This window comes from Bradyrhizobium campsiandrae, from assembly GCF_014529705.1.
Taxonomy (GTDB): Bacteria; Pseudomonadota; Alphaproteobacteria; order Rhizobiales; family Xanthobacteraceae; genus Bradyrhizobium; species Bradyrhizobium campsiandrae.
Window position 1 is genome coordinate 1 of sequence record NZ_JAANIH010000065.1, and the last position, 49,091, is coordinate 49,091.

Annotated in this window: 46 protein-coding genes and 1 pseudogene; 14 read left to right on the top strand and 33 right to left on the bottom strand. The window is 62.8% G+C overall.

The window, feature by feature from the left end; translation table 11 throughout:
* Positions 1-23: 23 nt before the first annotated feature.
* From G8O24_RS45265 to G8O24_RS33900, 18 genes and pseudogenes are all read right to left on the bottom strand, one after another.
* Complete coding sequence (locus tag G8O24_RS45265; protein WP_368736640.1) at positions 24-242, bottom strand: hypothetical protein; 219 nt, start codon at positions 240-242, stop codon at positions 24-26.
* Positions 239-475 carry a hypothetical protein gene (locus G8O24_RS45270; protein WP_283815625.1) on the bottom strand — a complete coding sequence of 79 codons (237 nt, stop codon included), beginning with the start codon at positions 473-475 and terminating at the stop codon, positions 239-241. The genes G8O24_RS45265 and G8O24_RS45270 overlap by 4 nt, the downstream gene beginning before the upstream one ends.
* Positions 476-751: 276 nt before the next feature.
* Positions 752-922: a hypothetical protein gene (locus G8O24_RS33830; protein ID WP_188106863.1), complete on the bottom strand. Its 171-nt coding sequence runs from the start codon at positions 920-922 to the stop codon at positions 752-754.
* Between the two features lie 250 nt (positions 923-1,172).
* Entirely contained in the window at positions 1,173-3,092 is a 1,920-nt protein-coding gene (locus tag G8O24_RS33835; RefSeq protein ID WP_188106864.1) for an FTR1 family protein, read from the bottom strand.
* A 265-nt stretch (positions 3,093-3,357) separates the two neighbouring features.
* The gene (locus tag G8O24_RS33840) at positions 3,358-4,227 is read right to left on the bottom strand and encodes a cation efflux transmembrane domain-containing protein (RefSeq protein ID WP_202988798.1); all 870 of its coding nucleotides are present in this window, start codon (positions 4,225-4,227) and stop codon (positions 3,358-3,360) included.
* A 16-nt stretch (positions 4,228-4,243) separates the two neighbouring features.
* A complete protein-coding gene (locus G8O24_RS33845) occupies positions 4,244-4,591 on the bottom strand; it encodes a hypothetical protein (RefSeq protein ID WP_311972354.1) in 348 nt (115 codons plus the stop codon).
* A 103-nt stretch (positions 4,592-4,694) separates the two neighbouring features.
* Positions 4,695-5,066, bottom strand: a complete 372-nt coding sequence (locus tag G8O24_RS33850) for a hypothetical protein (protein WP_188106865.1) — start codon at positions 5,064-5,066, stop codon at positions 4,695-4,697.
* The gene (locus G8O24_RS33855) at positions 5,063-8,272 is read right to left on the bottom strand and encodes an efflux RND transporter permease subunit (protein ID WP_188106866.1); all 3,210 of its coding nucleotides are present in this window, start codon (positions 8,270-8,272) and stop codon (positions 5,063-5,065) included. Before G8O24_RS33855 ends, G8O24_RS33850 begins: the two co-directional genes overlap by 4 nt.
* Positions 8,265-9,215, bottom strand: coding sequence for a divalent metal ion exporter adaptor subunit IhpB (gene ihpB, locus G8O24_RS33860; protein ID WP_188106867.1), 951 nt, complete (start codon positions 9,213-9,215; stop codon positions 8,265-8,267). The genes G8O24_RS33855 and ihpB overlap by 8 nt, the downstream gene beginning before the upstream one ends.
* Positions 9,212-10,483 (bottom strand): divalent metal ion exporter subunit IhpA, encoded by a 1,272-nt coding sequence (ihpA, locus tag G8O24_RS33865; protein WP_188106868.1) that lies wholly within the window; start codon positions 10,481-10,483, stop codon positions 9,212-9,214. Before ihpA ends, ihpB begins: the two co-directional genes overlap by 4 nt.
* Before the next feature lie 56 nt (positions 10,484-10,539).
* The gene (locus G8O24_RS33870) at positions 10,540-10,917 is read right to left on the bottom strand and encodes a hypothetical protein (RefSeq protein WP_188106869.1); all 378 of its coding nucleotides are present in this window, start codon (positions 10,915-10,917) and stop codon (positions 10,540-10,542) included.
* 216 nt (positions 10,918-11,133) lie between these two features.
* A pseudogene (locus G8O24_RS44605) lies at positions 11,134-11,253 on the bottom strand (SAM-dependent methyltransferase); the annotation flags it as partial.
* Between the two features lie 879 nt (positions 11,254-12,132).
* On the bottom strand, positions 12,133-13,308 hold the full coding sequence (locus tag G8O24_RS33875; RefSeq protein WP_188106870.1) for an LPD7 domain-containing protein: 1,176 nt from the start codon (positions 13,306-13,308) through the stop codon (positions 12,133-12,135).
* Positions 13,292-15,238 carry a type IV secretory system conjugative DNA transfer family protein gene (locus G8O24_RS33880; protein ID WP_188106871.1) on the bottom strand — a complete coding sequence of 649 codons (1,947 nt, stop codon included), beginning with the start codon at positions 15,236-15,238 and terminating at the stop codon, positions 13,292-13,294. Before G8O24_RS33880 ends, G8O24_RS33875 begins: the two co-directional genes overlap by 17 nt.
* Positions 15,204-16,235, bottom strand: a complete 1,032-nt coding sequence (gene virB11 / locus G8O24_RS33885) for a P-type DNA transfer ATPase VirB11 (RefSeq protein WP_188106872.1) — start codon at positions 16,233-16,235, stop codon at positions 15,204-15,206. Before virB11 ends, G8O24_RS33880 begins: the two co-directional genes overlap by 35 nt.
* Positions 16,232-17,377, bottom strand: a complete 1,146-nt coding sequence (gene virB10 / locus G8O24_RS33890; protein ID WP_188106873.1) for a type IV secretion system protein VirB10 — start codon at positions 17,375-17,377, stop codon at positions 16,232-16,234. Before virB10 ends, virB11 begins: the two co-directional genes overlap by 4 nt.
* 11 nt (positions 17,378-17,388) lie before the next feature.
* Positions 17,389-18,240, bottom strand: a complete 852-nt coding sequence (virB9, locus tag G8O24_RS33895; protein ID WP_188106874.1) for a P-type conjugative transfer protein VirB9 — start codon at positions 18,238-18,240, stop codon at positions 17,389-17,391.
* Positions 18,237-18,908: a VirB8 family type IV secretion system protein gene (locus tag G8O24_RS33900; protein ID WP_188106875.1), complete on the bottom strand. Its 672-nt coding sequence runs from the start codon at positions 18,906-18,908 to the stop codon at positions 18,237-18,239. The genes virB9 and G8O24_RS33900 overlap by 4 nt, the downstream gene beginning before the upstream one ends.
* A gap of 38 nt (positions 18,909-18,946) precedes the next feature.
* Between G8O24_RS33900 and G8O24_RS33905 the strand changes: the two genes are divergently transcribed.
* Complete coding sequence (locus tag G8O24_RS33905; protein ID WP_188106876.1) at positions 18,947-19,237, top strand: hypothetical protein; 291 nt, start codon at positions 18,947-18,949, stop codon at positions 19,235-19,237.
* 15 nt (positions 19,238-19,252) lie between these two features.
* On the opposite strand, the gene G8O24_RS33910 is transcribed toward G8O24_RS33905, so the two are convergent.
* The 8 genes from G8O24_RS33910 to G8O24_RS33945 all read right to left on the bottom strand — a co-directional run bounded on the left by G8O24_RS33910 (position 19,253) and on the right by G8O24_RS33945 (position 25,536).
* The gene (locus G8O24_RS33910; protein WP_188106877.1) at positions 19,253-20,239 is read right to left on the bottom strand and encodes a TrbL/VirB6 family protein; all 987 of its coding nucleotides are present in this window, start codon (positions 20,237-20,239) and stop codon (positions 19,253-19,255) included.
* 11 nt (positions 20,240-20,250) lie between these two features.
* The gene (locus G8O24_RS33915; protein WP_188106878.1) at positions 20,251-20,499 is read right to left on the bottom strand and encodes an EexN family lipoprotein; all 249 of its coding nucleotides are present in this window, start codon (positions 20,497-20,499) and stop codon (positions 20,251-20,253) included.
* The gene (gene virB5 / locus G8O24_RS33920; protein ID WP_188106879.1) at positions 20,496-21,218 is read right to left on the bottom strand and encodes a P-type DNA transfer protein VirB5; all 723 of its coding nucleotides are present in this window, start codon (positions 21,216-21,218) and stop codon (positions 20,496-20,498) included. The genes G8O24_RS33915 and virB5 overlap by 4 nt, the downstream gene beginning before the upstream one ends.
* Positions 21,215-23,581 (bottom strand): VirB4 family type IV secretion/conjugal transfer ATPase, encoded by a 2,367-nt coding sequence (locus G8O24_RS33925; RefSeq protein ID WP_188106903.1) that lies wholly within the window; start codon positions 23,579-23,581, stop codon positions 21,215-21,217. Before G8O24_RS33925 ends, virB5 begins: the two co-directional genes overlap by 4 nt.
* Positions 23,574-23,912 carry a VirB3 family type IV secretion system protein gene (locus tag G8O24_RS33930; protein ID WP_188106880.1) on the bottom strand — a complete coding sequence of 113 codons (339 nt, stop codon included), beginning with the start codon at positions 23,910-23,912 and terminating at the stop codon, positions 23,574-23,576. The genes G8O24_RS33925 and G8O24_RS33930 overlap by 8 nt, the downstream gene beginning before the upstream one ends.
* On the bottom strand, positions 23,912-24,208 hold the full coding sequence (locus G8O24_RS33935; RefSeq protein WP_188106881.1) for a TrbC/VirB2 family protein: 297 nt from the start codon (positions 24,206-24,208) through the stop codon (positions 23,912-23,914). The genes G8O24_RS33930 and G8O24_RS33935 overlap by 1 nt, the downstream gene beginning before the upstream one ends.
* 79 nt (positions 24,209-24,287) lie before the next feature.
* Entirely contained in the window at positions 24,288-24,860 is a 573-nt protein-coding gene (locus G8O24_RS33940) for a lysozyme family protein (protein ID WP_188106882.1), read from the bottom strand.
* 40 nt (positions 24,861-24,900) lie between these two features.
* Complete coding sequence (locus tag G8O24_RS33945; RefSeq protein ID WP_188106883.1) at positions 24,901-25,536, bottom strand: acyl-homoserine-lactone synthase; 636 nt, start codon at positions 25,534-25,536, stop codon at positions 24,901-24,903.
* Here G8O24_RS33945 and G8O24_RS33950 point away from each other — a divergent pair.
* Both G8O24_RS33950 and G8O24_RS33955 read left to right on the top strand, forming a co-directional pair.
* Positions 25,526-25,774 (top strand): hypothetical protein, encoded by a 249-nt coding sequence (locus G8O24_RS33950; RefSeq protein WP_188106884.1) that lies wholly within the window; start codon positions 25,526-25,528, stop codon positions 25,772-25,774. The two genes, G8O24_RS33945 and G8O24_RS33950, sit on opposite strands and share 11 nt — an antisense overlap.
* Positions 25,775-25,999: 225 nt before the next feature.
* Positions 26,000-26,728: a helix-turn-helix transcriptional regulator gene (locus G8O24_RS33955; protein ID WP_188106885.1), complete on the top strand. Its 729-nt coding sequence runs from the start codon at positions 26,000-26,002 to the stop codon at positions 26,726-26,728.
* 80 nt (positions 26,729-26,808) lie between these two features.
* Here the strand turns inward: G8O24_RS33955 and G8O24_RS33960 are convergent, their stop codons facing one another.
* Positions 26,809-27,066, bottom strand: coding sequence for a WGR domain-containing protein (locus G8O24_RS33960; protein WP_188106886.1), 258 nt, complete (start codon positions 27,064-27,066; stop codon positions 26,809-26,811).
* A 707-nt stretch (positions 27,067-27,773) separates the two neighbouring features.
* Here G8O24_RS33960 and G8O24_RS33965 point away from each other — a divergent pair.
* A complete protein-coding gene (locus G8O24_RS33965; protein WP_188106887.1) occupies positions 27,774-27,959 on the top strand; it encodes a hypothetical protein in 186 nt (61 codons plus the stop codon).
* 47 nt (positions 27,960-28,006) lie between these two features.
* On the opposite strand, the gene G8O24_RS33970 is transcribed toward G8O24_RS33965, so the two are convergent.
* From G8O24_RS33970 to G8O24_RS33980, 3 genes are read right to left on the bottom strand one after another with little or no spacing between them, the layout of a single operon-like run.
* Positions 28,007-29,011 (bottom strand): tyrosine-type recombinase/integrase, encoded by a 1,005-nt coding sequence (locus G8O24_RS33970; protein ID WP_188106888.1) that lies wholly within the window; start codon positions 29,009-29,011, stop codon positions 28,007-28,009.
* Positions 29,004-29,951, bottom strand: coding sequence for a tyrosine-type recombinase/integrase (locus G8O24_RS33975; protein ID WP_188106889.1), 948 nt, complete (start codon positions 29,949-29,951; stop codon positions 29,004-29,006). Before G8O24_RS33975 ends, G8O24_RS33970 begins: the two co-directional genes overlap by 8 nt.
* Before the next feature lie 14 nt (positions 29,952-29,965).
* Positions 29,966-31,201 carry a tyrosine-type recombinase/integrase gene (locus G8O24_RS33980; RefSeq protein ID WP_188106890.1) on the bottom strand — a complete coding sequence of 412 codons (1,236 nt, stop codon included), beginning with the start codon at positions 31,199-31,201 and terminating at the stop codon, positions 29,966-29,968.
* Between the two features lie 411 nt (positions 31,202-31,612).
* Between G8O24_RS33980 and G8O24_RS33985 the strand changes: the two genes are divergently transcribed.
* The 10 genes from G8O24_RS33985 (at position 31,613) to G8O24_RS34030 (ending at position 45,719) form a co-directional block, all read left to right on the top strand.
* The gene (locus tag G8O24_RS33985; RefSeq protein ID WP_188106904.1) at positions 31,613-32,512 is read left to right on the top strand and encodes a DUF3991 and toprim domain-containing protein; all 900 of its coding nucleotides are present in this window, start codon (positions 31,613-31,615) and stop codon (positions 32,510-32,512) included.
* Positions 32,513-32,825: 313 nt separating this feature from the next.
* Positions 32,826-33,431, top strand: coding sequence for a DUF1419 domain-containing protein (locus tag G8O24_RS33990; protein ID WP_188106891.1), 606 nt, complete (start codon positions 32,826-32,828; stop codon positions 33,429-33,431).
* A 165-nt stretch (positions 33,432-33,596) separates the two neighbouring features.
* The gene (locus tag G8O24_RS33995) at positions 33,597-38,699 is read left to right on the top strand and encodes a helicase-like domain-containing protein (protein WP_188106892.1); all 5,103 of its coding nucleotides are present in this window, start codon (positions 33,597-33,599) and stop codon (positions 38,697-38,699) included.
* Between the two features lie 247 nt (positions 38,700-38,946).
* Complete coding sequence (locus tag G8O24_RS34000) at positions 38,947-40,632, top strand: ParB/RepB/Spo0J family partition protein (protein WP_188106893.1); 1,686 nt, start codon at positions 38,947-38,949, stop codon at positions 40,630-40,632.
* A gap of 91 nt (positions 40,633-40,723) precedes the next feature.
* The gene (locus G8O24_RS34005; RefSeq protein WP_188106894.1) at positions 40,724-41,200 is read left to right on the top strand and encodes a UCP036055 family protein; all 477 of its coding nucleotides are present in this window, start codon (positions 40,724-40,726) and stop codon (positions 41,198-41,200) included.
* Positions 41,197-42,087, top strand: a complete 891-nt coding sequence (locus G8O24_RS34010) for a DUF7007 domain-containing protein (RefSeq protein WP_188106895.1) — start codon at positions 41,197-41,199, stop codon at positions 42,085-42,087. The genes G8O24_RS34005 and G8O24_RS34010 overlap by 4 nt, the downstream gene beginning before the upstream one ends.
* The gene (locus tag G8O24_RS34015) at positions 42,084-42,497 is read left to right on the top strand and encodes a hypothetical protein (RefSeq protein ID WP_188106896.1); all 414 of its coding nucleotides are present in this window, start codon (positions 42,084-42,086) and stop codon (positions 42,495-42,497) included. The genes G8O24_RS34010 and G8O24_RS34015 overlap by 4 nt, the downstream gene beginning before the upstream one ends.
* 397 nt (positions 42,498-42,894) lie before the next feature.
* A complete protein-coding gene (locus G8O24_RS34020) occupies positions 42,895-43,482 on the top strand; it encodes a hypothetical protein (RefSeq protein WP_188106897.1) in 588 nt (195 codons plus the stop codon).
* A 340-nt stretch (positions 43,483-43,822) separates the two neighbouring features.
* On the top strand, positions 43,823-44,749 hold the full coding sequence (locus G8O24_RS34025; RefSeq protein WP_188106898.1) for an ArdC family protein: 927 nt from the start codon (positions 43,823-43,825) through the stop codon (positions 44,747-44,749).
* 652 nt (positions 44,750-45,401) lie between these two features.
* On the top strand, positions 45,402-45,719 hold the full coding sequence (locus G8O24_RS34030) for a DUF736 domain-containing protein (protein WP_061880546.1): 318 nt from the start codon (positions 45,402-45,404) through the stop codon (positions 45,717-45,719).
* A 222-nt stretch (positions 45,720-45,941) separates the two neighbouring features.
* On the opposite strand, the gene G8O24_RS34035 is transcribed toward G8O24_RS34030, so the two are convergent.
* The 3 genes from G8O24_RS34035 to G8O24_RS34045 all read right to left on the bottom strand — a co-directional run bounded on the left by G8O24_RS34035 (position 45,942) and on the right by G8O24_RS34045 (position 48,976).
* On the bottom strand, positions 45,942-46,856 hold the full coding sequence (locus tag G8O24_RS34035) for a nucleotidyl transferase AbiEii/AbiGii toxin family protein (protein ID WP_188106899.1): 915 nt from the start codon (positions 46,854-46,856) through the stop codon (positions 45,942-45,944).
* Entirely contained in the window at positions 46,853-47,590 is a 738-nt protein-coding gene (locus G8O24_RS34040; RefSeq protein WP_188106900.1) for a type IV toxin-antitoxin system AbiEi family antitoxin domain-containing protein, read from the bottom strand. Before G8O24_RS34040 ends, G8O24_RS34035 begins: the two co-directional genes overlap by 4 nt.
* Before the next feature lie 291 nt (positions 47,591-47,881).
* Positions 47,882-48,976, bottom strand: a complete 1,095-nt coding sequence (locus G8O24_RS34045) for an RHE_PE00001 family protein (RefSeq protein WP_188149261.1) — start codon at positions 48,974-48,976, stop codon at positions 47,882-47,884.
* Positions 48,977-49,091 lie beyond the last annotated feature (115 nt).

A 49,091-nucleotide genomic window follows, 5' to 3' on the forward strand; every position in this document is an offset into this window, starting at 1 on the left:
GATGCTACACCTCTTGAACGCCATCATGCGGCGCTCCTGCATCGAGACGACCGCGGAAAGAACCATGAACCCGGCAGTGGATCATGTTTGTCGATCGGGGTTGACACCGTGCCCGCGATTAAAGAACAGACGACTAGTTGCTGCTTGATAACAACGAGCGCGATACCATGGCCGCCGCCGATGCACATGGTGACGATGCCATGGCGTCCGTTGATACGCCAGAGTTCGTAGAGGGCCTTCACAGTAAGGATGGTTCGCGTCGCGCCAAGCCAATGACGAGCGCGATTGCACCTCCATTGTGATTGGCCTTTTCCGGCGGCAGATGGATCCCGTCCATGATCGCCAGGGCCTGCGCCGCGAAGGCCTCGTTGGATTCGATGGCGTCGATGTTGGCGAGCTTGAGCCCGCGCGATCGAGAGCCAGTGGAACAGCCTTCACTGGGCCGGCTCCCATGGTCTCGGCGGTACGCCGGCAAGTCCTCAAGAAACCATCCCCTTCTGTTGTCCTGACGCGATAAGAGTCTTCAAGTTTGGACCGTTCTTTTTGCCATCCTGAACGCCAGGGACTTTCGACATGACAGCTCAGGCCGCAATCGCTTGGCAGCTCTCGGCGCAACGTTTGCAGGCCGCAACACAGTCGTCCATTCCGCCGATTCGTTCGCAATCCTTGGCGCATTCGATGCAGAAGAACGCCCAAGTCGAACGCGGGGTCGCGGAGCTTGATGATTTGTCCGCAACCCCGCGCTCATGCATCAGCGACCCTTCGAGCCCGCCCTGATAGCGCGGCCCCGATCCGCTAATGGTAGCTTGTGCACGATGATGGCAACCTCATCGGCGGACGCGGCGGCAGGCCCTACCAGCACCACGGCGGCGATGAGCCCCACCAGCGACCGGCTTGTGACGGGATAGGCTTTCTGTTTCAACTTGAGCTTCCTCTCACTTCACCGTCACGTGCCCCGTCATCCCGTATTTCCGGATGATTGGGAATGAGGCATGAAAACTCGAACCTGCGGCTATTGCGCCGGCACTAGATTGCTTAGAATCTAGCGACCACCACCTTCCGCATCGCCGGACCGCCCATCGGGCTGTTCGTAGGATATCCGTCGCGGCCGTAAATGGTCTCACGACGCTACGAACGTCGGCGGCACTGGAGCAAGGCTCCGTCCACCCCTTCTATGCGACCTTTCGACGATTGAGGGCGAAGCCTATAGCCAGAGCCGCGATCACGAGTACCTGGGCTGCGACCGTTTGGGTCGTTGGGAACAGGCCAACCAATGAGATACGCGGCACCGAACGCAACGGTGCGATGCTGACCATGCCGGCCTCTTGCAGAGCAGCGATACCCTTGCCGGCGAGAACGACCGTGAGTACCGCCATCAGCCACGAACTGTAGGTGAAGAACTTACCGATTGGCAGGCGGCGGCTAAAGCGCAGCATTGCCCACGCCACTACGGCCAGGGTTAGGCATGCGCTCAGGGTGCCCGCGAGTATCGCGCCGCCGTTTCCCTGGTTCCACAGCGCCGCAAAGAAGAGGATCGTCTCGAACACCTCTCGGTAGACGACGATGAAGGCGAGCCCGAACAGAAACCATGCCGAACCGCCGGACAGCGCTTTCGCCATCTTTTCCCGAATGTAGTGTTGCCATTGATCGGCCTGCGCCTTGCCGTGCATCCAGATGCCGACCGAGAGCAAAACCACGGACGCAAAGACCGACCCGAAGCCCTCCGTCAATTCCCGGCTCGCGCCGCTGATCCCAATCATCCAAGTCGCGACAATCCAGGTCAAAAAGCCCGCCGCAAGTGCACTAACCCAACCTGCATGGACGTAGCGCATCACCTCCATCCGCTCGGCCTTGCGAAGGAAGGCGATCATGGCCACTACGATCAGCAATGCTTCGAGCCCCTCGCGCAGCAGGATCGTCGCCGCGCCTAGGAACGTCGACAGACCGCTTGCGGCGTCCGGGGACAGCGCAGCGTCCGCATCGTCGAGGAGGACGTCGAGGATCTGCGCTCGATCGGTGAGCGCATCGACAGTCCCTCTGCTCTGGATAGTGGCGCGGTACTCGCCCATCGCATCCTCGATCCGCTCCATAAGCGCACGATCACGGGCGGCCAGCGTAGGTTCGACCGGCTCGAACCCATCGAGATATGCGGACAATGCCAATTCGGCGGCGCGCTGCCTGTCCCCCGCACGATAGAAGGCGAGGCTTTCGGCCAGACGGCCGCGAACCAGCGACAGAGATCCGGTCTGTTGTCCAAGGACTTCGGGATGCCGGCGCAAATAGGCCATGAGGGCGTCTGCCTTATCCTCTCCGATCTTGCCTGCAAGAGATGCGGGCGTCGTGCCAGCGAGAGCTTTCAGATCCGGGACGAGCCCGTGAAGCCATTCGTCCTGCTTCCACAGCCGCTCCCCTTCCGTCGCGGCAGCGTCCGAAAATGCGAAATGACCAGCGTAGAAGGCTAGGGCCCAGCGATCATCGGCCGGTAGGCCATCGAAGCTCGGCATCGGGGTCCCATCGAGGCCTTGGGTAATAACCAAGTAGAGGGCGAACACGCTGCGCTGACGGCTGCGATCGGCATCTGTGAAAGCGACGGGCGGAGTGTTCAGCTTTGCGGCATCCGGTCCCTGACCGTCGCCGGTCGCGTCGTGACAGCTGGCGCAGTTCTGAGCAAACAGGGCCGCACCGCGCGCGAAGTTCGGGACCTTCTTCGGCGCCAGCGGCACAGGATAGGCCGCAAGCAGCGAAGTGGCTAAGCCGTGCGCAATTTCGGCGACTTGCTCGGCCTCGGCCTTGCTCTCGATGGCGCGCTGCAGACGTCCAGCTTCTGTCAGAAGCGCTTCCTGTTCCGGCTTGGGCGGCAGCGCGGCGAGCTTTGCAGCGATGGTCGCCGCGAACTCTTTCTGCTCCGCGTATTCGGAAGGACTTGAGATCGAGCCGTGCGATACCGCGCCGGGGTAGTCCACCGCGATGTAATCCAACAATCGCCACGTCGTTTCGACATCGCTCGTCTCCGCCCTCGCTTTACCCAAGAAAACGAAAGCCATTAGGATAAAGAGCAGTCCCAGGCGCACCGGTAAGGATATGAGATTCATGGGATGCCCGTGTGGAAGTTAGGTTCGATCGCCGTCGTATCGCCGATTTCGGGTCGGTGCAATTTGAGGCGTTCTAATTCCGGTCATTCGAGGCTCGTCTGTGCACCTTCTCGCAGCGGCTGCCCAGAAGACGTTGCCAATTTCGTTACTTGCCGGGATGAACCCAGGGAACGCGAGCCCATAGGGCGCCTTCCGAGCCAGCGACAGACCGAAATCGGGCGCGATGAGGCTTCAGGAGGGTAGGGCAACGACAGCACCGCGTTCACTATGTGCCGCTCCCGTAGCGGGCTCGATCGGCCTTGCTCAAGTCATTTCGTGCATCCCTTATGATAGCCAAGGACGACTGGAGAAATAGAGCGGCAATGACGACCGCCACAGCCAAGTCAGGCCATGGCGTTTGGGTCCAAGCGACCAGAACGGCGGCAACTATGACCGCAACGTTGCCGATCGCATCATTGCGGCTGAAGAGCCATACCGCACGCACGTTGGCGTCCCCCTGCCGGTGAGGAAGAAGCACCACGGCTGCCATCACGTTCACCACCAGTCCGACGAGTGCGAGAATCCCCATCATCTCGGCTTCGGGCTGATGCTGCACCAGCACGCGATAGCCGGTGTCGACGAGCACTCCCGCTCCCAGAACGCCGAGGAAGATTCCCTGCAGCAGGGCGGCCTTGGCCCGGGCCGCCAGTCCCCAGCCCACCGCCATCAGCCCGAGGAACGAGATCACTCCGTCCCCGATGAAATCGAGCGCATCGGCCTTCACGGATTGCGAGCCGGCGAGAAACCCACCAACGGTCTCGACGAGGCCGTATCCGGCGTTCAGCAGAACTACGATCCAAAGGGCGCGCTTGTAACCAGGCGTCACGTGCGAGAGATTCGGGATCTTGTCGTCATCCTCGCCTTCGTCGACGCGCGCAAGTCTGTAGCCGAGGCCGGTGATCGAGCGCTCGACCTCGGGCAGAGGGGCCGTCCCGTTTTCTGTTCGGAGCGTCATCTCCTGGGACGCGATCGAGACCTTGGCATCCCGCACGCCTGCGATCGAGCGCGCGGCGGCTTCGATCTTGGCAGCGCAGGCGGAGCAATCCATACCGGTCACGCGGTAACGAACCGCTTCGGCTGTGTCTGTTTCCGTCATCTTACACATCCTCGCATCAAGTCTTACCTTCCAGCCGCAGTCTCTTGTAAAGCGTCTCGACGGCACTGGAGAAATCGACCGTCTCGTGCCGCGCGCAGTGCTCTTCGAGGAATTGCAGTTGGGCCATCAGGCCGAACGTCGGCGGATTGAGATCGAGACCGACGTCCACGCCCGGCGGCCTACTCAACACGATTCCGCTCATGAAGCCCTGCGCCCAGGCCAGGTAGTCCTTTCGCACCTGCGGATCAGCCGCCGCATCGGCCGTGAACTGCCGGCATGTCGCGGCACCTAGCCCGACGATCTGTGCGGTCCGCGCGTCATGCTCTTCTGCGGCCACCGCGTTCCAGGCGAGCGGCCATATCACGCACGCGGCTACGAAATGTCGGATAGGGATGCCGGCCGAGGCGTGCTCGCCCCCAAGGCCTGATCTTCTCTCCGCTGAGCGCAGCCAATTCACGTCCGCAAGCCTACTTCTTGAATTTGGCCTGACCCGACTTCCCCTCGGCGGTCTTGATCGTGAGGGTGATCGTCGCGCCTGCCGGAATCGGATTCTTCGCGTCGCCTTTGAGCGAGTTCTCGCCTTGGGGCGCAAGGGTGACCGTTTCGCGGGCCGACCCACCGGCAATCAGCACGGCGCCGACATAGCCCTTTGTCGAGACCGGCTTCGCCTTGAAGGCCTCAAAGGCGTTGATGGTGACCGTGTTGCCCGACGTCAGAAGTTCGGCATCGATCCCGGCAACGTCGAGCATCAGCCCGCCGTTCGGTCCTTTTTCATAGTCCTCGGCGGAAACCGGCGTCGCGAACAAGATGGCAGCGATCAGCAACAGCGCGTACTTCATGACGGTACTCCTTGGCGGACGGATGGGTTCGATTGCGTGTTGGTCGGCTCTTCCCGCCTGAACATGGCGTAGAGCGCCGGCAGCACCAATAGGGTGAGGATGGTCGACGAGATGATCCCGCCTATAACGACGGTCGCGAGCGGCCGCTGCACCTCAGCGCCGGCACCGGTGGCGATCGCCATCGGGACGAAGCCAAGTGAGGCGACGAGCGCGGTCATCAGGACCGGCCGGAGCCGCGTCAGTGCGCCTTCCCGGACCGCGTCCACCAGCGCATGGCCTTCGCGTCGAAGCTTTTCGATGAACGTGATGATGACGAGGCCGTTGAGCACGGCGACCCCAGAGAGCGCGATGAAGCCGATCCCGGCGCTTATCGAGAGCGGAATCCCGCGCAGCAGGAGCGCCACGACGCCGCCGGTGAGCGCGAGCGGCACGCCACTGAATACCAACAGCGCATCGGGCATCGACCCCAAGCTGATGAATAGCAGCAGGAAGATTAGAAACAACGCGAGCGGCACGACGACCATCAGGCGCTGCGTTGCAGAAATAAGCTGTTCGAACTGGCCACCCCAACCGATCCAATAGCCGGCCGGCAGTTTCACCTTCTCCTTCACCTGATTTTGAGCATCAGCGATGAAGGAGCTGAGATCACGACCCCTCACGTTGGCTGTCACGGCAATCCGCCGTTTACCGTCCTCACGGCTGATCAGATTGGGGCCCGGCTTTAAATCGACCTGGGCAAGTTCGGATAGCGGCACGTAGCGGATTTGCGCGAGCAGCGAATTGCCCCAGAGCGCAGTAGTTGCCTTCGTCGGACTTTCGGTCGGCGGCAGCGGAACCGGCAACGATCTGATAGCATCGACATCCGAGCGTAGATTCTCCGGCAGTCGAACTACGATGTCGAAACGACGATCGCCTTCAAACAGGCGGCCTGCGCTCTTGCCGCCCACCGCCATTTCAACGAGATTCTGTACATCGGCGACGTTGATACCATAGCGCGATAGGATTTGGCGGTTCAGTTGGACGGTGAGCACCGGCAACCCCGCCGCCTGCTCGGCTTTGACGTCGGCCGCCCCCTCCACCCTCTGCAGAACTGCTTGGACCCGGCTCGCAGCCTGGATCAATTCGTCCAAATTGTCGCCGAATATCTTGACGGCCACGTCGCTCCGCACGCCCGAGATAAGTTCGTTCATGCGCTGCTGGATCGGCTGCGAGAACCCATAGGCGCTACCGGGCACGTTTTCCGCCGCCTCGTGGATTTCCGCCACGATAGCGGCCTTCGGCTTCTTGGGATCGGGCCATTCCTTTCTCGACTTCAGCATGATGTAGTTGTCCGAAGTGGATTGCGGCATAGGGTCGGTTGCAACCTCCGCCGTGCCGGTGCGGGCGAACACCTCCTTGACCTCGGGAAGCTTGAGTAATCGCTTCTCCAGCATCGCCTCCATTGCCACCGACTGAGTCAGACTGACGCTGGGGATGCGGACCACCTCCGTCGAGGCATCCAATTCGTCGAGGCTCGGAATAAACTCACCGCCCATGCGCGACGCCGCGATGCCGCAGACAACGACCAGGAGGGCCGCAACCACCGCGACGCCGAACCGGTTGCGGATCGACGCCGCGAGTAGCGGCGCATAAATGCGGCGCGCGGTTCGCATGAAGAAATTCTCATGTTCGGAGACCTTGCCGGTGACGAGGAGTGCCACAGCCGCCGGCACAAACGTCATCGACAGAATGCTGGCCCCGGTCAACGCCATCAGCACGGTCAAAGCCATCGGCGTGAACATCTTGCCTTCGACGCCGGTGAGCGTGAGGATCGGTAGATAGACGACGGCAATGATGAACGTTCCGAACAGGCTGGGGCGGATGACCTCTCGCGAGCCGGCGAGAATTGTCTCGAAGCGTTCCTCGCGGGTGAGAACGCGGCCGAGCCGGCGTTGCTCCATCGCCAGCAGGCGCAGACAGTTCTCGACGATGATCACGGCACCGTCGATGATGATGCCGAAGTCGATCGCGCCCAGGCTCATGAGATTGGCGCTGACCTTGTCTTCCACCATGCCGGTGATCGCGAACAGCACGGACAGCGGAATGACGCACGCAGTCGCGACCGCGGCCCTAAAGTTTCCGAGCGTCAGGAATAGCACGACGATCACCAGCAGCGCGCCTTCGAAGAGATTCCTCGCCACTGTTGCGATCGTCGCTTCGACCAGACGTGTGCGATCGTAGACGGTGTGCGTGACGATCCCCTCGGGAAGCGACCGTCCGATTTCCTTCAGCCTTGCGGCGACGCGCTGCGCGACGGTGCGGCTGTTCTCCCCGATCAGCAGCATGGCAGTGCCGAGCACCACCTCGTTGCCGTTCAGCGTTGCCGCGCCGGTCCGCAAATCTGTTCCTTCCCTGACATCGGCCACATCGGACACTCGCACCGGGATGCCGTTCCGCGAGCCGACCACGATTTCCTTGATCTCGTCGACGCTTGCGACCTGTCCAGGCGCGCGGACGAGGTATTGCTCGCCGTTGCGCTCGATGTAGCCGGCACCGACGTTGGCATTGTTCGAGGCGAGCGCCGCCATGATGTCGCGAAAGCTGAGTTTGTAGGCCATCAGTTGAGTGGGATCGGGTAGCACCTGAAACTGCCGTTCGAATCCGCCCACCGAATTGACTTCGCTCACCCCCGCAACGGTCCGCAGTTGCGGCCTGACGATCCAGTCCTGGATCGTACGCAAGTCGGTGGGACTGTACGCCTCTCCGCCCGCCTTGCGAGCCTCTGGCTTGGCTTCGATTGTGTACATGTAGATCTCGCCGAGCCCGGTCGATATCGGCCCCATCGCTGTCTCGATGGCCGGGGGTAGCTGGTCTCTGACCTGCTGGATCCGCTCGTTGACCATCTGCCTGGCAAAATAGATGTCGGTGCCATCCTTGAAGATCACCGTGACCTGGCTGAGCCCGTAGCGTGATAGCGACCGCGTGCTCTCCAGGCGCGGCAGGCCGCCCATGGCGGTTTCGATCGGAAACGTGATGCGCTGCTCGACCTCGAGCGGCGAGTAGCCTGGGGCCCGGCTGTTGATCTGGATCTGAACATTGGTGATGTCGGGAACCGCGTCGATCGGCAGACGCGTGAAATTCCATGCGCCGAAGCCGGCCATGGCGAGGACGCCGAACATCACCAGCCAGCGCTGGCGGATGGCGAAGGAGAGGATGCCGTCAATCATTGTCTTCCGCCCCTCCCTTCGCCAGTTCCGCCTTTACGATGAAGCTGTTCTTCGCCGCGTATAGATCGCCTTCCAGGACGCCGAACGTAACTTCCACGAAGTCCGGGTCGCGCTCGCCGATCTCGACATCGCGGGCCTCGAACTTCTCGCCGTCGCGGACGAACACGACCGTGCGGTTTTCGAGGGTCTGCAACGCCGAGGATTTCACTGCGACTGGCACCTTCTTAGCCGACAGGGTCAATCGGCCGGTGGCAAACAAGCCGGGGCGCAGCTGGTGTTCGGCATTCGGTACGACGGCTCTGGCGAGCGCGCTCTGGGTCTCACTGCTGCCGACAGGCGACACATACGAAATCTTCGCCTCAATTTTGGGTCCGCCGTCCGCTGGATCGATCAGGATTTGATCGCCGACCTTCACGCGGCCCAGGTCGCGCCGGTATACGGAGAAATCGACCCATACCGTCGATAGATCCGCGATGACGAACGCCGGCTTCTGCTCGGAAACGTATTCGCCGAGCGTGGTTTGGCGGTCGATGATCGTGCCCGCGAGAGCGGCCTTCAATTCGTAAGATGTCAGGCTTTGATTGCTTTCGACGATGGCAAGGACGTCGCCCCTTTCGACGTGGTCGCCAATTCGCTTGCGAACCTCCCGAACGACGCCCGGAAACCGGGGCGTGATCTGAACCAGCGATTCCTGGTTGGCCTGGACCATTCCGTTCAGCAGCAGGCTGTCGTGCAGCACCGCCGGCGCGGCCTTCGCAAGCTCTATCTCGGCGGCCGCTACCTTGGCGTCGCTCATCGCGATGCTGTCCGAATGCTCTTCATTTTCGGACTTCTCCGTCGCGACTGTCTTGGTCGTCGCCGGTGCCAACATCCGATATCCGGCATAAACAATTGTCCCGGCGACCAGAACGAAGACCAGATATCGGATCAGTGCTCGAATCATCTTGAGCTCTCGCGCGCGAGCGAAAGTGGATTGCCGACGAGTCCTTCGATGGTCGCTACGGCAACGTGGAAGTTCTGCGATGCCTCCTGCTCGCGCAGTCGCGCCTGTGTGAGGCTCGCCTGTGCGTCCAGCACCTCAAGCAGCGTGAAGCGGCCTTGGCCGTATCCATCCGAAATGGCCTGCGCCGCCTGCTCGGCTTTTGGGATCGCGGCTCCGCGAAGAATGGCAAGCTCCCGCAGCGAACTCTGCAGCGCGTCGTACGCGCGGCCTGCGATCACGATCAGCGTGTTCCGGTTCGCTTCCCGCTCCGCCCTCGTCTTCGCCAGGCTCTCCTGCGCCGAGAGGATGTTGCCCTGATTCTGGAAGAACACCGGGATAGGTACCGAAAGCGTCAGCCGAACGGCATCATCGTTGGTCTCGTTGAAGTGACGCCATCCGGCGGCGATGCGCACGTCCGGATAGGGCCTGAGCCGGGCCAGCAAGAGTTCCGCGTTCCGCTGCGCGTAAACTGCGGTCCAGCGGACCAGTTGCGGATTCGCCTCGATCGCGGCCACGACGGACTGAAACGATGGCGGCCGTCCGGTGGCATCGAGCCGTCCAGAGACGGAGGTGAATTTGGGTGTAGGATCTCCCATGAGGACGGCCAGTTCGCGCCGCGCGCTGGCGAGGGTCGACCGGAGCCGCTCCCGATCTGCCTTGACCAGAGCGGACGCCACTTCTGCCCGCCCGGTCTCTGCCGGGGACGATGCGCCTGATTCGACCCGCCGCTGCAGCAGTGGGGTCAACCTGTCGATGGCGGCGACCTGCTCGTCAAGAATCTGGATGCGACGCTGTGCGCCCAGCACGTTGAGGAAGGCGATCGCCGTCTGCGAGAGGACTTCCAACCGGACTGCCTGACGCTGGATCGCCGCCGTCTCGACACCCGCCGCGCCGGCCGCAATGCGCGCATCCCGCTTGCCGAACCATTCGAAAGCCTGGCTGATCTGCAGCGTGGTCTCCGCGGACTTCGTGCCCTGATACTTACCCGTGCCGAAGGAATTGTCCTGCTCATAGGACAGCTCCGGATTGAGCAAGGCTCCGGCCTGGATGCGCTGTCCCGTAGCGATCCCTACGTCCCGCTCGGCCGCGGTGAGACGCGGGCTGGCAGCGAGTGCGCGCGCAAGCGCGGACTTCATCGTGAGAGCCTGCGAATGTGAAACGCCCGTCAGCCACGGACTGACCAGGAATGCTACCGCACACGCAAAAAGCGCGGCCTTCTTCCGAAACATGAGCAGGTACCTGACCAAGCAGATCGATCGAGCGCTCGCGCGCTCCGAGAAGACGCTCAGGTCCGGTATTTGGGCGGCGGCGTATCGAGACCCGGATGATCCTCAAGGAGGAACGTCGCCGTAGCGTAAACCGGCGAGACCGACTTTCCCGTCGGCTCGGCTACCAGGACAGGCGGCGGAACGAGCAAGGGAACACAGGTATAGCAATGATCGACGACGGTGACGGCCGGCTTCTTCGAATCCTGGTCCGCTTTCCACGATGAACCGCCCAGTTCGAGTTGTGCGGCCCGCTCGACCGACGCGGGCGTCTCCTCGGCGCAGGCGATCTCTCCTGCTACCCCGACGAGGACATATGCAATCGCAAGGAAAACGGTCAGCAGCCCGCGCAGCTTGGGTGCAACAAGGGGTCGCCGATGTCCGATTTGCCGTTTCATCAGTCTATGCGTAGCAAGGACAGGGGCCGAACTCCATCACAAATTCGGTCTGGGAAGGCGCGTCGGGAAGGAATGGAGGGCGAATAAATTTACCCGGCGGTGCCGTACGGTGGCGGAAAGGAGAGTTGGCTTCCCGCTGCTTCGAGTCAGCCTAGCCCCGCACTGCCTTCGTACCGAAATCCCGCCCCTCGATCAGTGGGACGGTCGAGATGGCCCCCCGCCGCTGATATTTTTCCATGCCTGCGTCAGCCGATCCTGCCACCAGCGAACGCCCTCGTCGGGCGCCAAGCCGTGCTCCACAAAGAGCAACCTGCCGCCGGGTCGAAGCACGCGGCGCGATCACCCATCATTCCGTCAGGCAGGAGCGCCGACGCGCCAGGCTGCGGACGGTCCCGGCTGGAATCGGTTGTCAACCGCAGATTGCGCTCCAAAATGCCGTATCTTGTCGTCCGCAGTGGTGAGCCGATAGGTGTCGTGACAATAGGTGATCGCCCTCACCTGCATGTTCGGCTCAAGGCTTTTCAGACTGCGGACCTGCCCGCCACCTCTCATCACTCCGCTTGCCACGCGACCTCGGCCATGGCTTAGACCGCGATCGTGATGATCATGGCCCCGACAATATGATTGCTGTTCGCAAAGTGCGAAATCCCTTGTGGCAATCCACGGACACGCTGAGTTTGTCAGGTCCGAGGGCACGCGATCAAAGGATCCATAAAAACAGCAGCCGGACCAATCGGTGTGGGCTTCGAGGCTCGCAACGAGCTGATGTTGCCTATTTCATCGAAACCCGATCCACGCCTCGTCGCCTTAATCAGGATACTCGCGCGGCAAGCCGCGCGAGACTCCATTCAAGCCGCATGGTATAGTCAGGAGAGGGCGTCTTCTCTCCGCTGTTCGACGCCAAGAATGATCGCATTGCGCGTCAACGATCCGTAAGGCCGAGCATTTCTCGAAACCCTCGTCCCTAATACGAAGGAATACACCATCATCGCCGTTCGTCCGCTGCGCTTTTGTATTCCGCCATTGGTTGCGGGTGATTTGAACCTACGAAACTAAACCATTGATTTTGTTGGGGCGACGATTTGATGTTAAAAACCCGGCAATCCATTGAGATTGCTGGGTTGTTTGTATCGATCTTGGTTGCAGGGACAGGATTCGAGCTTCTGACTTCGTCAGAGGCACACTAAAGCGTTGATGTGCCCTCGTCGCGCGCCATCAGCGTTCTCGTTCCTGGATTCTAACCCGCTCACCATTCTGCTTCTTATCGGCATTGTCTTTGCCACTTCCCAACCGACGACGGTCTTGAACAGGTTCCATCACGGTTGCACGCGCGAATGAGTGCCCCCGCTCGAGATGTTCCGCAATTCGTTCCCTCACGGATCCCATGATGGCGTGCCGCGTGCGCTCATCCTCTGGAAAGACGCGTTCGAGCGCCTTCTCGATAAGGACCATATGGGATTGCGCGGCGACCAGATCGGGATCGCGAGCGGTTGTCGGTCGATCGGCTGAGCGAAATCTTTCCGCGGTCACCTGCCACCGGTTGCGCGGCACCTGTCGCCGTTCGATACGCGCACTGCCGCTTGCTGCGTCTATCAGCTTGATATCTTTCGCGACGCGGTCGACACCTTCCCTGCGCACCTGGATGCGATCGCCGGGCCTTGCCTTACTATCGGCGGTCGCCTTCTCAAGACCCACGCCCCAAACCTGATGCTGCCGGCCGTTGTCGAGCTCGATGGCCACGTAGGTGGATGGCTCGGCATCGTCACGATTGCGATAGGGTGCTCGGCCGATCTCGATCAAGCGCCCTGAGACACCCGCGTCGTAGTCAAGTGCTTTCGCGCCATCGTCCCGGGCAGTAGCTGAACGAACCGCTTCCTCCTGCGTGTAAGGATGTGTTCGGTTCCAGACGTCCTGCCGATCGGAAAGTGCCTGCCGATCGAGATCGGTCGGTTGATAGCCCTGGACTTCTATACCGCGAGCGCCGGCCTCGAGCCAGGCTTCGCGCCGGAATACCGCCGAGCCTCGGACGTGGAGTGCGTCCCACCGTCGATGTTGTGCCACGCTGACCATGTCGCGGACTACCTCCGCTGCGGCCAGACGCGTGACGAGACGATCTGCGGTGACCTTGAAAGCGAGATACTCGTCGCGCTCGTCGGCATAAAGGCGTGCCTCCCCTTCGCGTCCATCCTTTCCGGTCTCTGCCACCACGTAGTATTTCCGACGGATACGATCAGGGAGTGCATCCTCTTCGACCGTCGCTGCGGATGACTTGTCAGCCGACGCCGATTTCGCTCCGGGAGCATCGCCCGACTTATCCGTCTCCTGATCGCGTCCTGTGCGACCCTGCCGTTGAAGGCTAAATTCCGTGCCGTCGTCACGCGTGTCGTTCATGCTGCGGCTCATTTTTCTTGCGGCCGGGCCGTCGTGCCGGCGGGATGGCGTGGGCGTCGATATACTTCAGGGTCCAGGCCTTCATGTCGTCTTCGGAGAGACCTTCGAGATTGACATCCACATCCCCAAAATCGAATGAAGCGTTGGCAGGGATTGTGGAGGGGTCGGCCACCTCATCGTCGGTCATGGGCCGGGCCCGGAATACCGCGCGCAGCTCGGCAATCTCGGAGCGCAGCTCCTTGAGTTCGGCGTCGAGCAGTGCATTTGAGCGCCCCTTAGGCAGCTCCGGGACCGGGGCCGGCAGCAATCGTTGCAGGAATGCCTTGTCTTCGTAATAGACGATCTTATCGGCAATGATCGGCGGAATGCCCGTGCCGAGGATGAAGGCCTTGGATTTCGGAAGAAGCTTCAGCTCTTGCGGCAGCATCAGGGCGCGACGATGCTCGGAGACCGTTTCGCTGGTGGACCGCATCGCAAGCCCCTTCGGTCCGCTGCGGCTGCGCGCATTCACCGTATCATAGCCGATACGTTCCGAGAGCTCATTCGCCACGTCCTGCTCTTTCGGGGCAAACACGACCTCGACGGCGTGGTTGGTCATGAAGTTGCGAGCCGCGTCGATCCCATAGATCGCACGCAGCTGCGCCGGGCTCTGAACCACAGTGAGAAGGCGGATGCCGTATCCGGCGATGAAGGCGACCGATTTTGCCAGCACATTGACGTTGCCCAGCGCCGGAAATTCGTCGAGCAACAGCAGCACCTTGCGATTGAGTTTGGGGTTTTGTTCCGGCAGCTGGCGGGTATTGAGATCGACGACCTGCTGAAAAAGCAGATTGAGAAGTGGCGCCATGCGGTCGAGATTGTCAGGTGTCACCCCGAGATAGATCGACATGGGACGCTGCCGAAGTTGCCGGAGGTCGAAATCATTGGTCGAGGTTGCGGCATCGATGCGGGGATTGAGCCAGAGGCCGAGTCGGGCCGTCACGGTCTTGCGGACCGAGTTCAATGTGTTCTCGGAGGCCGCAAGGAAGTCGTTCAGCGCCGTAATGCAGTGCCGCGACAGCGGGGAACGACCGCCCGTGCGGTCGGCGATGATCTTGTCGAAGTGGGCCTTGATATCCTGGGTCGCTGACAGCTGGCGCAGGATCTCACCGATCGTCAATGGCAAGCCTGGCGTTTCCGCGACATAGCCGCCGATCGCTACAAAGGATGAACGTGCTGCCTCGAACCAGAACGGATCGCCGCGGCTTTCGGCCGGAAACAGCATCACAGCGATACGCTGCAGATCGTCATAGAGATCGGCAGGATCGCTGCGCACATAGCCCAGTGGATTGTAGCGCGCGGTGCGACCGTTCTCGTCGAGCGGATCGAACAGATGGACCTCCTGGCCGTGGCTAGCGCGAAAGCCGGACGATCGATCCCAGTTCTCCTTCTTGACATCCAGCGCAACGACCGAATCCGGCCAATTGAGCAAGTTCGGAATGACGTAGCCGACCCCCTTCCCGGCGCGCGTTGGGGCGTAGAGCAGCACGTGTTCCGATCCCCCGAAGCAGAGCATCTTTCCGTCTTTGCGGCCGAGTAGTAGGCCGTCCTTGGATCGTAGGCCAGCGGCCTTGATCTCGCGCTCGGAGGCGAAACGGGCCTTGCCGTGAAGTGGAGGCGGACGGTTCCGCAGAATCGCGCCAAGCAGGCCAAAGACGACAATCAGCCCGGCAAGGGTCGACAGCGTCAGCCAGCGGTCAAAGCGCGGGTCGGCGCCATAGCGCGGCCAGCCTGTGGCGATCTCCGACCAGTGAAAACCGCCATCGTGGAGCCTGAGCCCGAGCAGCAGAACGTTCGAGGCGACCAGCAGGAAGACTGCGCCGGCCCCGAGCGCCAGCGTCGTGCCGAGGGCGGCTCTAGCGGGCGTGGTCGCGTTTGCGAACGGGATCATAGTAGATTTCCGAGATGCGGTAGCGGCCGTCACGCTTCTGCATTTGGACGACGACGTCGACCAGATGCAGCAACAGCGAGCGGATATCATCGCGCTGAAGGTCACGTCCCTCCGCGCTTTCCTTGACCAGCAAGGTCATCTGTTCGAAGGCTAGGCGAGCGCTGTCCGCGTGAACCGTCGTGATCGATCCCGGGTGCCCCGAATTTACGTTCCTGAGATAAAAGAAGGCGGTGCCGTCGCGCAGCTCCTGCAGCAAGATGCGGTCGGGCCGCATGCGCAAAGACGATTCCAGGAGTTCGCGGGGGCCGATCTTGGCAACGCCCTGCCCGTCCTTGGCATAGAGCAGCCGGACGCAATTCTGGTGCGGGATGACCAGCTCGGTGGTGTCTTCAATGGTGATGAGCCGTTCATGCGTCGGGATCGCCGCAATCAGCGCCTTGGACAGAGTGGTCTTACCCGAACCAGTCGCCCCCGAGATCAGGATATTGCGACGGGTGCGCACCGCAAGCTCAAGGAACTCGCGCCAGTGGCCGGCGTCTTTCAGCGCGAGCAGTCGATGCTCATCGACGGATAGCTCGTCGTTCGTCGCGCGGACATCTTCAAACAGCTTTGCCCGCGCCAAAGCGTCGAGGTTCATGGTCAGTGTCGAGGGCTTGCGGATCGTCAGGCTGACCATGCCGGTCGGGACCGCTGGCGGCACCACGATCTGACAGCGCTCCTCGCCGATCAGGCTGGTCGATACCACCGGGTGTTCCGGGCCGATGTCTTGGCGGGTATGGCCGGCGGCCGCGGTTGCAAGATGTGAGAGATAAGTTTCCGTGAGGGCTTCGGCTTCATGCCGGGTCCAGCCGTCAGGTCCTTCCACGAGGATCTCGCCGGGACGGTTGACGACGATTTCGGTGAGGGTGTTGTCCGCCAGGTATGGCGCCAGCGGCTCTAGGTAGCGCGCCAGCACCAGGCGGCCGCCATCGCGTTCGATCGATACGAGAGCGCTCATTTCGTCACCACAGCCGGGCCGACGATGCTCCCAGGGATCGTCCGGTCGAGAATCTGGGTGCGGGTTTCGATCCGGTGCAGTTGATAGACAGAGGAGAAATCGAGGTCGCGCGCGACAAAGATATTGACGAGCTCGCCCTGATTTTTACTCAGCGTCGGTGGAATGTTGATCGACTGCTCGACGGCAATGCCGGCGGCAGTGTTGGTCGCGCCAGCGGTATTGTTGATCTGGATCGATCCGTCTTGCAGTTGCTGGCGCCCGATCGAGGAGGCATCGCTGACGATCGACAGCAATAGCGCTGACCCGAAGCGCTCCCAGAAATGCGTGTCAATATCGCCATCGAACCCGGCGCGGCCGAGCGCATCCGTGGCAGGCGACGCCAGGGCCGCGATGACACCCGTCGGTGTCTTGGCACGGCTCCACAGAACAAACATGCGTTTTGAGCCCCGCCGCACATTGCCGCGATATTCGCCGACAATTTGCGTGCCCTTTTCCATGAGCACCACGTTGCCGGAATCCGACATCACGTCGCGCAGCACAACGCAGGAGACAAAACCCGCCACATCCGACGACATCGCGGTCTCCAGCACGCACGGAATGGAGGTGCCCTGGGTAACCAGAAGATTGCGATTGGGAAGCCGCGCCGCGCGCACCCCCTCGATCGGCGTGGGTTTCAGCTTGTCCGCAAGCTCGTTGCGTGGCTCGGCCCGCCCAAAATCATAGGGATCGATGGGGACGCTTCCGGTCGGGCCATTATGGGGCGGACGTCCCGACGCGACCGGCCGGTTATAGGCGAGCACCGGCGCGCGCCGTGCGCTTTCCAGCATCTGGTCCGCGGCGGGCACAGCGGGTGCCTGCGTGGCAGCAACAGGTGCGACCGGGATGGACGCCGTGGTGATGGGTGAGACAGGTGGCTCGGCGGCGGGCTCGAACGCCGCCGCCTGACGGATCATGAGCTTGCGGGCGGACTCGCTGATCGGCTTGTCGCTTTTCCAGGTCCCCCAGATGATCAGAAAGGCGAATGCGGTGAGCGCGAGCGCGCCGAAGCCGCGTTTGAGCATGGCTGCTCGACCATTGTCCTCTCCTCCCACCGGGGTGATTCCCCGCTCGCCGGCAAGCGTTTCATTCTCATGCTCGGTCATGTTGTGCCCGCCTATCGTGCCCTTGGGGTTGGAGATGGCCGCTTCGCCCGCCGCTCGATCGAGGGGCTTGTGGTGTTGGTGCCGGGATTGACCCCGACGGCATCGAACGCTTCGTTAAAGATGCAAAGCACAATATCGCCCTTGCGCAGCCGAAACTCGCGAGCCGTGGCGTGCACCACCACGAGCTCGCCGCGGACATCCTTAGGGACGAGACTTTCGGAGCCGTCCGAGTTGATCAGGTAGATCGCCGGAATCTCGCGATTGCCAGCGAAGCGGAACGTGGTTTCCTTGCCGTCGTCGAAGACGGCTTCGGGCTCGAGGTCGATCGAGCCTTGGGCCGAAAAGCGCCAGTTGCGCGCGCCATAGGCATGGTGCAGGTCAAACGTCTGCTCGATCAGCGCGCCTTCCCGCTCGGCGCCGCGGGCAGCCGCCTCAATGCGCCGCCGCTCGATCTCGTCGCCGGGGTAGGCGAAGCGGACGACGAAGTAGCTGTCGGCCAGCGTCGTCTCCGCGATCGACAACTCGAACTGATAGGAGCGTTTTCGTCCGTCGGGCCGCGTGGTGACGACCTGCAGATTCGTCGGCGGATGTTTTTCGCGCGGCTTGAGGAACAAGATCGAACCCGCTGGTGCTACTTCCCATGCGATCGCATCGCCGATCGCGACATGCGCGATCTCCTCGTCATCGGCAAACACAACCTGGGTCGAGGCGCGAATGACGCCGTTGACGCGGACCACATTGGCCGGGTCGTAGGTCACGGTGCGCACACGCGCATCACGTTGACCCGGTGCCGGCTGCTGCAGCGCGAGTACCGGCCCCGCAAATCCGAGAGCCAAAGTAATCCAGAGCGCGAAACGTTTCATGGCACGACCTCCGGATCGGCACGATATTCCGAAACCAGAAAGCCGAGCGGATTGATCAGGCGGTCGGCGGAGGACATCGGCGCGTTGGCATAAGAGAACGTCAGCGTCGAAACCCAATGGGTGACGCGGGTTTCCTCTCCCTTGCGGCTCTCTTTCATGAAGCGCACGGACGCGACGTTGTCGGCCAAGAGCGAGATCGCCTTGATCCGCACCGTCGCGACCCCAAAACGGCCTTGAACGACTTGCGGGCTTTCGGGATTGGAGCCGCGGTACCAGGCTGCGAAGCGGGCTTGTTCGCCCTGACCCGAAAGCAGGGAAATCGTGCGAAAGTTGGTTTCGGCTTCGGGATAGCTGTAACCTTCGCGCGCGCGCACGTAGCGCCCAAGAAAAAACTTGGTGACGGCTTCGTCGTAGCGCGCCGGCGTCGAATTAAGGGCGGAAACGGTGTCGACAATGCCGGTCGCATTATCGACCCGGATGACGAACGGCTCGACCGTCTTCAGTGGCGCCAGCGCTGCGACCGCACCGACCGAGACGACCGCCAATGCGCAAGCGCCTGCGGCAATCACCCAGGCTGTTCGCCGCGAGCGATGGGCCGACAGCAGCAGATCCTGTTCCCATCGCCGCGCATTGTCGAAGTAAGCTTTAAGGTCATCATGCCCAACCATCTCACGCCTCCTTGCCGCAAGCGCGGTAAGAGGCCGCAATGTCGGTCCAGTGGCCGGACGCGACGAGTTTGGTCGAAGGCGCTGATGGGCTGCTTTCGCCCTTCCGGGTGATGGGTGCGGACTGCGGAGCCGACGGCTCGGGTGTCGCGGGCGGCGCGCCGGATTCCCAATCCCACAAGGAGCGATTGAGCGGCCGCCGAGCCGTACCGTCACATGACGGCGGCCCCTTTGACCAGGTCCCGCAGCCGCCAAGCTGCCATGCGATGACGCAAATGATGAATAGTCGACGCCACATCGTTCTGATGCCCCTGTCATTCTTTGCCGCCTGATGCTGGCGACTTTGCTTACGCGGCCGTAGTCCCCTGCGAGTGTGTGCGCCGCATACTGCCGCCCTGCCGGCTGGCCCTGACCGCGGCGAGGCCGCGGCTGGCCGACCAGCGGGCGCCAGCATAAGCACCTCCGGCCGCGGCCGTTGCATTGGCAACCAATGGGCTCGTGACCAGTCGGCTTGCGAGCGACGCCCCGCCCCCGGCGAGACCGCCTGCGATAATCGGCAATTGAAGTGCGATGTATCCGGACAGACCAAGTACCGCGCTGATCGCGACGGCGGCCACGACCAACTCGCCCGCTGTTCCCGCGTTTGCCGCGAACCTGTCGATGAAGCCGCTAACGGTGGTTAACATCAGGCCGACCAGAGCGACCACCAGCACCAACAGGATCACAAAATTGGCGACCTGCCGGAGCCAGGCTTCCGTAAACGGGCGGGTCGCCTCGAAAAGTCCTAGGGCAATGAACACCGGGCCGAGCGCGATGACGACGCCAAGACCCACTTTTGCGTAGAGCAGGATGGCGAATTGCAGGAACGATCCGACGGCCACAAAGACCAGGAGAATGGCAGCAATCAGCGCGGGCGCGATGTTGGTTAGGCCAGCTTGGTCGTAGATCTTGTTGGCAACGTCAATCCCTTTGGATAGAAGCTGATCGAACGGAGCGCCGGAACTGGTATTCAGTCCAGAGCCCGCCAACGCATTGCCGATCTCCTTCGGCAACGAGTCGAAGAACAATCCCGTCACGTACTGTTGGAACGTGCTCGAGTTCGTCGCTAGCAGCACCACAACAACGATCCGCATCGCTCGCCAGGCGAATTCCATGATCGGCTCGGAAATCGCTCCCCGCATCACGGCAAAACCGTAGAGAATAACGTAGAGCATCACGGCGGTGCGCAGCGGACCATCGATGTAGGAGGCAAGATTCGAAACCGAGGTCGATACGAATGCTGTGATCGGTTGCTCGAACTCTTTCAAGAAGCTGTCGAAGACGTTAACGGCCATCGCGGCGGTCCTTATTTCAGGGCGTCTTTCATTTCTTGGACGGTGACTTTGTTGCGTGCTTCACTAGCGTTGATGCAATTTGGCGTCTTTGCGAGTTCGCCCGGGTTGTCGCGGCACGCCTTGAGAGTCACCGCAAGCTCGTCGCGATGTTCGAAAAACCAACCGACTGTTTTCGGTGGATGACTGGTGTCGGCCTCATTGCAGCCCGCGAGGCTGATTGTTGCGGGGAGAAACAGTAGGATAGAAGTCATCAATTTCATTGCAGGGCTGCCTTGATTTCATCGACCAATTGTCGCTGTCTCTCTCGTTCACGCTGGCCATCCATGTCCACGCGAGCCTGCTGGATCATCGCCAGACCCTGCATCCGGAGCACGTCGTTCTGCAGCAGCGCCTGTTCGGCCTGCAGGCGCGCTGACAGATCGAGAACCTCCTTGGCGTCGGTTGCCGAGCTGATGCGAGCTCTGAGCTCCTCAAGTGCATCGATGCGCTGCGAGGCGGTGTCGTATACCGCCTGGCCCATGGAATGCTTCGCCCCGGTCTGCCGAGCGATCCGGTCGAGCTCGCTCTGGTAGTACGAATTACCGCTGTTGCCGGCATAAAAGCGGTTTTGCGAAAGATAATGGTCGATGGCGTCGGCGAAGTTGCCGCCACCCTGCCCCGCGACCAGACGTTCGATGTCGGAGAACTGTTGGGGTAGAACTTTCCGGAACTCCGGCGTGTTCAGGAGCGCTCCAATGTCGTTGGCATTGGTCCGCTTGTTAAAGCTGTCATAGAGCTGCTTGGCCTGGCTCAATTGATCCTGTGCGACCCTGAGCTGCGACGTCAGGGTGTCAACCTGCTTCTTCAGCTCCGTCAGCTGCTCGAATTGCCGCGCAAAAACGCTTGGATCGAATACGATCTCAGCCCGTGCAGGTGAGGCAATCAGGAGGGTCACGACCGACAGGGAGGTGAGAACCGTAGGCATACGTTGGATCATCATTGGGCTTTCCTCCTCTCGGCGTGAAACACTGGCAGCCATTGCGCGGGGTCGTCGCCGACTTGTTTGCGAATGCGGTCGAGCAGCTCGACTGTTTCCGTGCGTCCCGACAAGACGGCGAGCGCATCATCGAAACCGCCGAGATCGAGTTCCGCCACCACCGAGTTGTGGCCTTGCTTGACCAGGAAGCGGCGGCTTTCAGGGGCGAGCTCCTCCTTGATCAGGCGGAATTCCGTGTCGGTCAGATGGAAGCCGTCGACATAGTCCGAGCGCGTACCCCGCGCGTTCGGCAGGAAAATCTGGGTCGGGCATTGTTCGACGATGGTGTGCGCAATCGGCGAGGCCAGCGCGTCCCGTGGCGACTGGGTGCCGAACACCATGACACCGTTCTGCTTGCGGATGGTTTTCAGCTTGTTGTTGGCGAGATCGCCAAACGCCTCGTCTCCGAGCGCCTTCCAGAATTCGTCAATGTCGATGATCAGGCGCCGGCCGTCGATCAGCCGCTCCACGCGATGGAACAGATACATCATGAGCGGCGTGCGAACCGAGGGGTGGTCCAGCAGGTCCGTCATGTCAAAACCAATGAACCGGGCGTCGAGACCGATGGCGTCGCGATCGCCATCCAGCACCCAGCCGAAAGGAGCGCCCCGGCACCATCGCTCGAGCCGCGCACCAATGCCCTCGCGGTCTTGTTGGCCGAGAAACGCCCGCAGCGTCCCGAACGAGCGTTCTGCCTGCCGCAGTTGACCGAGTGCTCGCAATCCGGAATCGATGCGCTCCTCCTCGACAACCGTCAGCGGGCGGTCCTCCGGCGTAACGAGTTTCCGGACCAGTTCGCCCAGGAAGGAAAGATTCGCTGGTGTCAGCTCCAGCGCCTTGAGCGGCGCGCAGCCGGTCGGGATGCCGTTGTGGAGCGTCAGATAGGTGCCGCCGGCGGCGCGTACGAAGATCTCGGCGCCACGGTCCTTGTCGAAGAAAACGTAGGACGCACCCAACCGCTCGGCCTGCGAGAGCAGGAAATTCTGCACGACGGTTTTGCCGGACCCTGAGGGACCGCAGATAAAGGTGTTGCCGAGGTCGCCATGATGAAGGGAAAAATAGAAGGGCGAGCCGGACGCCGTCTTGAGCATCGCCACTGCCGGTCCCCAATAGTTACCCGCTGGTTGTCCGGTGGGATAAGTGTGAAACGGAGAGAACGCCGCGAAATTCCGCGAGTTGATCGCGCCTGTGCGTGCCCGGTATTTGAATAGCCCAGGAAGTTGCGCCCAATAGGCAGCTTCGAGTCCAAGATCTTCCCGGGCGACAACGGCACCCGCATCGGCTAGGGAGCGCCGTGCTACGCTCATGTGATCCTGCAGCTGCGAAGGCGTATCGGCGTAGACCAGCAGCGAGAGGTGATGGTCTCCGAGCACGAATCGGTTGGATTCGAGATCGTCGAGCGCATCAGAGAGCTCGTCGATCTGCGAGGCGGCCGGATCCTGAGCGGAGACCAACTGGTTCTGTTTGCGCGTCAGGACCGTCTTGGCGTCGGCTTTCGCCAAAAAAGCGAACGATTGCGAGACGATGAGCTCAAAAGGCGCTGAGAGCAGCGCGTTCAATAAGCCAGGCCGCGTGGACGCCGGATATTCCTTGAGCCCGAACATGCCGGCGAACCGCGACCCGCCGGCTCCGCGGATTTCCAGAGCTTCGCGGCCGAAGATAACACGATTTGAATAGAGTGCGGGGCCGATCGGTCCTTGTGGCAACGGCATCGGCATCCATTCCCCGGAGGTGAGCGCATGGAGCAATTCCATCGGTTCTGAGAAAGTGATACCGTCGCGCTCCATCAATCCGACCGCACGGGCGCCGTAACGGTCGAGTGCCGCGACGATATCTCGCGTTGCATCGTCAAGCCGCTTCAGGGCCTCGCTGTCGATCTCGACGGAGTGCCCGGCGCTTCGGCCAAGCCGCCTGAAGAACGCGGCCGCCGTATCCGTCGCCGCGCGCCCGGGATGACAAACCAGTGTCAGATAGAGATCGTTGCGAAACAGCGCCTCCTTCTGGAGCTGTTCGCGATATTGTGCGTCGAGGCCCGCCGCAAAGGCCGATCGGAAGGTGCCGTCTGGATAGACCGACGTCCGGCGGCGCACCAGGTGGCTCCAGAGTGCGAGGCGCGGGTCTGCGACATTGCGCAAGGTGAGATTCAGCTTGCCGTGAAGATCGTTCAGATCCGAGGTCTCGGCAGTCTCGAATGAGGTCCCGTCGATCCGGATCACCGTGATCAGGGCTCGAGTTGTAAGACTGATCACAGTATCTGTGACGTGCCGGCCGAACGGCAGGTAGACGTCGGGCTCCGTCTCCCGGGTTTTGAGCGCCGCGTTACGCATAGCCGAGGTCCCTTGTTCGATATCGCCTGATGAGTTTGAGCGGCGCGCAGGATGATCCACCCCAGAACGTGGCGTTGCGCGCACGTCCTCGGGTCTCGATCCAGGCCAGTAGAATCCGGAACATGTTGGGGTCGTGCCGGCAGATGATGCGGCAAAGTCCGTGGATCGGAATCGCGACTAGGCCGTAGATGATGCTTCCGGCCACCAGAAACAGGATGCAGGAAAACATCACGTTGAGCGCCATCGCTTCCATGGTGACCCCGGCAATCATGGCCGGACGCGTGCAGGCGAGGAACAAGGTGTCCTCCGTGAGATGCGCGGCCTCGAACATCAATGACCGCCGGTCAAGGTTGAAACCACCTCTGAGGCGCCGAAGGTGATGGCGACACCGAGGACGACATAAGCGGCCTTGCGCAGATCGAGGTAGCCAAACATCCAGGCGATGCCGACGATGATGACCGCCAGCGTCGCCAGCAGGCGCGCAACGTTGCCCGTCAACATGTTGACGATGTTCTGCAGCACGCCCTCGATGTTCGCGGTCTGCGCCAGCGCCGGCTCTACCAAGCCGATGCTGAGAATTGCCCCCATGCAAAGCAGGGCGGCGGAGTGTTTAAGAGAAGAAGTCATGGCACGGCTCCGATTGGCATTGCAGCCGGACCCCCGCCCGGACCGCGTATCGAGTTCAGATGGAGAACGGCGATCCCTATCATTCATAGACGAAGGCAGATGCGCCCCGTCCTGAGCGATAGACGTCCCAGCGAGGATGCTCGCGGACCGACGGTTCAGGTTGATTGATTGGCGATGCGTCGCCGGTGGAACGCTCAGTGTCGGCGGACGCGGTCGGCTGGATTCTAGGCCCTGGCGTTTGGCTGGAGGCCCTCGTCCCAAAGCTTGCGACGACGCGGACAATCGCCTGGTCGCGGTCTGGGCTTTTGATGCTGGCCGCTTGTAGTCGCGCGTAAAACAATCTGCCAAGGCCTGCGATATGCTGACACGCGTCGAAGGTCGTGGCAGGCGTCAGCCCGGCCTGCTTTGTTTCCGCGGCATCAAGTTGAGCAAGACCAGTCCGGACCTGCTGGCCGGTGGCGATGGCCTCGGTCGCGAGCTGGATGGCTTCGTCACGATCGCTTGCCTGGATCGGAATCGATTTGCGCCCCTGAATTGTGATGAGCAGCGGCTCGAACGAACTCGCCTGCCGCACAACCGCCGTCAGCGGTCGCACCAGATCCGGTGTTGGAGCGCACTGTTCGACCAGAGCCGCAAATGCAGCAGGATCCATTGCTGATAGCCTTCTTGTCAGGAGCTGAAGACGTTCGACGCTATGCCGCCAGTACCAGGCTTGACGGCGCGTGAATCACAGGTCCGGAAATCTTCCCGCCCGCTCGGATCGCGCCGAGAGCGACATTGGTGATCGGCAATAATCCGGCCACGGCTTTGGTCGCCCCGATTTGACGAGGCGTACCGAGGCGGTCGAGATGCCATCCGGCCCGGCGCAGGATGCGCTCCATACGCAGATCAGTGACGGTCGCGATGGCTTGAAGGTCGCACTGCTGACCCCATTCAATCATTGCTGCAAAGAGCAGGAATGTCGCTTCGCGCAGGCCATTCTCTGCTGTCGTTGCGACGTTTTTAGTGTCAACGCAAAAGCGAGAGCTCTCCCAGATCCTCGCGGCTTTCGGTGCCGCGTGACCATCCAGCAACACTGGGAACGTATCTGCGAGCATGTTGGGCCCAGTGGTGGGCAGCAAGCGAACAGAGCCGACAACCTCGCCCTGCTCGAGCGCCAAGAGGTAAGTCGGCCTGTATGTGTCGTACTGATCGATTTCCAATCCGCCAGAGACGGAGACGTCCCAGTCGAGCCGTTCCTTGAACACGCGCCCTCGTAGACGATGCATTCCCATCGTCAGTTCGAAATCGCGCAGGAGTGCCGCACGGGTGCGGACAATGACTTTCATTCTTAACCTCAAGCTTACGAATCACAGCTTCGAGATCAAGAAAAGCAGTCGTTGTCACAGCGTTGCGCTGTCAGTTCTGACAGGGCGTCGCGAAGAGTGTTGGGGCCGCGAGCAACTATCGCAGCGCGCGATCGTCTCGCCCAGTCTCGAAAAACGTAGAGATGAGGATGCAGAGATCCGACAGGGCAAGAATGGAATCTCTCTTCCTCCGCAGGCAGAGAAAAAATCATTGTTTTGAGTGCCGCAGTTAGAGGCTGTTTCACTTCTCTCTGCAGTCGCGCTTGCCGTTGCTGCCTGAGAGCGGCGCTCAAACGATTCTGATTTCGAGTCTAGCAGGACGCAAGATTAGAATTGTTCTTGCCGCAAAGCTGCCGCAACGTGTCAATAGACGCGATGCACGCACAGCGCGAATCGTCGAGGGACTCGCGTTTTTACGGATAGGATAAGTGACTGAAGTGGCGCAATGAAAGATGTCAAACGAGCATGCGATGAGTTTGTCGATTGTCTTCACTCTGCTCATACAGAAGATGATTTTCGGCGTATCGCGGAACGAACAGCGCATGCATTGGGATTCCGTTGGTTCGCTTATCTTGGCCAACGCGCGAGTGGTCCCAATCTGATCTCATCTTATCCGAAGAGTTGGACCAGCCACTATTTTCGGGAAGGATATCACAATATCGATCCCGTTCTTCAGGAACCGCGAACGTCAAGTCGGATGATTCATTGGGACGGACGCGGCGCACGAAGTGCACGATCGGCGAAAGAGCGCCGGCTGTTTGACGACGCGCTCAGCTTCAAGATCAGGACCGGCCTGACCATTCGCATTCCCTCCAGCCAAAATCAGTTCGCGGCGTTCACCTTGGCGGCGGACGACCGCAGCCTTGGCCTCGATCGTTTCATCGAAACCTCTCAAGACATGTTGGAAATGGTGGGTCTCACCTACCATGCACATGTGAGTGCCAAGATCGGACGGACTTCGGTAGACGACGGGAGCATCAGCCCGCTAACTCAGCGTGAGCGGCAGTGTCTCGCATGGATCTCTGATGGCAAGACGATGCAGGATATTGCGGAGCTTCTTGATGTTACGCCGCGAGGCGTGAAGTTTCATCTAGACAATGCCAGGCGAAATCTTGCCGCTTTAACCCTACCCCATGCCGTGGCTCTCGCGTTTCGGCAGGGATTGCTCCCGTAGTGCGCAAAACAGCTATCCGGCCTGTAAGATGCGCCCAAAGATCGACCGTTCGATCAGGTTGGGAGACTGGGCGCTTGCACTTAGGGCGCGGGACTCTTTGGTACATAGCCACGGCGTGTTTTGCGGACGAGCCAAGTTTCGAGCGCTTCGACGGCCTGGACTCTCCCGGCAAACAGATCCATCCGCCGGCGGCCGCGTTGGCCAAGACGCCCCCATTCGCGCACCAACGCCGTATCACCGAACAGAGTCGGTTCGATCGTGAGGACATAGAACCTGGCCATATTGCAGGCCGGATCACACCGTTGGAGCACGAGATATGGCACCGTGAGTTCGGACATGCGTAAGAATCGCAACTGTCGAAACCGCAGTCCAATTAATTTATCGAATCGATCAGGCCTCTCGATTCAGAAGTGTAATACCGGTGATGAAAGCCATTGAGGGTGCTCAGCGACTGGTCTTGGAAAACATATCGGCTGTTGTACGCCTCTGACTGAGAAGAAGGTGGGCGTCGCCCTGCGGGCCGGGCTGTGGGCTACGCTGAAGCCCCGCGAGCGGGTCTTCCCCCTCACGGGCTGCCATCCCTGACGCGGAACAGCCCGAGTCGCCGAACAAGACAGCTGCTGAATCGATCGGAAGCTCCCGCGTATTCGTGTCGGACCTGAACCCCAAAATGCAAGCGATGCCTATGGCCTCGAGGACATCAAACGGAAGCGGAAATTGTCGCGGAGTAGCTGCCACGTGGGCAAATCTACTTTCGCTCCGGACAAAAGGACGGTGGCTGTTCTCGCAGTCAATCAGACCGACCCTGTATCCGAGGGAGGAACCATGTGCATTTCGGCTCACATGCTTTCGGTGAAGGACCAACCCCGCTCTCGAATGGGCTTTCCTTGGTTCTGGTACGGCCTTCCACGATCAACCCGCAAGGGGTTCGCTACGCAAGCGTGCGACCTCTTCGGCTTCGCCTGTGAGGTGACCGCAGCCGCCCCCGAACACGTCGGCGCCTGTCGAGCGGGGATGGTCCCCGCCGCAAGACGGGAGCCTTTCAATGTCGCACAATCTCACTCTCGCTCAGAACCACGCCTTCGACCTCGCCCGCACGCTGATGGTGCCAGTCGTCCTTTTCCAGGCCGAAAACGAATTCGGCGTGATGGTCTCCAGCGAATACGACGGCGATCAGGACGCCATCGTCCATGATTATGATCCGTTCGAGATTATGGACAGCTCGGTGTAAGGAAGGCTGTGAGAGCGCAGCCCGGCCCGGGACCGGGCTGCGCATAATCACAGTGACTGCAGAAAGGCCATGAGTTGATCCGGTGGACGATAACGTGCTGGCACAGTGGCGATCGGTTGAAGCCGACTCAACGCCGCTCCCTTCATGGCGAGGTCTGCCTCCATGTACATATGTGTCGTGCTTGGATGCTCGTGGCCGAGCCACAATGCGATAACGGTAATATCCACGCCCGACTGCAGCAGGTGCATCGCTGTCGTGTGGCGGATCGTGTGGGGCGAGACCGCTCGTTCGGCAAGGGCAGGAAGCTGGCACGCCGTCTGCGCAACGGCGTGCGCGAGCCGCTGCGTCACGCTCGAACGTGACAGTCGTCTGCCCGCGCTGCTCGGGAACAGATACCCCTGCGAGCCGGCGTCCGGCAGATGACGAAGCCACTGTCGGAGCGTCGCGGCGGTCGCCTTCCAGAGTGGAACGCTTCGTCGCTTTCTCCCCTTGCCATGGAGGTGTACGACTGGCGAGACGTCCAGCACCGCGTCATTGATCCGCAGGTTGATCGCTTCGGATACTCTGGCACCTGTGTTGTAGAGGAGCGTAAATAGTGCCTGATCGCGCCGCCCGGCCCATGTCGCGCAATCCGGTGCCGCGATGATCGCATCCATTTCGGTCCGGGACAGAAAGCCGAGCACGGCCTTGTCATGACGCTTCTGCGGGACGGCAAGGCTGCGCTCAATGACCGCAAGTGCGGTCAGATCTTCGTGGGCCGCATACTTGAGGAACGAGCGAATCCCCGACAGGCGCGCGTTACGGCTCCGTACGCTGTTCTTCCGCTCGCGCTCGAGGTGATCGAGGAAGGCGAGGATCAGCGTTGCATTCAGGTCAGCGAGGACGAGGTCGGTCGGCGCTTTGCCGATCGCCTTCTCCGCGAACGCGAGGAGCAGTTTGAACGTGTCGCGGTAGGCTGCGACCGTGCTGGGACTGACTGACCGCTGCTGACGAAGATGATCGACGAAGAAGCGCTGCAGGAGCATCGGGAACGAGGGAGTCACATCACTCATGGTGAGCCTCCTCGAACCGCGACGCGAGCGCCTCGAAGCGGCTTCCGGCGAGCGCCATCAACTCCGGCACAGCCTGCAAGTACCAATAGGTGTCGCCGAGATTGACGTGGCCGACGTAAGTCGAGAGTGCCAACATTGCGTTGTCGATATCCGCACCATCGGCTTGCCAGAGCATCAGCCGGCGGCAGATAAAGGTGTGCCGCAGATCGTGGATACGGATGGAAGAATGGCCGCCGCGCGGCGCGATACCGAGGCCCGGAGCCAGCCGAAGCCATGCTTGACGCGCAGTCCGATAGCCAAGGGCCTCGCCGCGGCGCTCGTCGAGGAAGAACGGCGCCGAGGGATCGGTCGAGCCGAACCTCGCCCGCATGCGGAGGTAATCTCTTAAGGCTGCCGTCGCGGTCGGGTGCAATGGTACTATGCGTGCCCTCTCGAACTTGGAGTGCTTCACCGTGACGTGGGTTCCAGCCTCGTGGAGATCGCCGCACCGAAGTCTCAGCGCCTCGGAGATGCGGAGGCCCGTCGCGGCAAGCAGGCCAAGTAGCGTCGGGAGCGTGGCCGGGCCGGCGCCAAATACGGGCGGAAGGGCCCGCGCGGCTGCGATGATCGCGTCCACCTCGGCCGGTGTGAAGACGTGTGGCGCCAGGCGCCGCTTCGCACGCCCGAAGGGTGAGCCTGCCGGGAACGCCGTCGCCGGCTCGGCCTCGGCCAGATACCGCGCGAATGGCCGGAGCACGTTGAGCCGCTGCGCCCAGGTGAACGGGTCGGCATGTAACGCCTTCTCCTTCGCCCAGCGCAGCACAATGGCAGATGTGAGGGGACCGTCATGGTCGCTTGCGTCGGCAAAGCGGGCGAAGGCGAGCGTGAGGCTACCCGACCGGTCCAATTTGAAGCCGAGCCGGCGGCGCTCGGCGAGATATGCCTCGGCGCGCGCGAGCATTGTGACTGGAGCGCTCATGCGACCGCTCCCGGCCAGGGCAACGCGACAGCCGATAATCGAGCGATGTCAACCCGCGCGTAGGTTGCGGAGGTGACGATGCTGCGGTGCCGCAAAACGTCAGCGATCTGTTTCATTGACGCGCCGGAGTTGACCAATCGGCTTGCGAGCGTGTGACGTAGGATGTGAACCCGGCTCCTGTCCCAGCCGAGCCGAGCGTAGGCAGCATGGACCGTCTTCTGCACCACGCGCCTACCAACCGGCTCGCCCAGCGGGGCGACATGACGAACGAAGACTTCACGCCGCGCGGTCGCTGGCCGCTCATGGAGAATGTAATCGACGAGCGCTTCGCCGGTCGCGGGCGAGAGCGGGAGTATGTCGGACCGCCGAGCCTTCCCAGCGGATACCTTTACGATACCTTCCTTCCAGTCGATATCATCAAGGGTCAGCCGAATGACCTCACTTGAACGTAAACCGAGATCGGCCAGACAACGCACGATGGCATAGCCCCGTCGTCGCGACGGACATGGCCTGTCGAACGCCGAGAACAGTCGCTCGATATCCGCTGCCGACAGAGCTTCCGGGAGTTCTGCATCCCGCCAGAACGCCGGGCGCGGTACTGCTTTGCCGAGATGAGCAACGTCATCGCCCACCAGTGCACGATAACGAAGGTAGCAACGGACTGCGCCAGCCATGACACGGATGGTGCTGGTGCTCCGGTCGGCGTCGCCAAGCACGAAGGTGCGAACGGCATTGGGTGTGATCGCGCCGAGGTCAATCGGTCCTGTGCCAAACTGCTCCCGGAGCAGGCGTCGTATGATGCGGCGGCGATGATCTCGTGTGCCCTGCGTCAGCCCCCAGACATCGCTCATTTTGGCGTCGAATCGGAGAAGCTCCATTTCGATCGCGTCGAGTGCTGGGGCCGCGACAATGTTGTGCGCGCGTAGCACGCGGAGCAGGTTGTTAAGCGCCGCCCTGTTGACTATCAGGCCGCGCGGAACTGGATGTCCGCATAAGCAGGTAGTCAGGTGGTCGGTGAGAAAGCGGCCGATCCGAGTCTCGTCGATGTCGCCTGGTCCAGCGCCCTCGCTGCGCAACCAATTGCCGAAGTGAAGAGCTGAGGCGGTATATCGACGGCGACGCTCAGCACAATAGCGACCACGTGCGAGATAGTCTGTGTAGAGGCCCATGATGGGCGAGAGAACGTTGCCGGGATCTTCGACCTTGAGCTGAAGTCTAAGTGGCACGGACATTCTTGATCTCCCTGTTGATGAGAGATCAATCTGAAGCTCAGAATTATGTGCAGTTCAAAGAAGAAACGACGGGCCACGACGCCCTGCGTTTCTGTCGATTGAGCGGCGGGCTGGCATCAGCTCTCCATAATCTCGAACGGATCATAATCATGCTTATGCGGATGTGAGCATAACCACGAATACGACCCCTGGTGCCCGGCTCATTGAGCCGGGTGACCGGCTGCCGCTGGCGCCATGCCGGCTGCAAGGGAGGCTTCGCCGCGCCGACGATGCGGCGACTGACGGTTGGTCAGCGCGCCCTTGCATTCGGCAGGCTTCGCGGCCGGTCGGGGATGTGCCGCAAGGCTAGGAACAAGTGAGACCAACAGATGAAGGGGCCGGATGTCGCCTGCGCGACTCCGGTGCAGACAAATGGACAAGAGAGAAATTGAAGAGCTGCGCGAAAAGGTTGGCTGCGCAGCCCTGCTGGAGAAGGACGGCTGGAAGGTCGACGTCAAGGAAAGCACCCGACGCGCGATCAAGTATCGATGCGAGAGCAACATCGTCATTGTCATTCACCAAGGCCGCGGCTGGTTCGATCCCTTGTCGCCAGCGAAAGGAGACGTGTTTTCGCTTGCCGAACACCTTGGCGCGGAGGGTTTTGTCGAAGCGTGTGAGCGCGTTGCGGATGTGGTTGGCTTCGTTCCCAGTGCACCTGTGTGGCAGCGCTCGGCAACGCCGAGGGCTCCTGGAGCCATTGCAGAGCGGTGGGGACATCGCCCCAAGCCGCGCCCGGGGTCGCGAGCCTGGAGCTATCTCGCCGGTGAGCGCGGGCTGCCGGCCGGCATCGTGAAGCAGGCGGTCGCCTGCGATCGGTTGCGAGAAGGCCCGCAAGGCAGCATATGGGCAGCTCATAGCGATTCTGCCGGAGCGCTCACAGGGTGGGAGGAGCGTGGACCGGAATGGCGCGGCTTCGCCACGGGCGGCGCCAAGGAGCTCTTTCGCTTCGGGCCGGCTGGCTCCGAGCGGATCTGCATCACCGAAGCGGCCATCGATGCCTTGAGCCTCGCCGCGATCGAGAGGCTGCGCCCTGACACCCTTTATGTCAGCACCGGGGGCGGCTGGTCCCCGGCGACGGATCATGCCATCCGCAACCTGGCCAAGCGCGCCAACGTCCGCCTTGTCGCCGCGACCGACAACAATCGGCAGGGCGACATCTATGCCGATCGTGTTCGTGCCATCGCCGGGGAGACGAGTGCGGAGTATACGCGATCACGGCCGCGCACCGACGATTGGAATGAGGATCTGAAGGCTCTGACGGCATCCGCTTGATGCGGCCCGCAAACGCGACGTGCAGGCTGCGTGGTGGCGCAGCGGCAAGGCCGTCGCATGAGTGTGGCCCTGATGCAGCCGGTGAGCCAGGAGGAGGAGATCAAACGATGAGAAAGGAGAGATGAAATGGGAATGAGCGCTGCCGCATGACCGGCCGTCGCGTCAAGGGTGAAGCTTCGCCCGCGTTCCGCGGCCCTTGACCCGCCGGACCTTCGATGCGGCCGGCGAGGAGGTGTGATGAAGGACTGAAGTGACGAAGGGATCAGGCGGATCGCTCGCACTGTCAGTCCGGCCAGGCTAAGAGGAGCCGCCCATGCACACCTCACTCTCCATCCGCAAAGTCTTCGAAGGCGTCGCGACGCGCCACGAGATGCACCGTATGTTCAACCGCCATCGCGGCAATCCGGCCATGGCCGAGGGCGAGGCTTTGCACCTCTTCGCCGGCGAGTGGTTCGAGATCGCGGAATCCGAGCATGACTCTATGCTCGAAATCTTGCCGCCGCTGTGGATGCGCGCCGACATGTTCGCGATGCGCGAATTTATGGTCGGAAGCGTCACCAGCATCTTCTTCGCGCTTGCCATCGACGGAAGGCGGCGCTGGTTCCATGGCTATTGCGATCTTTCCGATCGGCTGTCGCCGGAGCGCATGAAGGCGGCGATCATCGAGCGCGAGTCACGGCCCGTGCGCGCGATGACGCGCGACGAGCAGCTCGAGCACATCTGGTCGAGCACGCATGACGATTATCGCGGCTACGCCGGCGAGCGCTGGCCGCTGGCCATGCGCGACCGCCGCACCGTACTCGTCTATGCCGGCCAGAGCGGCACAGTCCTGAAGCTGCTCGACGACCTCACCGAGGCAGAGATCGCGGCCAAGCTGCCGGTGCAGTTCCGCCATCTGCCGGCGACGGTCGCGGCTTAGCTCGACCTCCCCTCCCCGCCCCGCGGCGGCCCGTCCTCGCGCCGGGCGTCGCATTTCAGCACCCGGCTAGGTGCCGGTCCACTCATCAACTCCCGCAACGCCGTGCCGTCCGTCGCAGCCCGCGCCGGCGGACGGCGGCGCGCGCCCAATTGGAGGACATTTCCCATGGCGCATGACGATCCGTTCACCCTCGACCTCTTCGGCAATACCGCCCTTTCATCCAGCCTCGGCCTTGGCGTCACGGCCTTCGCCGAGGATTTCGGCAGCGCTGACGACCATGAGGATGATCTGCCGCCGGCACCGCCGGCCCCGGCAGCGCAGGCGGTCGGATCGGCGCGGCGCTCAGAGTCCGATCCCCGCAAGCGCGGCGACAATTTCTATCTGTCCGGCGAGCGCGGCCTCGCAAAGGGCTGGAAGCAGCGCGCCCGCGATAGCATCGCCGCAGTTCGGCTCGCCGCACAGATCGAGGCCGAGGAGCGCCCCGCGACGGTCGAGGAGCAGCGGCAACTGATCCGCTTTACCGGCTTCGGCGCCTCAGAGCTCGCCAATGGCGTTTTCCGCCGACCCGGCGAAACCGAATTTGCGAAGGGCTGGGACGAGATCGGGGCCGACCTGCAGGATGCGGTCGATGAGGCTGACTACGCTTCGCTGACACGCTGCACCCAGTACGCTCATTTCACGCCGGAGTTCGTCGTCCAGGCGATGTGGGCGGGTTTGCTGCGCCTCGGCTGGCGCGGCGGCCGCGTGCTCGAGCCCGGCATCGGCACCGGCATGTTTCCGGCGCTGATGCCGCCGGTTCTGCACGAGGTCTCCCACGTCACCGGCGTCGAGCTCGATCCCGTCACAGCACGCATCGCGCAGCTATTGCAGCCGAGGGCGCGGATCGTCATCGGCGATTTCGCGCGCACCGAGCTGCCGGCGCGGTTTGACCTCGTGATCGGCAATCCGCCCTTCTCCGATCGCACCGTCCGCTCGGACCGCGCGCTGCGCTCGCTCGGTCTGCGGCTCCACGACTATTTCATCGTCAAGGCAATCAAGCTGCTGAAGCCGGGCGGGCTTGCCGCCTTCGTCACGTCCCAAGGCACGATGGACAAGGCGGATGGCTCGGCGCGTGCGCTGATTGCAAAGTACGCCGATCTCATCAGTGCCATCCGTCTGCCAGAAGGCAGCTTCCGCGCCGATGCCGGCACCAACGTCGTGGTCGACATTCTGTTCTTCCGGCGGCGCAAGCACGGCGAGCCCGAAGGCGACCTGTCCTGGCTCGACCTGGAGGAAGTATGCCCGGCGACCGAGGACGAGGGCGCAATCCGCGTCAACCGCTGGTTCGCGTGCCATCGCCGCCTTGTGCTCGGCGCGCACGCGCTGACCTCCGGCCCGTTCGGCGAGACCTACACCTGTCTGCCGAGTGACGGCGAGGACCTCGTGGCCGCGCTGGACGACGCGATCAACCTCCTTCCGGTCGCAATCTATGACGGCGAACCGGAGGCGATGGACCCTGACGACGAGTGCGAGGCGGTGCCGGCGAAGTCGGAGGGCTCGGCGAGCCTCACTGCGCGCGAGGGCAGCTATCTGCTCGATAGCCGGCATGGCTTGATGCAGATCCTTGACGGCCGGCCAGTTGCCGTCACGGTTCGCAAGGGCCGCAGTGCCGCCGGTGTTCCGGACAAGCACGCTCGGATCATCCAGAAGCTGATCCCGATCCGCGATGCGGTCCGCGAGGTGCTGAAGTGTCAGGAGCTCGACCGGCCCTGGAAGGACGCGCAGGTCAGGCTGCGTATCGTGTGGTCGAACTTCGTGCGCGCCTTCGGGCCGATCAACACGACCGTCGTGTCGACGGCCGAGGACGACGAGACCGGGGAGGTCCGTGAAACGCACCGCAGGCCGAACCTTCAGCCATTCCTGGACGATCCGGACTGCTGGCTCGTGGCCTCGATCGAAGACTACGACCTCGAGTCCGACACGGCGAAGCCGGGTCCGATCTTCACCGAGCGCGTGATCGCTCCGCCGGCGCCGCCCGTCATCACCAGCGCCGCCGACGCGCTGGCCGTCGTCCTCAACGAGCGCGGCCATGTCGACCCCGACCACATCGCGGAGCTCGTGCACCGTGACGCGGACGACGTCATTGCCGAGCTTGGCGGCGCCATCTTCCGCGATCCCAGCGGCGGGTCGTGGCAGACCGCCGACGCCTATCTGTCGGGTGGTGTGCGCGACAAGCTGAAGGTTGCGGAAGCGGCGGATGCGCTCGACCCTGTCTATGCGCGCAACGTGACCGCCCTGCGCGAGGTACAGCCCGCCGACCTTCGGCCCTCGGACATCACCGTACGCCTTGGCGCGCCGTGGATTCCCACCGCCGACATCGTCGCCTTCGTCAAGGAAACGATGGGCACGGAGATCAGGATTCACCACATGCCGGAACTGGCGTCGTGGACCGTGGAGGCCCGGCAGCTCGGCTGGATGGCCGCTGGCACGTCGGAATGGGGCACGGAGCGGCGGCACGCCGGGCAGCTTCTCTCTGATGCGCTCAACTCCTCCGTCCCGCAGATCTTCGACACCATCAAAGACGGCGACAGCGAACGTCGGGTCCTCAACGTCGTCGACACCGAGGCGGCGAAGGAGAAGCTCTCGAGGATCAAGACCGCCTTTCAGAATTGGATCTGGTCCGATCCGGATCGGACCGACCGACTGGCGCGGGTCTACAATGATCGTTTCAACAACATCGTGCCGCGCGCCTTCGACGGCTCGCATCTGAAATTGCCAGGCGCATCGGGCGCCTTCGTTCTCTACGAACATCAGAAGCGCGGCATCTGGCGCGTCATCGCCTCAGGTGCGACCTATCTCGCCCACGCCGTCGGCGCCGGCAAGACGATGACGATGGCGGCCGCGATCATGGAGCAGCGGCGTCTCGGCCTGATCGCCAAGGCCATGCTTGTCGTTCCCGGCCATTGCCTGGCACAGGCGGCGCGTGAGTTCCTGGCGCTCTATCCCGGTGCCCGCATCCTCGTCGCCGATGAGACCAACTTCACCAAGGACAAGCGGCACCGCTTCCTGTCGCGCGCCGCGACCGCAACGTGGGATGCGATCATCATCACCCATACGGCATTCCGCTTCATCGGCGTGCCGTCCGCCTTCGAGCAGCGGATGATCCAGGACGAGCTCGAGCTCTATGAGACGCTTCTCATCAGGGTCGAGAGCGACGACCGCGTCTCGCGCAAACGCCTCGAGCGCCTGAAGGAGGGATTGAAGGAACGGCTCGAAGCGCTGGCTACGCGCAAGGACGATCTCCTCACCATCGCGGAGATCGGCGTCGATCAGATCATCGTCGACGAGGCGCAGGAGTTCCGTAAGCTCTCGTTCGCCACCAACATGTCGACACTGAAAGGCGTCGATCCGAACGGCTCGCAGCGCGCCTGGGACCTCTATGTGAAGGCCCGCTTCATCGAGACGAAGAACCCGGGCCGGGCGCTGGTGCTCGCGTCCGGCACGCCGATCACCAACACGCTCGGCGAGATGTTCTCGGTGCAGCGCTACCTCGGCTACGCGGCGCTCTTGGATGGGGGCCTGCACGAGTTCGACGCCTGGGCCTCGACCTTCGGCGACGTCTCGACGGAGCTCGAGCTCCAGCCGTCCGGCAGGTACAAGCCGGTCACTCGCTTCGCCACCTTCGTGAACGTCCCCGAGCTGATCGCCATGTTCCGGTCCTTCGCCGACGTGGTGATGCCGGAGGACCTGCGGCAGTACGTCAAGGTCCCGGCGATCTCGACGGGCAAGCGCCAGATCCTGACGGCAAAGCCCACGCCAGCCTTCAAGCGCTACCAGGCCCTGCTCGACGCGCGGATCAAGGCGATCGAGACGCGCGACCGGCCGCCGCAGCCGGGTGACGACATTTTGCTCTCTGTCATCACCGATGGGCGGCATGCGGCGATTGACCTGCGTCTGGTCGATCCGGACAACGATAACGAGCCGAACAACAAGCTGAATCTTCTCGTCGCCAACGCCTTTCGCATCTGGAAGGAGACGTCAGACAACAGTTACGTGCGCGCCGACGGCAAGCCTTACGAGTTGCTTGGCGCGGCTCAGATGATCTTCTCCGACCTCGGAACGATCAGCGTCGAGAAGACGCGCGGCTTCTCGGCCTATCGCTGGATCAAAGACGAGCTTGTCCGCATGGGCGTGCCCCCGTCCGAGATCGCCTTCATGCAGGATTTCAAGAAATCGGAGGCCAAGCAGCGTCTGTTCGGCGACGTACGCGCCGGCAAGGTCCGCTTCCTGATCGGCTCCTCGGATACAATGGGGACGGGCGTCAACGCGCAGCTTCGTCTGAAGGCTCTCCATCACCTCGACGTGCCGTGGCTGCCGTCGCAGATCGCGCAGCGCGAGGGCCGGATCGAGCGCCAGGGTAATCAGCACGACGTCATCGACGTCTTCGCCTATGCTACCGAAGGATCGCTCGACGCGAGCATGTGGCAGAACAACGAGCGCAAGGCTCGCTTCATCGCCGCGGCGCTCTCCGGTGACATGTCGATCCGTCGGCTCGAGGACCTCGGCGAAGGCCAGGCCAACCAGTTCGCGATGGCCAAGGCGATCGCGAGCGGCGACCAGCGGCTGATGCTAAAGGCTGGGCTCGAAGCCGACATCGCCCGGCTCGAGCGTCTGCGCGCGGCGCATATCGATGACCAGCACGCCATCCGTCGGCAGATCCGAGACGCGGAACGCGACATCGAGTTCTGCACGCGGCGGATCGCGGAGGTCGGCAAGGATATCGAACGCCTCGTTCCGACCGTCGGCGACGCCTTCGCCGCGACCGTGGCCGGTAGGCGCTATGTCGAGCGCAAGGAGGCCGGCCGCGCCCTGATGAAGGAAATCCTGACCCTTGTCCAGCTCCAGCAGGAGGGTGAGACCATCATCACCTCGATCGGCGGGTTCGACCTAGAGTATTCCGGCGAGCGTTACGGCCGTGACGGCTATCGGTACAGCACCATGCTGATCCGCACCGGGGATACGCATGAGATCGAGTTGCCCCTCACGGTGACGCCGCTCGGCGCAATCTGCCGTCTCGAGCACGCGCTCGACGATTTCGAGGGCGAGCGGGAGCGCTATCGCCAGCGTCTCGCCGACGCACGTCGCCGGCTCGCCGCGTACCGGTCGCGCGAGGACGGCGAATTCGCGTTCGCAGCCGATCTCGCCGAGAAGCGCAGGCAGTTGGCGGAGGTCGAGAAAGCCCTTGCGACGGATGTGGAGGGCGGGGGCGAGAGCGCTATCGCAGCGTGATGAAGAAGGAAGGGAAAGGCCCGCTCGCAGATCGGCCAGGCCGGCAGCGCTGAAGCTCAACCGCCGCCTGCGCGATCCCAGCCCGTCGTCCTTCGCAGGGCTGTTAGCCCTGCTTGTCCAGCCTGGCGGGGATGCTCGGCCGCAGTTGTGCCGGCCCGACCGCTCCGCGGGGCCCGGGGGTGTCTTCGGGAAGAAGACGAGGAAGGGCCCGCAAGCCGCGGTCCGCGAACCCGAACAGGAGAATCTCATGCATCTCATCAAGATTGATCCGCGTGCGCTGAACGAAAATCCCGACCGCATGCGCCTGACGAAGTCGACGCCTCAGGCGGACGCCCTGCTGCTCGCGACGATCAAGGCGGTTGGCATCGTCCAGCCGCCGGTCATCACGCCCGAGAGCGGCGGCCGCAACGGCTATGTCATCAATGCCGGTCATCGCCGCGTGAAGCAGGCCATCGCCGCCGGCCTCGAGGAGATCGACGTCCTCGTCGAGGAGGCGGCGAACGACAACGGCGCCATGCGCTCGATGATCGAGAACATCGCCCGCGAGGCGCTCAATCCTGTCGACCAGTGGCGTGCGATCGAACGCCTCGTCGCACTCGGTTGGACCGAGGAGGCGATCGGTGTCGCTCTCAGTCTGGCAGTCCGGCAGATCAGGAAGCTCCGCCTGCTGGCAAACGTGCTGCCTGCCATGCTCGACCACATGGCCAAGGGCGACATGCCCGACGAGCGTCAGCTCCGCACCATCGCCTCGGCAGCGCTCGATGAGCAGAAGGAGGTTTGGAAGAAGCACAAGCCCTCCAAGGCCGATCCGCAGGTTTCGTGGGGGAGCGTGGCGCAGGCACTGACCAAGGCCCGCATGTACGCACATCACGCCAACTTCGGCGACGACCTGGCCCAGGCGTACGGCATCCAGTGGGTCGAGGACCTGTTCGCGCCGGCGGACGAGGACAGCCGCTACACCACGAATGTCGAGGCGTTCCTTGGCGCACAACAGGAATGGATGACGAACAACTTGCCGAAGCGCGGCATGATCGCGGAGACGACGAGCTGGGGCGAGGTCAAGCTCCCGCCGAAGGCGGAGCGCGTCTACGGCAAGCCGTCGAAGTCGGATTGCACGGCGATGTATCTCGACCGTGACGGCCGGGTGCAGAGCGTGCATTACCGCATGCCTGCGGCGAAGAAGTCGAAGGACAAGGGCGCGGCGGCCGGCACCGACGCTGCCGACGAGAGCACAGCGGTCTCGAAGCCGCGTCCCGACGTGACGCGCAAGGGCGTCGAGATCATCGGCGACCTCCGAACCGACGCTCTCCATGAGGCGTTGGCAGGCGCGCCCGTCGAAGACGATGCGCTGATGGCGCTGCTGATCCTCGCGTTCGCGGGCCAGAACGTCTCGGTCGATTCCGGTAGCGGCGGCACCTATTACGGCAACCGGCGCATTGCGCGCCATGCCGCAACGCTGTTCGATCAGGACGGCAAGCTCGTCCTCGACATGGACACGCTGCGCGTCGCAGCGCGCTCGATCCTAGTTGAGGTTCTCTCGTGCCGGGAAAACCGCACCGACAGCGGCATAGTTGCGCGCGTCGCCGGCGAGGTGCTTGGCGCGGACAACTTCCTGCCGAACATGGGCACCGACGACTTCCTGTCGTGCCTGTCGCGCACCGCGCTCGAAGGCTCGTGCAGGGACGCGTCGGTTCTCCCGCGCCAGAAGGTGAAGGACACCTGCGCCGCTTTGGTCGAGCACTTCAAGGAGGGCCGTTTTGTCCATCCGGCAGCGCTGTTTGCTCCGGACAAGGTCAACTTGTTGGCCTGGCTGGCGAAAAACGCCGCCACCGCCGCCGACGAGGCCGACGACCAGGTCGAGGACCCGGGCGCTGGCGATGCGGACAGCGGCGAAGCCTCGGATGACGAGGCGTTCCGTGAGGCGGCTGAATAGCCCGCCCGCCATCGACAATCCGAATGACACCCCGCCGCCGGCCCAGCCGGCGGCGGCTTCGTTTCCAACACCCATGAACAGGAGGACGTCCATGTCCGCGCAATTGATCTACGACCTCGTCCCGCTCGGAGCGATCATACGGTTTTCCGACGGCACGCCGCGGCCACCGGACCGGCACCGCAAGAAGCTCGCGGCCTGGGAACACCGCAACAGCGGCGGACGGCTGATCCGCAAGCAGGCAGAACGCCGCGTCGGCAACATCGTCATCGGCGCCACCATAACACTGCACGCCGGCGACTATGGCGGCGGCGGTGTTGTGGTGCTTCGCGTCCACCGGACCTTCTCGGTCGATAGCGACCTGAGGTTCGTCGTGACCGAACGCCCGAGGGTCGGTGCAGTCAGCGTGCTCAGCCGACCCGGCGAAGACGCCGAACTCGTCTATCTCGCCGGCAGCCGCGCCGACGCCGAATGCTGGCTGCAGAGCCACGGCTATCCGGATGCGGTTCTCGACGAGGTGATCGCCGATGTGCCGGCAGCCGAAGTCATGGAGGGGAGGACGGCTGCATGACTACGCCCTCACCTCTCACCACCGTGACGGACTCGAATCCTGGACTTCCCGAGGTCGAGTTCGGCTGCAGTAGCGACGGCTATCTCGTAGCTCGTGTCGGCGACACGGCGTTCGCCATGCTGCCGGGACGCGACGCCCGCCATTATCTCGCGACCGGCTGGCGCATCAACCGGCCGGTTGCTGAATGGAAGCGCTCTGACTTCTACGGCCATTCCGGCGGGCTCGCCGACGAGACGGCCTTTCGGACGAAGGTCGTGGAGAACGCAGAGCATCAGCGCGAGAAGCGTGCGCTCGGCCGTCGCGACACCGGCTCTAATGCGAACACGCCATGGGGTCCGTCGCAGGGTACAACCGTCTATGCGGAAGGCGTTGTCTGCCATTCGACGGCGGGCCACGGCGGCTTTCACCTCTCGGCCGAGCGCAACCGCAAGGTCAACCCTGTACTGCGCGCGCCGGGCGGTTGGTACGAGGAAGACGAGGCCTGGGCGATCGTGGCGATCACCTTCCCGCATCTGTTCACCGGCTACGAGCGGCGCTGCGCCGAGCGCACGATCAAGGATAGCTGGCCCAATGCGTGGGAGGCAATTTTCGGGATCGTGCTGCTGCCCGGCGAATCCCGTGAGAAGGATCGGCGCGCCTTTGAGAAGGAGCACGCCGACAACTGGATCGTCGTGTCGGCGATCACGTCGGATCAGCAGCCGGGCTTTGTTGAAGTCGTCGCCACGCCGGGCGGCAGACGCGGCGCGGGCACTGAGGAGCGACGTTTCCTCGTCCCGTCCGACGAGTACCGGATCGGCCGCTTCGGCTTCGTCGTCGATGAGACCCGCCACCCGGTCTATTCCGGACCATCGAGCTTCATCGGTTGGCAGGGAAGGACGTCGCCATGAAGGCTTCCTCCGAACGCCTCACCCAGCTTTCGCGCATGGAAGAGGCACGCCGTCAGACGCAGCGCCAGCTCGACATGATCGACCGGCAGATCATCCGCCGCATGACGACGCTGATCCCGCAACTCGGCCGCAAGCGATCCGGATACCGTCGCGGAAAGCCGCCCGACCCGAGCACTTTCCTCGAACGCTATCGTTCGAACCTTGCGGCGATTACCGCAGAGCGCCAGCCGGAGATCGACGCGCTATCGCGCAAGCTCGCCCGGCAGGATGTCGCGATCGAGAAGCTGCGGGCTCGATGCGTGCCGGAGTCTCGACCCGCTCGTGACGACCCGGAGCGAGCACATCGCAAGGACGAATGTCGCGGTCCGGCCGACTGTCGTCCCGGAAAGCGGCACGGCGCGGCGGCCTAGCGAGGCCGAAGCTGACCTTGCGGCTCGCTCAGGCGAACGTCTTGAGCACAGCGCGAAGCTGGCGCTCTGCAGGGTCGAACCTTTCCGCATTCGCCAACCCGGCCCGCACCCTGTCGGCCCTCTCCTCGGGTTTGCTGCGGTCTGCGCCCCCGGCGGTCCGCTTCAAGGCCAAGTCGCAAGCGACCGGAGACCGCCGATCTCGGCAAGGCCCGGCCGCGTTCGGCGCAGGGCTCCAGCAAGCTGGACCCTGCTTGTCCGCAGCCGGACCTCGCTCGCCTGGCGGTCCCCGGACCTTGAAGCGGCCCTCATCCCGGCGGCGCTGGGCGACCGCACCCGAAGGGAGGTCCGGCAGGGGCCGGATCGAACCTGACGGCGAAACCTTAGAAAGGAATTCACCATGACCAAACCTGCTCGTTCCTCTCGCGCCAGCGCCCGTGTCATCCCGCTTCGCAAGGGCACCACTCTCGAAATGGTCCGGCTCGCCTGCCCCGACGCGGCACAGGCACAGCGCATCTCCGAAAGTTTCGGCCTTGCGATCCTGGACAGCGGCGGCATCCGCGATCTGCATGAGCGGCTCATCATCGAAACCGCCGACGCGCTCAAGGACGGCCTGAGTGAACGCGCAATGCAGATTCACCTTCAACGGATCGTCGGCGCTTATGTTGGCTCCGCGCATGGCGCCGGCCAGTTCTACACCCGCGCAGTCACCGAAGCGCGAGATGCGACCGCCAAGCTCGCCAACGACGGCCGCGATGAGGACCTCGATGGTCCGGTCGGCTTCGATAGCCAGGCACAGCGCAAGCGTGAATTCGCCGCCGACATGGGCGTGCAGTCTCACGCGCTTCGCATGGCCGCCGAGGGCGCCGTCGCCGCCTACGAAAGAGTCGTCGGCGAGACCTGGAAGCCGTTCGAGCGTCCTGTCGACCACACGACCGACACCGTCGGCCGGAAGGCGGCCAAGGCACAGATGTCGGCGTTCGACTGAGGCCGCTGGCGGGGCTTCGGCCCCGCCATTCTCTTTCACCATTCAATGCCGGCCGGTCCCTGCGGGCCGGCCTTTTTCATGTTGCACGGCGCGACGGCGCAAACGAGCAAAGAGAAATAAATCGAGTTGGACTGCCCCTCGCGGCCCGTAGCGGCGTTCGGTCGATGCTCCGGCCCGCGCGGCAGCGCAACGGCTTTGCCGTCCTCCACTGACGTTCCGGTCCGGGGTCTCTGTCGCCACTCAGACCACGAGCGCAACCGGATGCGCGACCCCGCAGGTCTTCGCAGCGGACCTCCGCGACGGGCCGCGACGGGCGCGGTCTTCAACGGAGACTAGGATCATGACAGGTAAGGAAACGAAACCCCGCGCCGACATCTATGCGCGGATCACCGATCGCATCGTCGCAGACCTGGAGCGCGGCGTACGTCCGTGGGTCAAGCCATGGAATGCGGCCAACGCCGCTGGACGCATCACGCGGCCGCTGCGCCACAACGGCATGCCCTATCAGGGCATCAACGTCGTGCTGCTGTGGTCGGAAGCCATAGCGCGTGGCTTCACATCACCTATCTGGATGACCTTCAAGCAGTCGCTTGAACTCGGCGGTCACGTCCGCAAGGGTGAGAGCGGAACGATGGTAGTCTATGCCAACAAGTTCACGAAGACCGAGACCGATGAGCATGGCGACGACGTCGAACGGACCGTTCCGTTTCTGCGCGCTTATACGGTGTTTTGCGTCGATCAGATCGACGACTTGCCGGATCACTATTACGGGCGCCCGGCTCCAAGCATCGCGCCGGGGCAACGCATTGCGCATGTGGACGGATTCTTCGCCAATACGGGCGCAACCATCCGACATGGCGGCGACAAGGCATTTTTCGCGCCGGCGCTCGATCTTATCCAGATGCCCCCATTCGAGAGCTTCAGTGACGCGGAGAGCTACGCCGCCACGCTAGCGCACGAATGCGTGCATTGTACTGCGCCGGCGCACCGCGTCAATCGCGATCTCAGCCGCTACGCCAAAGATCGGAGCGAGCGCGCTCGCGAAGAGTTGGTCGCCGAACTTGGCGCGTGTTTCCTCAGTGCGGATCTCGGTATCGTACCCGAACTCGAGCCGCGCGCCGATCACGCAAGTTATCTTGCGTCGTGGTTGGAGGTGCTGTCCAACGAGAAGCGCTTCATCTTCTCCGCGGCCGCCCACGCTCAGCGGGCAGTCACCTATCTGCACGATCTTCAACCCAAGCCGGCCGAAATCGACCAAGCGGCATGAGGCGCAACGATCCGCGCCTCGGCCGCTTGCGCTCATCGTTCAACTTTCTAGAAAATGACGAAGGCCTCGCCTCACGGCGGGGCCTTTCCTATGTGCATCGTCTTGCGTGTGCCGGCCACTGGAGAGGCGGTGCTTCCCATCCTGACGGCGTAGGCGAGATGCGCCGGGCGGGTTCTTCTGGCTTCCGAGATGCCCGTCTGTTCCTGGGCGAGCGTCTTTCCGAAGCCGCAGAAGGCTGATGTCATCCACGATGCGAAAGTCCGGGGTTGTTATTGCGTCGGCTGGACCGGAGGAAAGCTTACGCGGCGCGCGCGAGTCTTTCACCAATGCGCCCGTCGTCGTGCGGTGTGGCTTGCCTGTCGCTCAGTCGTATCCTCATCGTTCGGCCTGTCGCGCCCAATGCGTCCTCGATTTGGCATGTCTAACCGAAGGCCGTCGTCGCCGCGCTCCGCCTCGATCAAAAGACCGCAACGGCCGTTCTCGGCTTTCTTCCCCTGGCCGCTGCGCGCCCATTCCTCGCGAGACAGGAAAGCCTCGCCCTGGCCGCCCTCTACTGCGTGGCGGCCCTTCGGGTGCGGCCCGATCGCCTCCGGTCAACGACAGCCATCGAGGTCGCGATGGTCGCGGCCCGAGAACGAAAGAGGACACGAACATGGCTACCATCGGCAACTTCACGGTCAACGGCAACGGCTTCGTTGGCACCGTCAAGACCCTCGCTCTGGGCACCGTCAAGACCAAGATCGTTCCGGCCGAACGCACTTCGGACAAGGCCCCGGACTACCGCATCTTCGCGGGCGCGAACATCGAGTTCGGCGCCATGTGGAAGAAGAAGTCCCAGGACACGGGCCGCGAGTACCACTCGGTCAAGCTGGACGACCCGAGCTTCCCGGCTCCGATCTACGCGACGTTGGTCGAGGTCGAAGGCGAGGAAGGCTTCTCGCTCATCTGGTCTCGCCCGAGTCGCGACTGAGACGCCGCGTAGAGGCTCCGCCGCGAGGCGGGGCCTTCACGCGTGGGCGAAAAGGAGAACGATTTGTGCAAGGTCTTGAACGCGCGCGTAAAGTTGGCAAGTGCATGCCTCATGGCGAGACCGCGAAGAGCATCGTCAGCAGTCACACTGCATCACCTGCGGCCCGTGGCGACGGCCCATCGCGTACAGGAGTGATTTTTCAGGCTGATGCTCACCTATTGCTCATCCAAATAGCCGAGCCAGCGCATCCGATTGCTCGGCGAATTTTCGGGCATTGGTCTTCCGAAGCCGTTCCAGGTTTTGCAGCTTCCATCGCAACCCGGGAAGCTGCTCCAAGTGCGGCACGCCCAGTAGCGACCATTCGGGAGCTGCGGCAACCAGCGACAGCAGGAAGCGGCGCTCATCGGCGCTCAGACCTTGCTGCAGTTCGCGCATCATTCGCTCGCGCGCTGCCAAGAGCGCATCGAGTTCAACGGGCTCGGCGGTCATGCCCGCGAAATTGTGCTCGAAATCCTGGCGGATGTCGCGCAGCGACGGAAACAGGACTTCGTGCACCGGCCGGTTATGGCTCGCGAGATAGATGACGAAAGCACGGCGGATGCCGGGCGTGATTCCCTCGTGCGCGAAAAGCTCTGTGACGTCGAACAGATCGCGGGGATGCTGCCGGTCCATCGCCGCAACCAATTTGCCGCCATACACGTCTTCGAACGATACCACCGGGATTTCGAGATCCGCTTGCAGCGTGTCGCGCGCAGCCGCTGTCAGCGACGCCATGTGCACCGGATGGACGGTGCCACGCATGACGAAATTGACCTCGATCTTCACTTCGATGCCGCCCCGACGCACCAGCAGCTTGGTCTCGCCGGACTCCGTTGCGGCCGGCGCATGGGTCTGGAAGCCCTGCTTCTGCAGGCGCGCGGCCGACTGACGAATAGCCTCGTTGATGTGCTGTAGCGCCTGCTCGCGCGGCAGTGTGTGGTCGGGAAACACCAGATCGAGATCGACCGACAGTCGCGGCATGTCGCGCACGAACAGGTTGATCGCCGTGCCGCCCTTGAGTGCGAACGTATCCTCGACGAGCACCAGCGGCGCCACGCGTGTCAGCAACCGTGCGCTGTCGAGGTAGATCTGGTTCATGGCTTCAACACCAGGAGCCCATCATCGGAGCGTGACACCCAGGCCCTGTCGCTGCCCTTGGGCAACTGAGACGGATCGAGCTTGCCGGCCCAAGGCTGCGAGAGTTCGCGGCCGAGCTGCAAGCACAGGCGAACGGTCTTGACGCTGGTGCACCGCTTAAGCAGGTCTCGCAGCAGATCGGCACGCAGGCTGTAGGTGCTTTCGACCAGCTCGCGCGCTTCTTGCAGCGGCTGCCGGACACCGACTTCGCTTAACACCTCCAGCAACGCGCGTTCCGGCGCCGAGACGAGCGGGCCGCTCTTGCGGTTCTCTAAAGGCCGGACATGTAGCAGCGCGCCAGGCTCTTCCTTGAAGAGGCGCTTGCGGTGGTACTCGGCTGGGAAGCGCTCGGTGAACCAGTCCGGAAGGCGTCCCGCTTTCCAGCCATAGAGGTGGAGGACAGGCCGTTGTGACAGGTATTGCCGTATACCGTACCAGTCGAGCGCGGACTTGCCACCGACATGCAATCCTTCAAAGCTCCGCTGGAGCAGGACGAGGCTCGGATGCAAGGCGGGCGGATCGTTTGGGCGGCAATACAAGCCGCGGGCCAGCCGTTGCAGCCAGCCGGCACGGACATAGTGGACGGCAAGGTCGGCCGAGATCCCGAGGGCGGCGAGGTCATCGGAGGTCAGCGGCGTCCCGGGCGCCAAGTGGGTATAGAGCTTTTTTAGTTTGTCCCTCTGAATCGTAGCCATGCTACGATAATATAGATTATTCCAAAGTCCCGCAAGTTTGGATTTGATGCTTATATCGTAGTCGAGCTACGATAAGTAATGTCAAACTAAATAAGATCTTCAAGCCTTTTCTGCGCGCGTCCTCCGGTGGAATAAAGGCCTCGGTTCGGTGTCTCCAGCGTTACCGGGGTTTTGCGTCACACCCTCCCGGGGCTGGAAAAGGCCGCCGCCTGCGTTGGATTTCAAGCGGGCGGCGTTTTTGTTCTTATTCTCGGCTCGGCCACCGAGCATCCATAGCACCGACTTTCGCCGCTACAGGACGCCCCACGCCCGATAGCGTCCCCGCCCGGTTGCCTCGCGCAGGCCGAGTTCGGCCACCAGGTTTTGGGCAGCACGGGGTGTGATCCCGAGCTCCGCCGCAATCATGCCCGCGGAGACGATCGGCCTAGTCAGCACATAGTCGAGGAGAGCCGGCAGATTTGAAGTGGCGCGGCGGCCGGCAAGTTTTCGGGCAAGCAGATTTCTGGTCATCAGCCAGCGGTCGTGGTCCTTACGGCCAGATTCGGCGGCGGCGGTCATGGCATCGAGTTGCACGACCAAACGCGCTGCGGCGTCGCGTGGCCGCCGGCGCTCACGCGGAATGTTCTTCAGCCCAGCATGCAGGCACGGCAGATGCCAGCGCGTTTTGCCGCGGTCCCTCAACAGTGCCGCGGCGAGCAGGTGGCCGAGCCACGGCGTGTGCTCGAGCGGCTCGATCTCACCCCAAGCGTCGGCGGCAATCGCCCCTGCTAGGCTCGGCGGCAGGCAGCGGGTTTGGTCGACCACGGCGCGCCAGTGGTCGAGTCGCCCCTCCTCATCCCAGTCGGGATCGTAGACGAGAGAATCCCGATCCGGCCGAAACCGAGTCTCGTCGGCAAGCCTGCGCTCCGCCCTAGCGTTCGCTGCGTCGACCGCGTCGAAGGCAGCGGTCAGGTGGGCATCGGTCTCAAGGACGCCGATCGGCCCTTGAAAATCCACCTCCTCCCGCTCCACGTCGTCGTCCACCTCAAGACTCCCCTCGCGTCCCTTCCGGTTGCTCGTCTCCTGTTCTCGCTCGCCCCGGCCGCGGAGGCTGGTGAGCCCGGTAGCTGACAGCGCCCACTCCGGCTTCGCATCGGCGATGCGCCGACGGGCGCGCAGCACCGCATGGGCGCGCGTCAGCTCGTGGGTGGGGGCGCGGACGTCCATGCCGGCGTCGTGGAGGACGAGGTCATCGAGGTGGACAAGTTCGCCGTCCAGCCACAGACTGGCGCAGGCATCAGTGAAGTGCGTCCGGCTGATTGCGCCGTCGCGGATTGGGCTTTTGGCCAGCCGCTCGTCGAGGCGGGCCAATGCATCCTCGGCGGCGGCGAGCGGTGTCGCTTTCACTTCCCAATTTCAGCGGCACAAACCTCATAAGTTGTTTAGGTTTAGGAGCTAAGACGAGCGAAATTTTCCGCTAACGATTTCACTGGTCGCTCGATTTGCCACACCGACCGCAAAA

What these genes read in the sequence shown, in the direction of transcription:
- G8O24_RS33850 (WP_188106865.1), bottom strand. Translation starts at nt 5,066, where the DNA reads ATGAAGTACGCGCTGTTGCTGATCGCTGCCATCTTGTTCGCGACGCCG.
- virB10 (WP_188106873.1), bottom strand. Translation starts at nt 17,377, where the DNA reads ATGACCGAGCATGAGAATGAAACGCTTGCCGGCGAGCGGGGAATCACC.
- G8O24_RS33875 (WP_188106870.1), bottom strand. Translation starts at nt 13,308, where the DNA reads ATGAACGACACGCGTGACGACGGCACGGAATTTAGCCTTCAACGGCAG.
- G8O24_RS33910 (WP_188106877.1), bottom strand. Translation starts at nt 20,239, where the DNA reads ATGGCCGTTAACGTCTTCGACAGCTTCTTGAAAGAGTTCGAGCAACCG.
- ihpB (WP_188106867.1), bottom strand. Translation starts at nt 9,215, where the DNA reads ATGATTCGAGCACTGATCCGATATCTGGTCTTCGTTCTGGTCGCCGGG.
- G8O24_RS33970 (WP_188106888.1), bottom strand. Translation starts at nt 29,011, where the DNA reads ATGAGTGATGTGACTCCCTCGTTCCCGATGCTCCTGCAGCGCTTCTTC.
- G8O24_RS33965 (WP_188106887.1), top strand. Translation starts at nt 27,774, where the DNA reads ATGTCGCACAATCTCACTCTCGCTCAGAACCACGCCTTCGACCTCGCC.
- virB11 (WP_188106872.1), bottom strand. Translation starts at nt 16,235, where the DNA reads ATGAGCGCTCTCGTATCGATCGAACGCGATGGCGGCCGCCTGGTGCTG.
- G8O24_RS33900 (WP_188106875.1), bottom strand. Translation starts at nt 18,908, where the DNA reads ATGGTTGGGCATGATGACCTTAAAGCTTACTTCGACAATGCGCGGCGA.
- G8O24_RS33960 (WP_188106886.1), bottom strand. Translation starts at nt 27,066, where the DNA reads ATGTCCGAACTCACGGTGCCATATCTCGTGCTCCAACGGTGTGATCCG.
- G8O24_RS33915 (WP_188106878.1), bottom strand. Translation starts at nt 20,499, where the DNA reads ATGAAATTGATGACTTCTATCCTACTGTTTCTCCCCGCAACAATCAGC.
- G8O24_RS33870 (WP_188106869.1), bottom strand. Translation starts at nt 10,917, where the DNA reads ATGAAACGGCAAATCGGACATCGGCGACCCCTTGTTGCACCCAAGCTG.
- G8O24_RS33935 (WP_188106881.1), bottom strand. Translation starts at nt 24,208, where the DNA reads ATGACTTCTTCTCTTAAACACTCCGCCGCCCTGCTTTGCATGGGGGCA.
- G8O24_RS34025 (WP_188106898.1), top strand. Translation starts at nt 43,823, where the DNA reads ATGACAGGTAAGGAAACGAAACCCCGCGCCGACATCTATGCGCGGATC.
- G8O24_RS33855 (WP_188106866.1), bottom strand. Translation starts at nt 8,272, where the DNA reads ATGATTGACGGCATCCTCTCCTTCGCCATCCGCCAGCGCTGGCTGGTG.
- G8O24_RS33955 (WP_188106885.1), top strand. Translation starts at nt 26,000, where the DNA reads ATGAAAGATGTCAAACGAGCATGCGATGAGTTTGTCGATTGTCTTCAC.
- G8O24_RS33930 (WP_188106880.1), bottom strand. Translation starts at nt 23,912, where the DNA reads ATGTTCGAGGCCGCGCATCTCACGGAGGACACCTTGTTCCTCGCCTGC.
- virB5 (WP_188106879.1), bottom strand. Translation starts at nt 21,218, where the DNA reads ATGATGATCCAACGTATGCCTACGGTTCTCACCTCCCTGTCGGTCGTG.
- G8O24_RS33840 (WP_202988798.1), bottom strand. Translation starts at nt 4,227, where the DNA reads ATGACGGAAACAGACACAGCCGAAGCGGTTCGTTACCGCGTGACCGGT.
- G8O24_RS33995 (WP_188106892.1), top strand. Translation starts at nt 33,597, where the DNA reads ATGGCGCATGACGATCCGTTCACCCTCGACCTCTTCGGCAATACCGCC.
- virB9 (WP_188106874.1), bottom strand. Translation starts at nt 18,240, where the DNA reads ATGAAACGTTTCGCGCTCTGGATTACTTTGGCTCTCGGATTTGCGGGG.
- G8O24_RS34005 (WP_188106894.1), top strand. Translation starts at nt 40,724, where the DNA reads ATGTCCGCGCAATTGATCTACGACCTCGTCCCGCTCGGAGCGATCATA.
- G8O24_RS33940 (WP_188106882.1), bottom strand. Translation starts at nt 24,860, where the DNA reads ATGGATCCTGCTGCATTTGCGGCTCTGGTCGAACAGTGCGCTCCAACA.
- G8O24_RS33985 (WP_188106904.1), top strand. Translation starts at nt 31,613, where the DNA reads ATGGACAAGAGAGAAATTGAAGAGCTGCGCGAAAAGGTTGGCTGCGCA.
- G8O24_RS33975 (WP_188106889.1), bottom strand. Translation starts at nt 29,951, where the DNA reads ATGCTCGCGCGCGCCGAGGCATATCTCGCCGAGCGCCGCCGGCTCGGC.
- G8O24_RS34040 (WP_188106900.1), bottom strand. Translation starts at nt 47,590, where the DNA reads ATGGCTACGATTCAGAGGGACAAACTAAAAAAGCTCTATACCCACTTG.
- G8O24_RS33950 (WP_188106884.1), top strand. Translation starts at nt 25,526, where the DNA reads ATGACTTTCATTCTTAACCTCAAGCTTACGAATCACAGCTTCGAGATC.
- G8O24_RS33945 (WP_188106883.1), bottom strand. Translation starts at nt 25,536, where the DNA reads ATGAAAGTCATTGTCCGCACCCGTGCGGCACTCCTGCGCGATTTCGAA.
- G8O24_RS33835 (WP_188106864.1), bottom strand. Translation starts at nt 3,092, where the DNA reads ATGAATCTCATATCCTTACCGGTGCGCCTGGGACTGCTCTTTATCCTA.
- G8O24_RS33880 (WP_188106871.1), bottom strand. Translation starts at nt 15,238, where the DNA reads ATGATCCCGTTCGCAAACGCGACCACGCCCGCTAGAGCCGCCCTCGGC.
- G8O24_RS33990 (WP_188106891.1), top strand. Translation starts at nt 32,826, where the DNA reads ATGCACACCTCACTCTCCATCCGCAAAGTCTTCGAAGGCGTCGCGACG.
- G8O24_RS34015 (WP_188106896.1), top strand. Translation starts at nt 42,084, where the DNA reads ATGAAGGCTTCCTCCGAACGCCTCACCCAGCTTTCGCGCATGGAAGAG.
- G8O24_RS33980 (WP_188106890.1), bottom strand. Translation starts at nt 31,201, where the DNA reads ATGTCCGTGCCACTTAGACTTCAGCTCAAGGTCGAAGATCCCGGCAAC.
- G8O24_RS34000 (WP_188106893.1), top strand. Translation starts at nt 38,947, where the DNA reads ATGCATCTCATCAAGATTGATCCGCGTGCGCTGAACGAAAATCCCGAC.
- G8O24_RS33925 (WP_188106903.1), bottom strand. Translation starts at nt 23,581, where the DNA reads ATGCGTAACGCGGCGCTCAAAACCCGGGAGACGGAGCCCGACGTCTAC.
- G8O24_RS34030 (WP_061880546.1), top strand. Translation starts at nt 45,402, where the DNA reads ATGGCTACCATCGGCAACTTCACGGTCAACGGCAACGGCTTCGTTGGC.
- ihpA (WP_188106868.1), bottom strand. Translation starts at nt 10,483, where the DNA reads ATGTTTCGGAAGAAGGCCGCGCTTTTTGCGTGTGCGGTAGCATTCCTG.
- G8O24_RS34020 (WP_188106897.1), top strand. Translation starts at nt 42,895, where the DNA reads ATGACCAAACCTGCTCGTTCCTCTCGCGCCAGCGCCCGTGTCATCCCG.
- G8O24_RS34010 (WP_188106895.1), top strand. Translation starts at nt 41,197, where the DNA reads ATGACTACGCCCTCACCTCTCACCACCGTGACGGACTCGAATCCTGGA.
- G8O24_RS33905 (WP_188106876.1), top strand. Translation starts at nt 18,947, where the DNA reads ATGTCGGTCCAGTGGCCGGACGCGACGAGTTTGGTCGAAGGCGCTGAT.
- G8O24_RS34035 (WP_188106899.1), bottom strand. Translation starts at nt 46,856, where the DNA reads ATGAACCAGATCTACCTCGACAGCGCACGGTTGCTGACACGCGTGGCG.